Source organism: Serratia sp. Ag1, from assembly GCF_000743355.1.
In the GTDB taxonomy this organism is placed as follows: Bacteria; Pseudomonadota; Gammaproteobacteria; order Enterobacterales; family Enterobacteriaceae; genus Chania.
The window spans coordinates 1-56,402 of sequence record NZ_JQEI01000030.1 but is presented as its reverse complement, the minus strand read 5'-3'; the positions used below and the strand labels follow the sequence as shown (position 1 = coordinate 56,402).

57 protein-coding genes, 4 tRNA genes and 1 riboswitch (1 of these 62 running past the window's edge) are annotated in these 56,402 nt (G+C 54.4%); of the genes, 40 read left to right on the top strand and 21 right to left on the bottom strand.

The features are described 5' to 3' along the window. The 17 genes from cydB to aroG form a co-directional block, all read left to right on the top strand. Positions 1-406 carry the end of a cytochrome d ubiquinol oxidase subunit II gene (gene cydB / locus IV04_RS18210; RefSeq protein WP_037398225.1) on the top strand. It extends 734 nt beyond the left edge of the window, so the window shows 406 of its 1,140 coding nt (coding positions 735-1,140); its start codon lies off the left edge, out of view; it ends in the stop codon at positions 404-406. A gap of 17 nt (positions 407-423) precedes the next feature. After that, the gene (gene cydX / locus IV04_RS25395) at positions 424-537 is read left to right on the top strand and encodes a cytochrome bd-I oxidase subunit CydX (protein WP_072010923.1); all 114 of its coding nucleotides are present in this window, start codon (positions 424-426) and stop codon (positions 535-537) included. Then, positions 537-833, top strand: coding sequence for a cyd operon protein YbgE (gene ybgE, locus IV04_RS18205; protein ID WP_037398223.1), 297 nt, complete (start codon positions 537-539; stop codon positions 831-833). Before cydX ends, ybgE begins: the two co-directional genes overlap by 1 nt. A 120-nt stretch (positions 834-953) precedes the next feature. After that, a complete protein-coding gene (ybgC, locus tag IV04_RS18200) occupies positions 954-1,358 on the top strand; it encodes a tol-pal system-associated acyl-CoA thioesterase (protein WP_037398221.1) in 405 nt (134 codons plus the stop codon). After that, a complete protein-coding gene (gene tolQ, locus IV04_RS18195; protein ID WP_037398218.1) occupies positions 1,355-2,038 on the top strand; it encodes a Tol-Pal system protein TolQ in 684 nt (227 codons plus the stop codon). The genes ybgC and tolQ overlap by 4 nt, the downstream gene beginning before the upstream one ends. Before the next feature lie 12 nt (positions 2,039-2,050). Beyond that, the gene (gene tolR / locus IV04_RS18190) at positions 2,051-2,479 is read left to right on the top strand and encodes a colicin uptake protein TolR (protein WP_037398215.1); all 429 of its coding nucleotides are present in this window, start codon (positions 2,051-2,053) and stop codon (positions 2,477-2,479) included. Positions 2,480-2,554: 75 nt separating this feature from the next. Further along, positions 2,555-3,754, top strand: coding sequence for a cell envelope integrity protein TolA (gene tolA, locus IV04_RS18185; RefSeq protein ID WP_037398212.1), 1,200 nt, complete (start codon positions 2,555-2,557; stop codon positions 3,752-3,754). Positions 3,755-4,007: 253 nt separating this feature from the next. Continuing rightward, complete coding sequence (gene tolB / locus IV04_RS18180; protein ID WP_037398209.1) at positions 4,008-5,300, top strand: Tol-Pal system beta propeller repeat protein TolB; 1,293 nt, start codon at positions 4,008-4,010, stop codon at positions 5,298-5,300. 44 nt (positions 5,301-5,344) lie between these two features. Beyond that, positions 5,345-5,854, top strand: coding sequence for a peptidoglycan-associated lipoprotein Pal (pal, locus tag IV04_RS18175; RefSeq protein ID WP_037398206.1), 510 nt, complete (start codon positions 5,345-5,347; stop codon positions 5,852-5,854). Between the two features lie 9 nt (positions 5,855-5,863). Beyond that, positions 5,864-6,655 carry a cell division protein CpoB gene (gene cpoB / locus IV04_RS18170; protein WP_037398203.1) on the top strand — a complete coding sequence of 264 codons (792 nt, stop codon included), beginning with the start codon at positions 5,864-5,866 and terminating at the stop codon, positions 6,653-6,655. 174 nt (positions 6,656-6,829) lie between these two features. Further along, a tRNA-Lys gene (locus IV04_RS18165) sits at positions 6,830-6,905 on the top strand. 90 nt (positions 6,906-6,995) lie between these two features. Next, positions 6,996-7,071 (top strand) — tRNA-Lys (locus tag IV04_RS18160). 89 nt (positions 7,072-7,160) lie between these two features. Further along, positions 7,161-7,236, top strand: a tRNA-Val gene (locus tag IV04_RS18155). 6 nt (positions 7,237-7,242) lie between these two features. Beyond that, a tRNA-Lys gene (locus IV04_RS18150) sits at positions 7,243-7,318 on the top strand. Between the two features lie 353 nt (positions 7,319-7,671). Beyond that, on the top strand, positions 7,672-8,733 hold the full coding sequence (gene nadA / locus IV04_RS18145; protein WP_037398201.1) for a quinolinate synthase NadA: 1,062 nt from the start codon (positions 7,672-7,674) through the stop codon (positions 8,731-8,733). 35 nt (positions 8,734-8,768) lie between these two features. Then, entirely contained in the window at positions 8,769-9,494 is a 726-nt protein-coding gene (pnuC, locus tag IV04_RS18140; protein ID WP_037398199.1) for a nicotinamide riboside transporter PnuC, read from the top strand. A gap of 190 nt (positions 9,495-9,684) precedes the next feature. Beyond that, a complete protein-coding gene (aroG, locus tag IV04_RS18135; protein ID WP_037398196.1) occupies positions 9,685-10,737 on the top strand; it encodes a 3-deoxy-7-phosphoheptulonate synthase AroG in 1,053 nt (350 codons plus the stop codon). A 72-nt stretch (positions 10,738-10,809) separates the two neighbouring features. On the opposite strand, the gene gpmA is transcribed toward aroG, so the two are convergent. The 9 genes from gpmA to modE all read right to left on the bottom strand — a co-directional run bounded on the left by gpmA (position 10,810) and on the right by modE (position 20,482). Next, a complete protein-coding gene (gene gpmA, locus IV04_RS18130; protein ID WP_037398193.1) occupies positions 10,810-11,562 on the bottom strand; it encodes a 2,3-diphosphoglycerate-dependent phosphoglycerate mutase in 753 nt (250 codons plus the stop codon). Positions 11,563-11,794: 232 nt separating this feature from the next. Then, entirely contained in the window at positions 11,795-12,133 is a 339-nt protein-coding gene (locus IV04_RS18125) for a PsiF family protein (RefSeq protein ID WP_037398190.1), read from the bottom strand. A 197-nt stretch (positions 12,134-12,330) separates the two neighbouring features. Beyond that, positions 12,331-13,365 carry a galactose-1-epimerase gene (galM, locus tag IV04_RS18120; RefSeq protein WP_037398186.1) on the bottom strand — a complete coding sequence of 345 codons (1,035 nt, stop codon included), beginning with the start codon at positions 13,363-13,365 and terminating at the stop codon, positions 12,331-12,333. Then, on the bottom strand, positions 13,359-14,513 hold the full coding sequence (gene galK / locus IV04_RS18115) for a galactokinase (protein ID WP_197062169.1): 1,155 nt from the start codon (positions 14,511-14,513) through the stop codon (positions 13,359-13,361). The genes galM and galK overlap by 7 nt, the downstream gene beginning before the upstream one ends. Continuing rightward, the gene (galT, locus tag IV04_RS18110) at positions 14,510-15,559 is read right to left on the bottom strand and encodes a galactose-1-phosphate uridylyltransferase (protein WP_037398180.1); all 1,050 of its coding nucleotides are present in this window, start codon (positions 15,557-15,559) and stop codon (positions 14,510-14,512) included. The genes galK and galT overlap by 4 nt, the downstream gene beginning before the upstream one ends. A 268-nt stretch (positions 15,560-15,827) precedes the next feature. Continuing rightward, positions 15,828-16,649: a CPBP family intramembrane glutamic endopeptidase gene (locus tag IV04_RS18105; RefSeq protein WP_037398178.1), complete on the bottom strand. Its 822-nt coding sequence runs from the start codon at positions 16,647-16,649 to the stop codon at positions 15,828-15,830. A 189-nt stretch (positions 16,650-16,838) separates the two neighbouring features. Beyond that, complete coding sequence (locus IV04_RS18100) at positions 16,839-17,411, bottom strand: cysteine hydrolase family protein (RefSeq protein ID WP_037398176.1); 573 nt, start codon at positions 17,409-17,411, stop codon at positions 16,839-16,841. 591 nt (positions 17,412-18,002) lie between these two features. Beyond that, positions 18,003-19,475, bottom strand: a complete 1,473-nt coding sequence (gene modF / locus IV04_RS18095) for a molybdate ABC transporter ATP-binding protein ModF (RefSeq protein ID WP_037398174.1) — start codon at positions 19,473-19,475, stop codon at positions 18,003-18,005. Positions 19,476-19,690: 215 nt separating this feature from the next. Continuing rightward, the gene (gene modE / locus IV04_RS18090) at positions 19,691-20,482 is read right to left on the bottom strand and encodes a molybdenum-dependent transcriptional regulator (RefSeq protein WP_037398172.1); all 792 of its coding nucleotides are present in this window, start codon (positions 20,480-20,482) and stop codon (positions 19,691-19,693) included. A gap of 179 nt (positions 20,483-20,661) precedes the next feature. Between modE and IV04_RS25390 the strand changes: the two genes are divergently transcribed. The 4 genes from IV04_RS25390 to modC all read left to right on the top strand — a co-directional run bounded on the left by IV04_RS25390 (position 20,662) and on the right by modC (position 23,482). Next, positions 20,662-20,805: an AcrZ family multidrug efflux pump-associated protein gene (locus tag IV04_RS25390; RefSeq protein ID WP_037398170.1), complete on the top strand. Its 144-nt coding sequence runs from the start codon at positions 20,662-20,664 to the stop codon at positions 20,803-20,805. A gap of 149 nt (positions 20,806-20,954) precedes the next feature. After that, complete coding sequence (modA, locus tag IV04_RS18080) at positions 20,955-21,728, top strand: molybdate ABC transporter substrate-binding protein (RefSeq protein ID WP_037398166.1); 774 nt, start codon at positions 20,955-20,957, stop codon at positions 21,726-21,728. Then, positions 21,725-22,414, top strand: a complete 690-nt coding sequence (gene modB, locus IV04_RS18075; RefSeq protein ID WP_037398164.1) for a molybdate ABC transporter permease subunit — start codon at positions 21,725-21,727, stop codon at positions 22,412-22,414. The genes modA and modB overlap by 4 nt, the downstream gene beginning before the upstream one ends. After that, complete coding sequence (modC, locus tag IV04_RS18070) at positions 22,415-23,482, top strand: molybdenum ABC transporter ATP-binding protein ModC (protein WP_037398161.1); 1,068 nt, start codon at positions 22,415-22,417, stop codon at positions 23,480-23,482. 57 nt (positions 23,483-23,539) lie between these two features. Here the strand turns inward: modC and IV04_RS18065 are convergent, their stop codons facing one another. Then, positions 23,540-25,099 (bottom strand): BCCT family transporter, encoded by a 1,560-nt coding sequence (locus IV04_RS18065; protein WP_037398158.1) that lies wholly within the window; start codon positions 25,097-25,099, stop codon positions 23,540-23,542. A gap of 159 nt (positions 25,100-25,258) precedes the next feature. Here IV04_RS18065 and betI point away from each other — a divergent pair, with 159 nt between their 5' ends. The 3 genes from betI (at position 25,259) to betA (ending at position 29,124) form a co-directional block, all read left to right on the top strand. Next, the gene (gene betI / locus IV04_RS18060) at positions 25,259-25,864 is read left to right on the top strand and encodes a transcriptional regulator BetI (RefSeq protein ID WP_037398155.1); all 606 of its coding nucleotides are present in this window, start codon (positions 25,259-25,261) and stop codon (positions 25,862-25,864) included. Positions 25,865-25,950: 86 nt separating this feature from the next. After that, positions 25,951-27,423 carry a betaine-aldehyde dehydrogenase gene (gene betB, locus IV04_RS18055; RefSeq protein ID WP_037398152.1) on the top strand — a complete coding sequence of 491 codons (1,473 nt, stop codon included), beginning with the start codon at positions 25,951-25,953 and terminating at the stop codon, positions 27,421-27,423. A gap of 24 nt (positions 27,424-27,447) precedes the next feature. After that, entirely contained in the window at positions 27,448-29,124 is a 1,677-nt protein-coding gene (betA, locus tag IV04_RS18050; RefSeq protein WP_037398149.1) for a choline dehydrogenase, read from the top strand. Between the two features lie 67 nt (positions 29,125-29,191). Here betA and IV04_RS18045 read toward each other — a convergent pair whose 3' ends face one another. Continuing rightward, positions 29,192-30,013, bottom strand: coding sequence for a pyridoxal phosphatase (locus tag IV04_RS18045; protein ID WP_037398147.1), 822 nt, complete (start codon positions 30,011-30,013; stop codon positions 29,192-29,194). Positions 30,014-30,186: 173 nt separating this feature from the next. On the opposite strand from IV04_RS18045, the gene pgl reads away from it, so the two are divergent. Further along, positions 30,187-31,182 carry a 6-phosphogluconolactonase gene (gene pgl / locus IV04_RS18040; protein ID WP_037398144.1) on the top strand — a complete coding sequence of 332 codons (996 nt, stop codon included), beginning with the start codon at positions 30,187-30,189 and terminating at the stop codon, positions 31,180-31,182. Positions 31,183-31,364: 182 nt separating this feature from the next. Here pgl and bioA read toward each other — a convergent pair whose 3' ends face one another. Then, positions 31,365-32,639, bottom strand: coding sequence for an adenosylmethionine--8-amino-7-oxononanoate transaminase (gene bioA, locus IV04_RS18035; RefSeq protein WP_037398143.1), 1,275 nt, complete (start codon positions 32,637-32,639; stop codon positions 31,365-31,367). Positions 32,640-32,728: 89 nt separating this feature from the next. On the opposite strand from bioA, the gene bioB reads away from it, so the two are divergent. From bioB to bioD, 4 genes are read left to right on the top strand one after another with little or no spacing between them, the layout of a single operon-like run. Continuing rightward, on the top strand, positions 32,729-33,766 hold the full coding sequence (gene bioB, locus IV04_RS18030) for a biotin synthase BioB (RefSeq protein ID WP_037398140.1): 1,038 nt from the start codon (positions 32,729-32,731) through the stop codon (positions 33,764-33,766). Continuing rightward, positions 33,766-34,917, top strand: coding sequence for an 8-amino-7-oxononanoate synthase (gene bioF, locus IV04_RS18025; RefSeq protein WP_037398137.1), 1,152 nt, complete (start codon positions 33,766-33,768; stop codon positions 34,915-34,917). The genes bioB and bioF overlap by 1 nt, the downstream gene beginning before the upstream one ends. Then, positions 34,901-35,668, top strand: coding sequence for a malonyl-ACP O-methyltransferase BioC (gene bioC / locus IV04_RS18020; RefSeq protein ID WP_037398134.1), 768 nt, complete (start codon positions 34,901-34,903; stop codon positions 35,666-35,668). Before bioF ends, bioC begins: the two co-directional genes overlap by 17 nt. Then, positions 35,661-36,347 (top strand): dethiobiotin synthase, encoded by a 687-nt coding sequence (bioD, locus tag IV04_RS18015; protein WP_037398131.1) that lies wholly within the window; start codon positions 35,661-35,663, stop codon positions 36,345-36,347. Before bioC ends, bioD begins: the two co-directional genes overlap by 8 nt. A gap of 11 nt (positions 36,348-36,358) precedes the next feature. On the opposite strand, the gene IV04_RS18010 is transcribed toward bioD, so the two are convergent. Then, entirely contained in the window at positions 36,359-37,069 is a 711-nt protein-coding gene (locus IV04_RS18010; protein ID WP_037398128.1) for an ABC transporter ATP-binding protein, read from the bottom strand. 945 nt (positions 37,070-38,014) lie between these two features. Here IV04_RS18010 and uvrB point away from each other — a divergent pair. Both uvrB and IV04_RS18000 read left to right on the top strand, forming a co-directional pair. Then, a complete protein-coding gene (gene uvrB, locus IV04_RS18005; RefSeq protein ID WP_037398125.1) occupies positions 38,015-40,027 on the top strand; it encodes an excinuclease ABC subunit UvrB in 2,013 nt (670 codons plus the stop codon). A gap of 96 nt (positions 40,028-40,123) precedes the next feature. Beyond that, complete coding sequence (locus IV04_RS18000; RefSeq protein ID WP_037398123.1) at positions 40,124-40,369, top strand: VF530 family DNA-binding protein; 246 nt, start codon at positions 40,124-40,126, stop codon at positions 40,367-40,369. Positions 40,370-40,412: 43 nt separating this feature from the next. On the opposite strand, the gene yvcK is transcribed toward IV04_RS18000, so the two are convergent. Then, entirely contained in the window at positions 40,413-41,330 is a 918-nt protein-coding gene (gene yvcK, locus IV04_RS17995) for a uridine diphosphate-N-acetylglucosamine-binding protein YvcK (protein WP_037398120.1), read from the bottom strand. 261 nt (positions 41,331-41,591) lie between these two features. Next, a riboswitch (molybdenum cofactor riboswitch) is annotated at positions 41,592-41,733 on the top strand. On the opposite strand from yvcK, the gene moaA reads away from it, so the two are divergent. From moaA to IV04_RS17965, 6 genes are all read left to right on the top strand, one after another. Continuing rightward, on the top strand, positions 41,720-42,706 hold the full coding sequence (gene moaA, locus IV04_RS17990; RefSeq protein WP_037398117.1) for a GTP 3',8-cyclase MoaA: 987 nt from the start codon (positions 41,720-41,722) through the stop codon (positions 42,704-42,706). (Overlaps the previous riboswitch by 14 nt.) Positions 42,707-42,743: 37 nt before the next feature. After that, positions 42,744-43,256, top strand: coding sequence for a molybdenum cofactor biosynthesis protein B (gene moaB, locus IV04_RS17985; protein WP_037398116.1), 513 nt, complete (start codon positions 42,744-42,746; stop codon positions 43,254-43,256). A gap of 3 nt (positions 43,257-43,259) precedes the next feature. Then, entirely contained in the window at positions 43,260-43,739 is a 480-nt protein-coding gene (gene moaC, locus IV04_RS17980; protein ID WP_037398114.1) for a cyclic pyranopterin monophosphate synthase MoaC, read from the top strand. After that, complete coding sequence (gene moaD / locus IV04_RS17975) at positions 43,736-43,981, top strand: molybdopterin synthase sulfur carrier subunit (RefSeq protein ID WP_037398111.1); 246 nt, start codon at positions 43,736-43,738, stop codon at positions 43,979-43,981. Before moaC ends, moaD begins: the two co-directional genes overlap by 4 nt. Before the next feature lie 2 nt (positions 43,982-43,983). Further along, the gene (gene moaE / locus IV04_RS17970; RefSeq protein WP_037398109.1) at positions 43,984-44,436 is read left to right on the top strand and encodes a molybdopterin synthase catalytic subunit MoaE; all 453 of its coding nucleotides are present in this window, start codon (positions 43,984-43,986) and stop codon (positions 44,434-44,436) included. Between the two features lie 125 nt (positions 44,437-44,561). Then, positions 44,562-45,269 carry a Bax inhibitor-1/YccA family protein gene (locus tag IV04_RS17965; RefSeq protein ID WP_037398107.1) on the top strand — a complete coding sequence of 236 codons (708 nt, stop codon included), beginning with the start codon at positions 44,562-44,564 and terminating at the stop codon, positions 45,267-45,269. Positions 45,270-45,326: 57 nt separating this feature from the next. Here the strand turns inward: IV04_RS17965 and IV04_RS17960 are convergent, their stop codons facing one another. The 5 genes from IV04_RS17960 to cecR are packed head-to-tail and all read right to left on the bottom strand — an operon-like array spanning position 45,327 to position 51,042. Further along, positions 45,327-46,433 carry an ABC transporter permease gene (locus IV04_RS17960; RefSeq protein WP_037398105.1) on the bottom strand — a complete coding sequence of 369 codons (1,107 nt, stop codon included), beginning with the start codon at positions 46,431-46,433 and terminating at the stop codon, positions 45,327-45,329. Between the two features lie 9 nt (positions 46,434-46,442). Then, positions 46,443-47,579 (bottom strand): ABC transporter permease, encoded by a 1,137-nt coding sequence (locus tag IV04_RS17955; protein WP_037398102.1) that lies wholly within the window; start codon positions 47,577-47,579, stop codon positions 46,443-46,445. Further along, on the bottom strand, positions 47,576-49,312 hold the full coding sequence (locus IV04_RS17950; protein ID WP_037398099.1) for an ATP-binding cassette domain-containing protein: 1,737 nt from the start codon (positions 49,310-49,312) through the stop codon (positions 47,576-47,578). The genes IV04_RS17955 and IV04_RS17950 overlap by 4 nt, the downstream gene beginning before the upstream one ends. Before the next feature lie 9 nt (positions 49,313-49,321). Beyond that, positions 49,322-50,308, bottom strand: a complete 987-nt coding sequence (hlyD, locus tag IV04_RS17945) for a secretion protein HlyD (RefSeq protein WP_037398096.1) — start codon at positions 50,306-50,308, stop codon at positions 49,322-49,324. 35 nt (positions 50,309-50,343) lie between these two features. Further along, positions 50,344-51,042 (bottom strand): transcriptional regulator CecR, encoded by a 699-nt coding sequence (gene cecR, locus IV04_RS17940; protein WP_037398093.1) that lies wholly within the window; start codon positions 51,040-51,042, stop codon positions 50,344-50,346. A gap of 334 nt (positions 51,043-51,376) precedes the next feature. Between cecR and rhlE the strand changes: the two genes are divergently transcribed. The 3 genes from rhlE (at position 51,377) to dusC (ending at position 54,693) form a co-directional block, all read left to right on the top strand. Beyond that, on the top strand, positions 51,377-52,741 hold the full coding sequence (rhlE, locus tag IV04_RS17935) for an ATP-dependent RNA helicase RhlE (protein WP_037398091.1): 1,365 nt from the start codon (positions 51,377-51,379) through the stop codon (positions 52,739-52,741). Between the two features lie 127 nt (positions 52,742-52,868). Further along, positions 52,869-53,657 carry a CDP-diacylglycerol diphosphatase gene (locus IV04_RS17930; protein WP_037398089.1) on the top strand — a complete coding sequence of 263 codons (789 nt, stop codon included), beginning with the start codon at positions 52,869-52,871 and terminating at the stop codon, positions 53,655-53,657. 100 nt (positions 53,658-53,757) lie between these two features. Next, the gene (dusC, locus tag IV04_RS17925) at positions 53,758-54,693 is read left to right on the top strand and encodes a tRNA dihydrouridine(16) synthase DusC (protein ID WP_037398086.1); all 936 of its coding nucleotides are present in this window, start codon (positions 53,758-53,760) and stop codon (positions 54,691-54,693) included. Between the two features lie 4 nt (positions 54,694-54,697). Here dusC and IV04_RS17920 read toward each other — a convergent pair whose 3' ends face one another. Both IV04_RS17920 and IV04_RS17915 read right to left on the bottom strand, forming a co-directional pair. Continuing rightward, positions 54,698-55,762, bottom strand: coding sequence for an AraC family transcriptional regulator (locus IV04_RS17920; RefSeq protein ID WP_037398084.1), 1,065 nt, complete (start codon positions 55,760-55,762; stop codon positions 54,698-54,700). Positions 55,763-55,981: 219 nt separating this feature from the next. After that, positions 55,982-56,402: PP2C family protein-serine/threonine phosphatase (locus IV04_RS17915; RefSeq protein WP_037441116.1), on the bottom strand; the 421-nt coding region annotated here is incomplete at its 5' end.

The following is a 56,402-nucleotide window of genomic DNA, read 5'->3' as shown; positions in this document are numbered from 1 at the left end:
TAAAGAAGTGGCTCATCAAGCGGGTGCTTGGCTGATCAACTACAACAAATATCCAATTCTGTGGGCGCTACCGGCGCTGGGTGTGGTTCTGCCGTTGTTTACTGTCCTGTTCTCCCGCCTGGAGAAAGGGGCATGGGCATTCCTGACCTCATCGCTGACGATTGCCTGTGTGATCTTGACGGCCGGGGTCACTATGTTCCCGTTTGTGATGCCTTCAAGCACCGTGCCTAACGTTAGTTTGACCATGTGGGATGCGACTTCTAGCCTGCTGACGTTGAAAGTGATGACTATTGTGGCGATTATCTTCGTGCCAATCGTTCTGGCGTACACCTGCTGGTCGTACTACAAAATGTTTGGGCGCTTGGATAAGCAGTTCATCGAAAACAACAAGCATTCACTGTACTAAGCAAAAGGAGCTAAACCATGTGGTATTTTGCCTGGATCCTCGGAACGCTTCTTGCCTGCGCCTTCGGTATCATTACGGCTCTGGCACTTGAGCACAGTGAAGATTCAAAAGCACAGCAAGACAGTAAGTAATGAGTTCATCGCTTTCTGACAAGCTGAACGCTATCACTGACAAGGGCCCCATTCGGGCCCTTTCATTGATACTGGCGCTGATTTTAGCGGGTTGTATTTTCTGGGATCCCAGCCGTTTTGCGGCGCGTACCAGCTCACTGGAAATATGGCAGGGGATCCTGCTGATATGGGCGGTATGTGCGGGCATGGTTCACGGCGTCGGTTTTCGGCCCCAGAATGTGTTCTGGCGAGCATTTTTCGCGCCATTGCCTGCAATAGTAATTCTGGCCGCAGGATTACTTTACGTTTCTTTATAATCTGCAGCATATCCGCATGTTATGGGCCATTCAGGCCCATAATTATTCCTGTCACCCATTCCCAACCCGATCCGTCTTGCGTATAGTAGCAACGTTAAATTGCATTGGCTTGGAAGTATCGTGAGTAATACGTTGTTTCGATGGCCGGTTCGTGTCTATTACGAAGACACCGATGCCGGCGGTGTGGTTTACCACGCCCGCTACGTCGCCTTTTATGAAAGAGCGCGCACAGAGATGCTGCGTCAACATAACTTTCATCAACAGCAGCTTCTCAAGGAACATGTCGCTTTTGCCGTCCGGCGCATGACGGTCGATTATCTGTTGCCAGCGCGTCTTGATGACCTGCTGGAGGTGCAGAGTGAAATCACCTCAATGCGTGGGGCCTCTCTCACGTTTGCTCAACGCATTATCAATTCTGACGGTACTCTTTTGAGTCAGGCCGATGTGTTGATTGCATGCATTGATCCACACCAAATGAAGCCGATAGCGCTTCCTAAGTCTATTGTCGCGGAGTTTAAGCAGTGACTGACATGAACATCCTAGATTTATTCTTGAAGGCAAGCCTGCTGGTTAAACTTATCATGCTGATTCTGATAGGTTTCTCAGTGGCTTCATGGGCGATTATCATCCAGCGTACCCGCATATTGAATGCGGCTACGCGTGACGCCGAAGCCTTTGAAGACAAATTCTGGTCCGGTATTGAGCTTTCCCGTTTGTATCAGGAAAGCCAGGCGCGCCGCGATAGCCTGATGGGCTCTGAGCAAATCTTCTATTCTGGTTTCAAGGAGTTTGCCCGTTTGCACCGTGCCAATAACCATGCGCCAGAATCAGTGATCGAAGGGGCATCACGTGCAATGCGCATATCGATGAACCGCGAGCTCGAAACGCTGGAGACCCATATTCCTTTCCTCGGTACCGTAGGCTCTATCAGCCCATATATCGGTCTGTTTGGTACCGTATGGGGGATCATGCACGCCTTTATTGCGTTGGGCGCAGTCAAGCAAGCCACGCTGCAGATGGTGGCACCGGGTATCGCAGAAGCCTTGATCGCTACCGCGATCGGTCTGTTTGCCGCGATCCCTGCCGTGATGGCCTACAACCGCCTTAACCAGCGTGTTAACAAGCTTGAGCAGAATTACGACAACTTTATGGAAGAGTTTACCGCGATTCTGCACCGTCAGGCCTTCTCCAGCGACAGCAAATAAGTAGGAGGTAGCATGGCGAAAGTTCGTGGTCGTAGCCGTCGTGAGCTGAAGTCAGAAATCAACATCGTTCCGTTGCTGGATGTGCTGTTGGTGCTGTTACTGATTTTTATGGCAACGGCTCCAATTATCACTCAAAGCGTTGAAGTTGATTTGCCTGATGCGACAGATTCCAAAACGGTATCCAGCGATGATAATCCGCCAGTGATTCTGGAGGTTTCCGGTGTCGGCCAATATACCTTGGTGGCGGATCATAATCGTATGGAGCTGTTGCCGCCTGAGCAGGTTGCGGCTGAAGCCCGGTCGCGTTTGGCGGCTAACCCGAAGACGGTCTTTTTGATCGGTGGGGCAAAGGAAGTACCCTATGATGAGATTATCAAGGCATTGAATATTCTCCATCAGGCGGGCGTCGCTTCCGTGGGGCTGATGACCCAGCCAATCTAACCGCAAGGTGAGAGGCAACCCGGTTTCTGCAATCAGCAGAAACCCCGTTTAAGCACCAGTTTTTGGGACTCTATTTTGGTAAAGGCAACTGAGCAAAACGATAAGCTGAACCGCGCCGTTATTGTTTCGGTGGTTCTGCACATCATATTGATTGCCCTGTTGATTTGGGGATCGCTGCACGAAAACGCTGAAATGAGCGCTGGCGGTGGCGGCGACGGTTCCGTGGTCGGTGCCGTGATGGTCGATCCTGGGGCGGTGGTGGAGCAATATAATCGCCAACAACAGCAAAGCAATGATGCGCAGCGTGCCGAAAAGCAACGCCAGAAGAAGGCGGAGCAGCAGGCGGAAGAACTGCAGCAGAAACAGGCTGTGGAACAACAGCGTTTGAAAGAGCTTGAACAGGCACGCTTGGCTGCGCAGGAAAAAGCAGCACAGGATGCAAAAGCACAGGCTGAGCAGCAGAAAAAGGCTGCCGAACAGCAGCAACAGGCGGCTGAACAGCAGAAAGCAGCAGAACTTGCAGCGGCTAAGGCGAAAGAACAGCAGAAAGCCGCTGAGCAGGCTGCAGCAAAAGCCAAAGCCGAGGCAGATAAAATAGCCAAAGCCCAGGCAGAGGCGCAGAAGAAAGCCGAGGCAGAAGCCAAGAAAGAGGCCGCCGCTGCTGCCGCTGCCAAAAAGCAGGCAGAAGAGGCGAAGAAAGAGGCTGAGGCTGCTGCGGCACAGAAAGCCGCTGAGGCGGCGGAGAAAAAGGCCGCTGCTGAAGCCGAGAAGAAAGCGGCGGCGGAAGAAGCGAAAAAGGCTGCCGCTGCTGAGAAGGCTGCGGAAGCTAAAAAAGCGGCGGATGCCAAGAAGAAGGCGGCGGCTGAGGCAGCGAAGCAGTCTGCTGAAGTCGATGATCTGTTTGGTGGTTTGGCAGATGGCAAAAATGCGCCGAAAGCCGGTGCCAAGGCTAAAGGCGATGGTAAACCGGCAGGTCAAGGCAATGCCAAGACCGCAGGAGCTAGTGGTGCCGATTTGGATAGCTATGGTAGCCAGATACAGAATTCAATACAGAACAAATTTTATGACTGGACTTCATACAAGGGGCGCACTTGTAGATTGAGAATCAAACTTGCTCCGGATGGTCTCTTGATTGATGCGAAAGTTGAAGGTGGCGATCCTGCGCTTTGCCAGGCAGCTCTAGCAGCGGCTAGACAGGCGAAAATACCAAAACCGCCGAGTAAAGAAGTTTATGAGGCATTTAAAAATGCCCCCATTGACTTTAATCCTAAGTAGTTACAGGACTGGACGTGTATGGTGGAGAGAAATGGCTCCTCTCATATTCAAACCGCAGTACTGGTTGTTTTAACTGAGTAAAATGCAAGGACGTACTAAGGTAACCAACAGGGATCTTACCCATTATCTTGCAGTTTGCAGCGTTGTTCGCTGAAAATTCGAGATTTTCTGGGTAAACGTAGTTTTGTTTGCGTTGGTTTGTTAAAATTCTGCTAATTTATCGCGGGCATCCCGCCTGGATATGGGAGATGAGATGAAGCAGGCATTTCGAGTAATGTTAGGTTTGTTAGTCCTGTGGGCATCCGTGCTGCACGCGGAAGTTCGCATTGAAATCACCCAAGGGGTCGACTCCGCTCGCCCGATTGGCGTGGTGCCATTTAAGTGGGCGGGCCCAGGCACGCCACCGGAAGATATCGGTCAAATTGTCGGCGCAGATCTGCGCAACAGCGGCAAATTCAACCCGATTGATGCAGCACGTATGCCGCAGCAACCGGCCACGGCTTCTGAGGTAACACCGGCGGCTTGGACTGCATTGGGTATCGACGCCGTGGTTGTCGGCCAAGTGCAGCCCGGTGCTGATGGCAGCTATCTGGTTTCCTACCAGTTGGTGGATACTTCAGGGGCTCCAGGTACCATTTTGGCGCAGAATCAGTACAAGGTCACCAAACAGTGGTTGCGTTACTCTGCCCACACCGCCAGTGATGAAGTGTTTGAAAAGCTGACCGGTATCAAAGGGGCTTTCCGTACCCGTATCGCTTATGTGGTGCAGACCAACGGTGGGCAATTCCCGTATGAACTGCGCGTATCAGACTATGACGGCTATAACCAGTTTGTCGTACACCGTTCACCAGAGCCACTGATGTCACCAGCCTGGTCACCAGACGGCAGCAAGCTGGCTTACGTGACCTTTGAAAGCGGTAGTTCGGCACTGGTTATCCAGACGCTGTCCAATGGTTCTGTGCGTCAGGTGGCTTCCTTCCCGCGTCACAACGGGGCACCGGCATTCTCACCCGATGGCACTCGTTTAGCCTTTGCTTTATCGAAGAGTGGCAGCCTGCATCTGTATGTGATGAATCTGGCTTCTGGCCAGATCAGCCAGATTACCGATGGCCGCAGCAACAACACCGAACCGAGCTGGTTCCCGGATAGCCAGTCTCTGGCATATACCTCCGATCAGGGTGGCCGCCCGCAAATTTACAAAATCAATGCAAACGGTGGGGCACCACAGCGTCTGACCTGGGAAGGTTCTCAGAATCAGAACTCTGACGTGAGCCCGGACGGCAAGTTCCTGGTGATGGTGAGTTCTAACAGTGGTTCTCAGCATATTGCCAAACAAGATCTGACTTCTGGAGCTGTTCAGGTATTAACGAACACGCAACTGGACGAAACGCCGAGTATCGCACCAAACGGTACTATGGTGATCTATAGCTCCACGCAAGGTATGGGCTCAGTCCTGCAGTTGGTATCGACTGATGGACGTTTTAAAGCGCGTCTTCCGGCAACTGATGGACAGGTTAAATCACCTGCCTGGTCGCCGTATCTGTGATGCATGTGTAAATATGTATAGCAAACTATAAAAGGATCAAAGAAATGCAACTGAACAAAGTGCTGAAAGCTCTACTGCTGGCACTGCCAGTTCTGGCTGTGGCGGCCTGTAGTTCTAACAAAAGCGCGAATAATGACCAGTCTGGTATGGGTGCTGGTAACGGTATGGAGAATGGCAGCAGCAACCTGTCTTCTGAAGAGCAAGCACGTCTGCAGATGCAAGAACTGCAGAGAAACAACATTGTTTACTTCGGTTTTGACAAATATGACATCAGCTCTGAGTTCTCTCAGATGCTGGATGCGCACGCTGCATTCCTGCGCAACAACCCGTCTTACAAAGTGACCGTTGAAGGCCACGCGGATGAGCGCGGTACACCAGAGTACAACATTGCACTGGGCGAGCGTCGTGCTAACGCAGTGAAAATGTATCTGCAAGGTAAAGGCGTTTCTGCTGACCAGATCTCTATCGTTTCTTACGGTAAAGAGAAACCAGCGGTACTGGGCCACGACGAAGCGGCTTGGGCTAAAAACCGTCGTGCCGTTCTGGTTTACTAAGAGAATCACATGAACAGTAACTTCAGACGTCACCTGTTGGGTCTGTCGTTACTGGTTGGCGTAGCGGTCCCATGGGCCGCTACTGCCCAAGCGCCAATCAGTAATGTCGGCTCCGGCTCGGTCGAAGACCGTGTCACTTCGCTTGAGCGCATCAGTAATGCTCAGAGCCAGCTTTTAAACCAACTTCAGCAACAACTTTCTGATAATCAACGTGATATCGATACTCTCCGTGGGCAGATCCAGGAAAGTCAGTATCAGCTGAATCAGGTCGTTGAACGTCAGAAACAGATCTATCAGCAGATGGATAGTCTCAGCCAGGGCGGCACACAGGCTGCTGCAGCCGGTGGTGCAGCGGCGGCTACGGCGGCATCTGCGGGCGCTGACAGCAGTGCACCTGCTGCTGCGGCAGAGACTCCGGCGAGTACCGGCGATGAGAACAGCGACTACAACGCGGCTGTTTCATTGGCGCTGGAAAAAAAGCAGTATGATCAGGCTATCTCTGCTTTTCAATCCTTCACAAAGCAGTATCCGAAGTCCACTTACCTTCCTAATGCCAACTATTGGTTAGGTCAGTTGTTCTACAACAAAGGTAAAAAAGAGGATGCGGCTTACTATTATGCGGTGGTGGTGAAGAATTACCCAAAGTCACCCAAATCACCGGACGCTATGTTTAAAGTTGGGGTGATCATGCAGGAAAAAGGCCAGACGGATAAAGCCAAGGCCGTTTACCAGCAGGTGATCAAGCAGTACCCAACCAGCGATGCTGCCAAGCAGGCCAAGAAGCGTCAAGCCAGTTTGTAAGCTATAAACAAGCCCAGAAGTTAGTCATTTTGACCGGTTTCTGGGCTTGTTCGCGTGAAGAACAAGCAGTTAAACCGATTTAGCCAAAATTTAGGTTGCGCTGCCAAGAGAAATTAGTAATATATGCCGCCGTTGCCAAGACATCTTGCAAGACGTTAAAGCAACGAGGAAATTGGGTCGTTAGCTCAGTCGGTAGAGCAGTTGACTTTTAATCAATTGGTCGCAGGTTCGAATCCTGCACGACCCACCAAATTTCCTGGCGGATTAGCAAAATGCAAATCCGTAAACGATAAGAAGCTTAAAACTTCAAGTCGGGCAGCATAGCAGTAACCACAGCAGTGGGTCGTTAGCTCAGTCGGTAGAGCAGTTGACTTTTAATCAATTGGTCGCAGGTTCGAATCCTGCACGACCCACCAACTTCTTAGCGAATGAGCAAAATGCAAATTCGTAAACAATAAGAAGCTGAAGACGTCAAGTCGAGCAATATAGCAGTAACCACAGCAGTGGGTGATTAGCTCAGTTGGTAGAGCATCTCCTTTACACGGAGGGGGTCGGCGGTTCGAGCCCGTCATCACCCACCACTCTGCGGGTCGTTAGCTCAGTCGGTAGAGCAGTTGACTTTTAATCAATTGGTCGCAGGTTCGAATCCTGCACGACCCACCATCTCTAAGACATCGGCATAAAGTTAAATCGTGAAGGATGAGAATCGTCAAGATCTGGTCTCACGATGTAAACTCGAGCAATCCTGCACTGCCTCTGCTTCCCCAACCGACTTAATCTCAGTTTTCAAATTCAGCTATTCAGATCGCCCCCTTAAAACCCCGTGTTAACCATTCAATTATCTGGTTTAGGCTTAAATTTTCAATCTGCTAAACAATAGGCACGGTTAATCGAAAAATGTCAGCGACTTTTCGCTAGGTTTTAGGTATTTTGTTTAGTATATAAAACGAGGGCGTTTGTGAGGGCAAATGAGAGCCTGACAAGCAGACGGACAGCCTAGCACAGAGACGATAGCGATGAGTGAAATGTTTGATGTCAACGCGGCGGTGTACCCCTTCCCGCCGAAACCGGTGCCGCTAGATGCAGCCGAAAAGGCTTTTTATCGGCAGAAAATCAAAACCTTGCTCAAACAGCGTGATGCGGTGATGGTGGCTCACTACTATACCGATCCAGAGATCCAGGCATTGGCCGAAGAGACAGGCGGTTGCGTGGCGGATTCACTCGAGATGGCGCGTTTTGGCAGCAACCATCCAGCCTCAACCCTGTTGGTGGCCGGTGTGCGTTTTATGGGGGAAACGGCCAAGATCCTCAGCCCAGAGAAACGCGTGCTGATGCCGACGCTGCATGCCGAATGCTCGCTCGATCTCGGCTGCCCAGAGGAAGAATTTCAGGCATTTTGCGATCAGCATCCAGATCGCACGGTTGTGGTTTATGCCAATACCTCGGCAGCGGTGAAAGCACGCGCAGATTGGGTCGTCACGTCGAGTATTGCCGTTGAGCTGATAGAACATCTCGATAGCCTGGGTGAGAAAATTATCTGGGCACCCGATCGCCATCTTGGCCATTATGTACAGAAGCAGACTGGAGCCGATGTGTTGTGCTGGCAAGGCGCTTGTATCGTCCATGACGAGTTTAAAACCCAAGCGCTAATACGCATGAAAGCACTCTACCCAGAAGCGGCAATATTGGTGCATCCCGAGTCACCGCAAGCAGTCGTCGATTTGGCTGATGCGATAGGTTCAACCAGCCAACTGATTCAGGCGGCGAGAGCGTTGCCCAATCCGCAACTGATTGTCGCCACCGATCGCGGTATTTTCTACAAAATGCAGCAGGCTTGCCCAGATAAAGAGCTGTTTGAAGCTCCGACGGCTGGTGAGGGAGCAACCTGCCGCAGTTGTGCGCATTGCCCGTGGATGGCGATGAACGGCTTGCAAGCGATCGCTGAAGGGCTGGAACAGGGCGGTGCCCAGCATGAGGTTTTTGTTGATAGAGCCGTGCGTGAAAAAGCGTTGATCCCGCTTAACCGCATGCTGGCGTTTGCCGCCCAGTTGAAAATGCCGGTGAAAGGGAATGCCTGATTGCCGATTAACCGTTCGATGATAAGGATAGCGAGATGAGTTTTTTTAGTACCAGCAATATTTTGGTTCACATTCCGCTTGGTGCTGGGGGTTACGATCTGTCATGGATTGAGGCTATCGGTACGCTGTTTGGCTTGTTGTGCATCTGGTATGCCAGCAAAGAGAAAATCATCAACTATCTGTTTGGCTTGATTAACGTGACGCTGTTTGCGGTGATCTTTTTCCAGATCCAGCTTTACGCCAGCCTGCTGTTACAGCTGTTTTTCTTCGTGGCGAATATTTACGGCTGGTATGCTTGGAGCCGTCAGACGCAGGATCATCAGGCTGAACTGAAGATCCGCTGGCTGTCGCTGCCTAAAGCGCTGATGTGGGGGGCGATCTGTATTTTGGGCATTGCCTTGATGACCTTTAATATCGATCGCGTGTTTGCCTCCCTGACACAGATTTCGGTCACGGCGATGCAGGCACTTGGCCTGGGTGTGCAAATGCCTGAATTGCAGCCGGATGCTTTCCCGTTCTGGGATTCAACGATGATGGTGTTGTCGATTGCGGCGATGATTTTGATGACGCGCAAATACGTTGAAAACTGGTTACTGTGGGTGGTGATTGATGTCATCAGTGTCGCAATTTTTGCCTACCAGGGCGTATACGCAATGGCGCTGGAGTACGTTATTCTGACGTTGATCGCCCTCAACGGTTCCTGGTTGTGGATCCGCGCCGCCACCCGAAATCATTCCCGCCCACTGTCTTCTGTAGCATAATGCAGCAATCCAGAACTCAGGAGGCCGCTCCTGAGTTCACCGTCCTTGGCTAATCGTGCAAGCTGGAACGATATATTTAGGGCATATGCACGCCAAAGGTGATTTACAGCACCAGTCTCACAGGCTAGATTGTTGGGATCTCATGATAAACGCTGCGAAATACACCTTCCCGATACCGAATGGAAAAGCTATGAATTACCAAAACGACGATTTACGCATAAAAGAAATTAAGGAACTCCTGCCTCCGGTGGCTCTGCTGGAGAAGTTTCCGGCCACTGAACAGGCTGCGGAAACGGTGTCAAAAGCTCGCAATGCGATTCACAAAATCCTTCGTGGCAATGACGATCGCCTGCTGGTGGTGATTGGTCCTTGCTCGATTCACGATACCAAAGCGGCAAAAGAGTATGCCGCGCGCCTGCTGAAGCTGCGTCAAGAACTGAACGGCGAACTGGAAGTGGTAATGCGGGTTTATTTTGAAAAACCGCGTACTACCATTGGCTGGAAAGGGCTGATCAACGATCCGCATATGGACAACAGCTTCCAGATCAACGATGGCCTGCGTTTGGCGCGTAAACTGCTGCTGGATATCAATGACAGCGGCCTGCCTGCTGCGGGTGAGTTCCTTGACATGATCACCCCACAGTACCTGGGGGATCTGATGAGCTGGGGAGCCATCGGCGCTCGTACTACGGAATCTCAGGTGCACCGCGAACTGGCTTCTGGCCTGTCCTGCCCGGTAGGGTTCAAGAATGGCACTGACGGCACTATTAAGGTTGCGATTGACGCTATCAACGCTGCCGGTGCGCCACACTGCTTCCTGTCTGTTACTAAATGGGGGCATTCGGCGATTGTTAATACGGGCGGGAATGGCGATTGCCATATCATCCTGCGTGGTGGCAAAGAGCCCAACTACAGCGCTGCGCATGTAAAAGAAGTGAAGGAAGGCTTGGCGAAAGCAGGCTTGCCAGCACTGGTGATGATTGATTTCAGCCATGCTAACAGCAGTAAGCAGTTTAAGAAGCAGATGGATGTGAGCGCAGACGTCTGTAAGCAGCTTCGTGGCGGTGAGAAAGCTATTATCGGGGTCATGATCGAAAGCCATCTGGTGGAAGGGAATCAGAACCTGGAAAGCGGTGAGCCGCTGGTTTACGGCAAGAGCGTGACCGATGCCTGCATCGGTTGGGAAGATACCGAAAGCGTCTTGCGTGAGCTGGCTGCTGCGGTGAAAGCGCGCCGCAGTTAACTCCCGGCAGTCGCTAAAAAAGAAGCCCCCGGCGTTAAAAACCGGGGGCTTCTTGCATTTTACCGCGAAGGGTTATTTCGCTTTACCCTGGTTGGCGACCGCAGCCGCTTTGGCAGCGATCTCATCGGCATTACCCAGATAGTAATGTTTTACCGGTTTGAAATTTTCGTCGAATTCATACACCAACGGCACGCCGGTTGGGATGTTCAACTCGAGGATTTCATCCTCACTCAGGTTATCCAGATATTTCACCAGAGCACGCAGCGAGTTACCGTGTGCTGCCACGATCACGCGTTCACCGTTCTTGATGCGCGGCAGGATTTCTGCGTCCCAGTAAGGGATCACACGATCGATGGTCAGAGCCAGGCTTTCGGTGGTGGGTAGCTCTTTGTCGGTCAGCTTTGCATAGCGTGGATCGTGGCCTGGGTAACGCTCATCATCTTTGTTCAACTCCGGCGGCGTCACGGCAAAGCCACGTCGCCACTGTTTCACCTGCTCATCACCGTATTTTTCAGCGGTTTCAGATTTATTCAGGCCTTGCAAAGCACCGTAGTGGCGCTCGTTCAGCTTCCAGGATTTCTCAGTTGGCAGCCAGGCCTGATCGAGTTCATCCAGAATATTCCACAGCGTATGGATCGCGCGCTTTAGCACTGAGGTGTAAGCGAAGTCGAAAGCAAAGCCTTCATCTTTTAACAGCTTACCTGCTGCCTTTGCCTCGGTACGACCTTTGTCAGACAGATCAACATCATACCAACCGGTAAAGCGGTTTTCGTTGTTCCACTGGCTTTCGCCGTGACGCACTAAAACCAGTTTCGTTACAGCCATAGCTTAGCTCCTCACTATTTTTAATGATAACGATAATCATTATATTACTGCATCCGGTGGCTCGGCAATCAATATGCCCAGCATGTTTGGTAGCAGTTTACAAACAATCGACCATCGTTTAACCATAGTCAATTTCTGGCCACAAGGCATGCGGAATCGTGCAGTTTGGTCGGTGGGGAGCTAACAGCGGCGCGAGTGAGATCGATTCAAACACGCCGGAGAGTTAATGCGATCAGGCTGACTTTTTCAGGCAGTTGCTCATGAAGGTTTTACGCTCATCGCCTTTCAGGCTCTTTTGAGCAGCATCGGCGTTACAGTTTTTCATTTTCTGCTGTTGCGGTGTGAGGGCCTTTTCTGTTTGGTGCCCCTCGGATTTCAGGCAACTGCTCATGAAGGTTTTACGTTCATCGCCTTTCAGTGATTGACTGGAGGCCTGTTGATTACAATCGGTCATACGCTTCTGCTGGGCTGCCTGCGCCGGAGAAGGCGTTTTTGCTGCGGTGTCAGCAGCCATCAGATGGGTGCTCAACATGAGACCTGCGAGTAATGGAAGTGCAGTAATCAGACGCATAGGTGTTCCTTCAGCTATTGACCGGCCAGAATGGCCGAGAATTGTGATTAAGCACAACATGTTGCGCTTATCACCGCCGTTTGATTCTAGACCTGGGTTTGGAATAAGGAAAGTTCACCGCTGGCGGGATAGAAGGGTAAAAGGGTAAGTATTTATAACCATACCGCCCCTGGCCGCGTGGCGAGGGGCGTGGTGGGTCAGATAGGATTAAACTGATAATGCGTGGCGCTCTGATAAACTTGGCCGGGTTGCAGCCAACAATCCGGTTGCGGCCATTCGGGATGATTTGGGCTATCGGGCAAAAATTCCGTTTCCAAGGCCACACCGGCATAGTTGGCATAGGTGCCGCCTTCACGCGCGGGTGTGCCAGCCAGGTAATTACCGCTGTAGAGTTGCAAAGCCGGGGCACTGGTGAATACGGTTAATTTGACTTGGCCGTCAGCCGACCACAGATGTGCCGCCGGGGTTTCTAATCGGCTACTGGTGCGGTGCAGCAGGTAGGCATGGTCATAGCCCTTTACCAACTGTTGATCGTGGTCATGCAGGAAATCCTGCAACAGGGTTTTCGGCTGGCGGAAATCCATGCCGCTGCCTGCTACTTCGGTTAAGTCAGCACAGGGGATACCAGCACTGTCTACCGGCAGGTAGTGGTCAGCAAACAGTTGTAAACGCTGCTGGCGCGCATCGTGACCTGCTCCATCCAGGTTGAAATAGGCATGGTTGGTCAAATTGACCGGGCAGGCGCGGTCGACCAGGGCCTGATAGCCGATTTCCAGCCGGTTATCGTCGGTAAGCCGGTATTCCAGGGTAACGTCCAGATTACCGGGAAACCCTTGGTCACCGTCAGGCGAATGCAGTTGATAAACCACCCGTTGCTCGTTCTGGGCAACGATTTGCCAGCGGCGGTTGTGGAACCCTGCTGGCCCGCCGTGCAACTGGTGTTCTCCCTGATTGGCTACCAGCGGGTGCGGTTTGCCATCAAGCAACAGGCTGGCGTGTGCAATGCGGTTGGCATAGCGCCCAACGGTTGCCCCTAGATAGGCGCTTTGATGCAGATAATCTGCCGGTGTTTTGCAGCCCAGCAGCAGCTCACGTTTTTCTCCCGATTTCAGCGGCAACACGGCAGAAAGCCAGGTAGCCCCCCAGTCCATCAGCGTGACCGTCATCCCAGCGGCATTGCGCAGGGTGGTGAGAATAAACGGCTGGCCGTCAGGGGCTGTATCGGTCAGCATGGGCCTGCTCCTTGCGACGCTTTGCAGACATAGAAAGTTTCCTGTAACCCATTGGTCTGCAGAGGATATTCCCGTGCTACCGCCGCGCGTACCGGCTCCACCAAATCCAGCGGCATCAGCGCTACGATGCAACCACCGAAACCGCCGCCAGTCATGCGCACGCCACCGCGATCGCCAAGGGTGTTTTTAACAATCTCAACCAACGTATCGATGGCGGGAACGGTGATTTCGAAATCATCACGCATAGATGCATGTGATTCTGCCATCAGTTTACCCATCAGTTTGAGATTGCCCGCAGCCAGCGCATCGGCAGCGGCCAGCGTGCGCTGATTCTCGCTAATTACGTGGCGTGCCCGCTTGGCAACGAGAGGATCCAGCTCGTGCTGGATCGGGAAAAACAGTTCCGGGCTGACATCCCGTAGCGCCTTAACGCCAAAGAAGCGCGCGGCCTCTTCACACTGCTTGCGGCGGGTATTGTATTCGCTGTCAACCAAGCCTCGTTTTACATTGGAGTTGATGATCACCACCGCCACGTTTTTCGGCATCGGCACCGCACGCGTTTCCAGTGAGCGACAATCGATCAGCAGTGCATGATCCTGTTTACCCAGCGCCGATATCAGTTGGTCCATAATGCCGCAGTTACAGCCGACAAACTGGTTCTCGGCCTCCTGGCCGTTCAGCGCCAGCGCGACGCCATCGAGTGGTAATTGGTAAAGCGCTTGTATGGCCTGGCCGACGGCGACTTCTAGTGAGGCCGAAGAGCTGAGCCCAGCCCCTTGCGGCACATTACCGCTGATCGCCAGATCGGCACCGCCAAAATTCGCATTACGCAACTGCAGATGCTTGACCACACCGCGTATATAGTCGGCCCAGCGCAGGCTAGGGTGGTTGACGATCGGGGCATCCAGCGAGAACAGATCCTGCTGGTTATCATAGTCGGCAGCCAAAACCCGGATCTGGCGATCGTTGCGCGGGGCACAGCTAATCACCGTTTGGTAATCAATCGCACAAGGCAGGACAAAACCATCGTTATAATCGGTGTGTTCGCCAATCAGGTTGACCCGGCCCGGAGCCTGAATGGTGAGGGTAGGTGTATAGCCAAAGTGTTGGGCAAAAAGGGTTTGAGTATGATCTTTGAGGCTCATTATTTCACTCCGGCTTCACAATAATGGATATCACTGACTGCACGCAGGCGTTCTGCCGCCTGTTCTGCGGTGAGATCGCGCTGGGTTTCTGCCAGCATTTCATAGCCCACCATAAATTTGCGTACCGAGGCGGAACGCAGCAGTGGTGGATAGAAATGGGCATGCAGTTGCCAATGGCGATTGTCGGCGGCGTTGAACGGCGCGCCGTGCCAACCCATCGAGTAAGGGAAAGAGCACTGGAACAAATTGTCGTAACGGCTGGTGAGTTTTTTCAGGGCGAGCGCCAGATCGCTGCTCTGTGCGGCGGTGAGTTCAGTCAGGCGTTGCACCGGGGCTTTGGGTAACAGCAAGGTTTCGAACGGCCACGCAGCCCAATATGGCACCACCGCCAGCCAGTGCTCGGTTTCCACCACGGTTCGGCTGCCATCAGCCAGTTCACGCTGCGCATAATCCACCAGCAAAGGGGACTGATGCTGGTGGAAATAGTCCTGTTGCAACCGATCTTCACGTTCGGCTTCGTTGGGCAGGAAACTGTTAGCCCATATCTGGCCATGCGGATGAGGGTTTGAGCAACCCATCGCCGCCCCTTTGTTTTCAAATACCTGCACCCAAGGATAAGTGCGGCCAAGATCGGCGGTTTGTTCCTGCCAGGTGGCGATCACCTGTTCCAGCGCGGGTAGCGAGAGCTGTGGCAGCGTTTTACTGTGATCGGGTGAGAAACAGATTACCCGGCTGATACCGCGTGCGCTTTGGCAGCGCATCAGCGGATCGTGGGCTTCTGGTGCCAGGGGCGTATCGGGCATCAACGCGGCAAAGTCATTGGTAAAAACGTAGGTGCCGGGATAGACGGGGTTTTGATCGCCGGTAACGCGTTGATTGCCGGGGCACAGAAAGCAGTCGGGATCGTGCGCGGGCAGCGTTTCCTGCGCGGGTGATTCTTGCTGGCCCTGCCACGGACGTTTGGCCCGATGAGGAGACACCAGTACCCACTGGCCTGTGAGCGGATTGAAACGGCGATGTGGGTGATCGATGGGATTAAAATCGGACATAACGCTTCCTTCATCTACCTGTCGGTATTCTGTAATCGTTTTCACTACTGCATGATCGATTATGGATCAAGACGCAGCAGAAATAATGGGGGAAAGATAGCACGCTTGTGATGATAAAAAGGTGATCTATCACCAATAATGAAATCGTTTACATTGAGGGAATTGTCAAAAAGAAGAGGGTTAGCTATAGATTGAACCTAAGGAGAGGTGAATGAGTGGTAACGCTTCCACTGTATTGGCCAGCAGGGAAACCTGCCAGCCAGAAGGATTACGGATGCTGATACACGGGATAGGTGAAGAACAATAAATGGGTCAGATTAAGGCCAAAGTGGAAAACAACCGGCACCCACAGACGACGACTCCACATCCAGGCCAAGCCATAAATCACCCCGGCCAGCGTAGCAAATATCACCATCAGCATCCCACCGGCAAAATGCGCAGCGCCAAACAGCAATGCCGTGATGACTAACGCAGGGTAAGCACCTAACCACTGGCGGATGCGCTGTTGCAGATAACCACGGAACAGGGCTTCCTCAGCCAGAGAAACAAAGAACAGATTGGCCATCATAAACGCCAGGATCCACGTCGGCATATACAGTTCAATCTTCAGGCCACCAAGTGCTACGGCCAGCAACAGCAAGGCTGGAACGGCTAACACCAGCAGCACCCAAGCGCTAATGCCTACCTGCTGCTCGGTTTTGCCAGCGTTGAATAGCGTTGGCAGGCAGGCAAACAGCAGGAAGGGCACCAAGGCTTTGTCGAAGTTGTAATACAGGGAATAGGGGGAACTCAATGGCCCGGTTTTTTCTTGTACCACCATCAATGGGTTATTGAAGCCCGGAATCAGGTGACAAAACAGCGCCAGAGAGCTGGCAACCAGAAAGATTTCCAGAATGAGTGCGGCGGCTCGCTGCTGGCGGTATTGCTGGCGCAGCCAAATCGCCATGGCGATCGGTACCAAGTAAGCCAGGCCCAGTGGCGTCAGGATCTGATGGTAGACTCCCATTGCTGCCGCAGCGGCTAACAGGATCCCGGCAAACAGCCGATTAAAGGGTAAGAAAAACAATGAAGCCGAAAGTACGCCCCACATAATCGTGATTCCTGTATAGAGTAAACACGCTGTACCCGATACAAAAGGGTCAGCTTGTTAGTGACTTGTGAAATGAGTGCTGAATGGGATAGTAGCACAGGGAAATTAGCGCAATGGTCAAAGCAGTGATGAAAAATGTGGTAAATGCCCGCGTTAGCCCTACCGTGGCGGCAGGGCATCAACAGGTTGTTATCCCTGCATCCAGGCTTGTGAGCGTATGACGCGGCCAAGGTTTTGCAGCGTTTCCAGGCTTTGCTGGTGGATCTCTTCCGTTGGTGCGGTGCAGAGATCCTGTAAGACCGTGACTTGGAAACCGGCATCATGCGCCTGCCGTGCGGTGCTCTCGATCGCCAGCAACGTACTGATACCGCCGAGCAGCAAATGATGGCAGCGGTGCTGCTGTAACCAGGCTAACAAATTGTTACCGGCAAAGGCCGAAATTGCTTTTTTTTCGAACTGTAAATCCTCTGGTTTTACCTCCAGCCCTTTCAGCCAGTGGCAGCCCCCGTTACTTAAGCGCAATGCTCCGATGTGTTTAAGGTGGTTGAAGAGTGGGGAATGGGGGGGAATATCATGATAATCGTCGGCGAAGCCGACGCGCACCCAGATGACCGGAATTTTGCGTACCCGCGCGTAAGCGGCAGCCGCATTGGTGTGGGCGACGATATCTTGCGCCACCAACTGTTCATGGCAATGGTTAGCTCGCCCTTTCGGGCCTGCCAGGTCTTCAATCAGGTCAATAATAATCAGTGCGGCAGACATACCCTCTCCAGAAAATGGTTTTGCCTACCTCATATGATAAAAGGCTAAGTGTGATGTGTTGCGGGGAAGTGTTGCCGAATATGTCATTGGGTGAGGGCGCGCGCTCACAGGTGCTGCCTCTTATACACAACGTACTTGCCTATATCAGCCAGGTGTAATGGGAATTGCCGTAAACAGCATACAATCTCATGAACCTACACTGAACGACAATTGCTGGGCCCAAGGTGAGGTCCTGTCTGTACTCTGCCCACGCTTATTGTCGGTGAGATGAGCACGGGTGTTGAGGCCATTGAAGGCGCCGAACGGAGACACAGCGCATAGGCGAACGCGCCACGGACGGCGCGTTCAGGCGAGACAGGCAGGGACGCCTGTCGTAGCCGGCCTTAATGCGCGGTGGCGGAGTGAGGGAAGTGGGCGAAGCCCACCGCCTGATATGGCAAGGGCCGGGGTGTTGGGGGCTGGCTCTTGAGCCCCCAACTCGGTCGCGTTCACCACGTTAGTGAATAAACACAAAAAGTGTAGCGACCGAAATAAACACCCATCCCACAACAAACCTCAAAATGTGAACGAGAGACATCCCTCCCAGGGAATCTACGCTAAATTGTCGTACTGATAGCGATAACCGTCACCTTCTGGGACAAACGTCAGACGGTGAGTAATACACTGTGGGGCATCTTCCGCATGGTGTGAGACAAACAGCAGTTGGGTCGCGCCTTGCTCAATCAGCACATCGATAAAACGCCGCACCAGTTGGCGGTTCAGCGGATCCAGCCCCTGCAAAGGTTCATCAAGGATCAGCAACGCCGGGTGCTTGACCAGTGCGCGGGCGATCAGCGCCAGCCGCTGTTGGCCCCAAGAGAGACTGTGGAAAGGGGCATCACCTTGTTCCCCGCCAAGCCCAAGCAGAGCCAGCCATTGGGTGGTCAGTTTCTGCTGGCGATCGGAGACCGCCTGATAGATACCGATCGAATCGAAGAAACCGGACAGGATCACGTTACGCACGTTGGAACTGATGCGGTAATCCAGATGCAGGCTGCTGCTGACGTAACCGATATGGCGCTTGATGTCCCAGATGGTTTCACCGCTACCGCGTCGGCGGCCAAACAGCGTCAGATCGTTGCTGTAACCCTGCGGATGATCGCCAGTAATCAGGCTGAGCAGAGTGGATTTACCTGCACCGTTCGGGCCGACGATCTGCCAGTGCTCACCGGGGTTTACCTGCCAACTGAGTTGGTTAAGAATGGGGCGATCGTTATAGCTCACCACACCATTGCGCAACACGATTAACGGTTGATCGGTCGGTAGCGTGGTTTTATTCAGCGGATCTTCGGTTTCTGGCAGCGTCAGCCCGTTAAGATTCTCGCTATGTGCCAGTTGAGCGACCAACGCTTCGGCCATCACCTGTTCACGTCGCCCCTGGCTGGTGAGGGTACAATCTGCCAACACGCCCACCTGCTGAATAAAATCCGGGATCTCATCAAAACGATTCAACACCAGCACCAGCGTATAACCTTGTTGCGAAAGGGTTTCCAGCAACGCGGCGAGTTGAGCCCGTGAATTGACGTCCAAGCCATCAAACGGTTCATCAAGAATCAACAAATCCGGTTGCGGCATCAGGGCCTGACATAACAGAGCCTTACGCGTTTCGCCAGTAGACAGATACTTGAAGCGGCGAGAAAGCAGAGCAGTAATGCCAAATTGTGCGGCTAATTGTTGGCAACGGGCAGGATCCTGCACATCTTCCTGAATGATTTCGGCTGTCGTTCGGCCAGTATCATCTTCGTCGGGGCTGAGCAGGTCGGTATTGTTGCGTTGCCATTCATCGCTGACCAGCTTTTGCAATTGCTCAAACGAAATCCGTACCACGCGGTGAAAATCGCTGTGGCGCTCGCCTTTCAGTAGTATTAACTCCCCCGCCAATGCACGTGCCAGAGCTGATTTCCCACTGCCATTGGCACCGACAAACGCCCAACTGTCACCGGATTTAATCTCCAGTTGATCCAGTTGCAGGGTGCGGGTGTCGCTTAAACGAAATGAACCTTGCGAAATGTGCAACAACGACATCATTTATTCCTTGTTATGCAATCATACCCAAAATAATTCGAGTTGCTTGTAGGCGGCCAGCAACGGAGACCCCAGGAGCATAGCTGACTATGTGACTGGGGCGACGGTGAGCAGCCAACACCCAAGCAACTTGAAGTATGACGGGTATATTTGCTTTAGAAATAGGCGTATGGGGAAAAGATGTCAATCGACAATACTGCAACATCATGTTGCGTTTAACACAACGTAGCCACAATCACCCGGTCAGCATTGAACAGTGCATGCACCGCTGAGCCTGCGCTGAGCTTCAACTGCGCCAGTTCTTGATTAGGCAGAGTGGCGCACAGCGTTTCACCCCCTTTCAGCGTCACCAGTACTTCGCTGTGTTCACTGCCCGGTTGAATGCTGGCCACTCGCCCCTCCAGCACATTGTCGGCCAGCCCATTCAGTGCCGGATCGGTATTGAGTTTGACCCAAGGCGCTTTAATCAAGGCCAACACCTCTTTACCCGGGGCAAGCTGCAACCGCTCGGCACTTTGCTGAGTAACGGCGGCGATCAGCCGGGTTTGCCCATCGGCCAGCAACAGGCTGATGTGTTGCTGTACCTGTTGGCGATCGCGTTCAATCACGGTACCGAAAAACTGGTTACGGGCGCTGGTTTGCAAGGAGAAACGGGCGATCGCGGCTAACAGGCTATCGAGCGGTAGATTATCCTGTTGTAGCACATCGAAAGCTTTTTGCTGGATCTGGCCCAGCAGATCGTAAAGCTGGATCAGCCGCTGGCCATAGGGGGTCACCTGCGCTCCGCCGCCGCCTTTACCGCCGGTTGCGCGCTCGACTACCGTCTGTTCCGCTAACTGATTCATGTCATTGATGGCATCCCAGGCGCTTTTATAGCTGATGCCTGCCAGCTTGGCCCCTTGGCTGATCGAACCGGTATGCTCGATCTGCTTAAGCAGCGCAATGCGGCGCGGATCGGCGAAGAGTTTTTGCTGCAGTTTTAAGGTGAGGAGGATTTCTGCCTGCATGATAGCTTCCATCAACGGCTAAAAAGTCATTGTCGCTGATTTGGCCAGAAGCGCCAAATGCGCACGTTTCGCAGAGGCCAAATTCTCTGCATCCTTTAAAATAACGCGGCTTTTGTCTGCTTTTTGGTTTACAGTGAAACCTGCGCAGCCGTTTAAATAAGCAGTAAAGAGAGACTACTATGTTTGAATTATTGAAAAGTCTGGTGTTTGCCGTGGTCATGGTGCCCGTTGTGATGGCTATTATCCTTGGTCTGATTTATGCCTTGGCAGAAGTCTTTAACGTCTTCTCGAAAATCGGCCACACCAACGAAAAACGCAGTTAATCCCTATCCCAAACACCCGCTGGTGGCTATCAGCGGGTGTTTCTCAAGTTACCTCTCAGTTTGCCGATAAACCGCATGACAAGATTCCGTATTGCGTTATATCATTTTTTATATAGCGGAATCTCAATCGATCTTCCCCGGAGAAAATAATGAAACCACGATGGCCCACATGGATTGGCGGTATAGCATTGCTTTTCGGCTTAGCCGCACAGGCTTCGGCGGCAGAAAAAGTCACCGTTTTTGCTGCCGCTTCGTTGACTAACGCGCTTGAGGAGATCGCTACCCAATATCAGCATGGTAAAGACGTGCAGGTGGTGGCTTCTTTTGCTTCTTCATCAACCCTGGCGCGCCAGATTGAACAGGGGGCTCCGGCGGATCTGTTTATCTCTGCCGATCAGCAGTGGATGGACTACCTGATCGATAAGCAGCAGATGGTGCAAGACACCCGCTATACTCTGCTGGGTAATGAACTGGTGCTGATCGCCGCCAAAGCAACCAGGCAAGGTCACATCGACATCAGCAAAACCACCGATTGGGCCAGCTTACTCAATGGTGGCCGCTTGGCCGTGGGGGACCCGGATCATGTTCCGGCGGGGCTGTACGCCAAAGAAGCGTTGCAGAATCTGGGGGCTTGGGCGGTTTTAGAACCCAAGCTGGCGCGAGCCAACAACGTGCGCAGTGCAATGGCACTGGTGGAGCGTGAAGAAGCGCCATTGGGGATTGTTTACGCTTCGGATGCGGTAGCCAGTGAGAAGGTGAAAGTGGTCGGTACCTTTCCGGCAAGCAGCCATAAACCGGTTGAATACCCGATGGCGATAGTCAAGGATCGTCAAAACCCAAGCGTCAGCGCTTTCTACCGCTATCTGCAAGGCCCGGAAGCGGCTGCTATTTTCCAACGTTATGGATTCACCCCACGTAAATGATACTCAGCGAGTATGAATGGCAAGCCGTTGAGCTAAGCCTGAAAGTCTCCAGCCTGGCGGTGATCTGCAGTTTACCGCTGGGTATTCTGATGGCCTGGATCCTGGTGCGTTGCCATTTCCCCGGTAAATCTTTGCTGGACAGCATGATTCACCTGCCGCTGGTTTTGCCGCCAGTGGTGGTGGGTTATCTCTTGCTGATCGCCATGGGCCGACGCGGTTTTATCGGTGAACGGTTGTATGACTGGTTTGGTTTCAGTTTTAGCTTCAGTTGGCGTGGTGCGGCCTTGGCTTCGGCGGTGGTGGCTTTCCCGCTGATGGTGCGGGCCATCCGGCTGGCGCTAGAGGCGGTGGATACGCGTTTGGAACAGGCGGCCCGCACGTTGGGGGCTAATCCGTGGCGGGTGTTTTTCACCATCACTTTACCGCTTTCGTTACCCGGGATTATCGTGGGCGTGGTATTGGCGTTTGCCCGTTCTTTGGGCGAGTTTGGCGCAACGATCACTTTCGTTTCCAATATTCCCGGCGAAACCCGCACCATCCCGCTGGCAATGTATACCCTGATAGAAACCCCTGGAGCCGAGGCCGCCGCTGCGCGTTTGTGCGTGATTGCCATTGTGCTGGCGCTGGCGGCGTTGCTGGTTTCTGAATGGCTGGCCCGTTGGGGCCGCAGGCGCATGGGGTTATAGATGTTAGAACTGGATTTTTCCCAGCAGCTTGGCGATCTTAACCTCAATGTGCAGGCCAACCTGCCTGCGCAGGGGATTACCGCGATCTTCGGGCTTTCCGGCGCAGGTAAAACTTCTTTGATCAATGCCATTAGCGGCCTGACGCGTTTGCAACAGGGGCGCATTGCGCTCAATGGCCGCACGCTGGTGGATACCGCCAGCGGTATTTGCCTGCCGCCGGAAAAGCGCCGTGTGGGTTACGTTTTTCAGGATGCGCGCCTGTTCCCGCATTACCGCGTGCGCGGTAACTTGCAGTACGGCATGGCAGCCAGCATGCGTGATCAATTTGACAGTATTGTGGAGCTGCTGGGGATAGCGCCGTTGCTTAACCGCTTGCCGTTAACGCTTTCTGGCGGCGAAAAACAGCGCGTAGCCATTGGCCGCGCGTTGCTCACTGCGCCGGAACTGTTGCTGATGGATGAACCCTTGGCCTCGCTCGATCTGCCACGCAAGCGTGAACTGCTGCCTTACCTGGAGCGGTTGGCGCAGGACGTCAATATCCCAATCCTTTACGTCAGCCATAGCATGGAGGAGATCCTGCGGCTGGCGGAGCAAGTGCTGGTGCTGGATAACGGCCAGGTACGTGCATTGGGCGGGCTGGAAGAAGTTTGGGCCAGCAGCGCGCTGCGCCCTTGGCTACAGCGTGAAGATCAGAGCAGCGTATTGCGCGTCAGCGTGATTGAGCATCATCAGCAGTACGCCATGACAGCGCTGGCCCTGGGCGATCGACGTCTGTGGGTGGGCGCGATTGCTGCGCCTGTCGGCACCCAATTGCGCATCCGCATTAACGCCACCGATGTGTCGCTGGTACTACAGCCGCCGCTCAACAGCAGCATTCGTAATATTCTGCCAGCAAAGGTAGTGGAGTGTCTGGAGGTTGATGGGCAGGTGGAAGTGAAGTTAGCGGTGGGGGAAAACGTGCTGTGGGCTCGCATTACCCCTTGGGCACGTGATGAGTTGCTGATTAAAACGGGGCTGTGGCTGTATGCGCAAATCAAGAGCGTTTCGATCAGCCGCGAGGGGAACTGAATACAAGGGCGGAAGTGCTCCGCCCGTTATGGCTAACATCGGCAGCGTTGCCGATTGTTACAGATTGAGGTTTTCTGTTTTAACCGTATTGAGTTCCGTCAGGTGCAACGCCTTATATAAATTAATGATATACAGCACGATCACCACCGAAAACGGCAGCCCGCAGAGTACTACCGCAGTTTGCATGGCGCTGAAGCTGCCCGCATAAAGCAGGCCAGCACACACTAGCGTTGTCACTGCCGCCCAGAAGATCCTCAGCCAGGCTGGCGCGTCATCGTTGTTGGTTCCGCCTTTACTGGAAAGATTGGCGATCATCAGCGTGCCTGAATCCACCGGAGTCAGGAACAGCAGGAAACTGATGAGAATGGTGAAACCGGCGGTGATTGGCGGGTAAGGCAAATATTCAAGCAGCTTAAACACCGCCATCGGCGGATCGGCCAGCGCTACCGTGCCAAGCAGGCTATTGCTGAGTTCCAATACCAGATTGATCGCGGTATTACCGAAGATCGACAGCCACGCCAGGGTAAAACCCAACGGGATTAACATCACGCCGAAGATCAGTTCACGAATGGTGCGGCCTTTGGAGATGCGGGCGATAAACATCCCCACAAAAGGCGCCCAGGCAACCCACCAGGCCCAATAGAACAGCGTCCAACTGCCTTGCCATGCGCGTGCTTTGCCATAAAGGTAAACATCAAAACTTTTGCCGATAATCGAGGTCAGGTAATCCCCGGTATTTTGCAGCATCCCATTGAGCAGGTTGAGCGTCGGGCCGGTTAAAAACACAAACAGCAGCAGCAGGCAGAGAAAACCGACGTTGATATTCGACAGCATCGCAATACCTTTCTCAACGCCGGTCACGGCGGCAAGCGTAGCCACTATCATCATTACGACGATCAAGACGAGTAATACCGATGACGTCTGCGGAACGGCGAAAAGATAGTTCAGACCCGAGTTGACCAACAGGGCACCGATCCCCAGATTGGTCACCATCGAAATCACGGTGACCAGAATACCAAAGCTATCGACCAGGTGACCAATCCAGCCATGGATGCGTTCCCCAAACATTGGGTAGAGCGCGGAACGCAGCGCCAGCGGCAAGCCACGGCAATAGGCGAAATAGGCCAGTGCGGTGGCGATCAACGCATAGAGCGACCAACCGTGCAGCCCCCAATGCAAAAAGGTGATAGCCATCGCCTTACGCGCCGCTTCTGGTGTCCCGCCAATGCCTTCCGGTGGTTGCAGAAAGTGATCCAGCGGTTCATAAGCGCCGTAATAAACCAGCGCGATACCAATCCCAGCCGAAAACAGCATGGCGATCCAGGATGGATAGCTGAACAGCGGCGCTTCGTCCGCGCCCCCTAACTTGATGAACCCGAAGCGCGACAGCGCCAGCCAAAAGACAAACACCATGCAAACTATCATCAGCAGCATGTAATACCAGCCAAAGACATCGGATACCCATATTTGGGCATCGTGAAGCCATTTCTGGCTGCTGGAAGGGAACAGGGTGATTAACAGGCCCAGTAAAAGGATGACCAGACCTGAGGCGAAAAAAACGGGGGTATTGAGCCGGACCGGTTCTGCGCCGGTTGATTTTGGACCAATCACTGTCATTTGTAGATCCTATGTGCAGGTGTTAGTTATCCGTAACTTAATGAAAACAAATAATTAACTTTTGTTTCTATTTATTGACATTTTTGCAGCATATAGTATGTTGATTGAATGAGCAATCAATGAATTTTGCCTCATCATGAACTTATTCTTGGAGAAGATATGTACCGTAAAGACATACCCGAACGGCGAAGGGAACAACTGATAGACGCTGCTTTTGCGACTATTGGCAATGTCGGTTTAGCTGGCGTCACTATCTCTCAGGTTGCCAATCAGGCGGGCATGTCCACCGGGATAGTCAGCCACTATTTCGGCGATAAGGAAGGGTTGCTTAATGCGACCATGCGCAAGGTGCTGTGCGATCTGCGCGACGCCGTGGCCGAATATCGCAAGAAGGCGGGCGCGAGCGCGCAAGAGCAACTGTTTGCCATTATCGACGGCAACTTTCACCCCAGCCAGACCAGCGCGTTGTCCATGCGTACCTGGCTCGATTTTTGGGCGGCGAGCATGCATCAGCCTAAGCTGCGCCGTTTGCAGCGTGCTAACGACAGCCGGTTATTTTCAAATTGCTGCTTTCAATTTCAAAGGCATCTGCCAAAGGAGCAGGCGCGTAAAGCCGCGCGCGGCCTGGCGGCCATGATCGATGGTTTATGGCTGCGCGGTAGCCTGACCGGGCTGGATTTTGACGTGCATAAAGCCAGCGAAATCGCCTACGACTATGTCGAAAACATCCTCTCCCCCTACACCGGGCGTACCGCCAGCCGGTGAACCCGCTCTGCATATCCCCAATGCTTTCAGTGGCGGGCAAGTCTGCGACTGAAAGTATGACGGAGATAAACATAAGGAATATCCCGATGCCTAAATTTCCTCTGCAACAACTCTATATTGATGGTCGATTGACCAACGCCAGCGGCTCCGAAACGTTTTTCACCACCAACCCGGCCAATGGCGAAGTGCTGGCTGAAGTGCAGCGCGCCAATGAAGCGGACGTTGAGCGTGCGGTAGCCAGCGCAGAGCGCGGCCAAAAAATCTGGGCGGCGATGACGGGAACGGAACGTGCGCGGGTGTTACTGCGGGCGGTGGCGATCCTGCGTGAACGCAACGACGAGCTGGCGCAGCTTGAAACGCTGGATACCGGCAAACCCTATTCTGAAACCTCGGTGGTGGATATCGCCACCGGGGCTGATGTGCTGGAGTATTATGCGGGGCTGGCAAGCGCTATCGAGGGTGAACAGTACCCGCTGCGCGACACCAGCTTCTTTTACACACGCCGTGAACCGCTGGGCGTTACCGCCGGGATCGGCGCTTGGAACTACCCTATCCAGATAGCGCTCTGGAAATCGGCTCCGGCCTTGGCGGCAGGCAATGCCATGATCTTCAAACCCAGCGAAGTTACACCGTTGAGCGTATTGAAGCTGGCTGAGATCTACACTGAGGCTGGCCTGCCGGATGGCGTGTTTAACGTTCTGCAAGGCGCAGGCCGCCAGGTGGGGCAATGGTTGGCGGAGCATCCGCGTATTGAGAAGATCTCTTTCACTGGCGGTATCGAAACCGGCAAGAAAGTGATGGCCAGCGCCGCCGCCTCTTCTCTTAAAGAAGTCACCATGGAGCTGGGGGGCAAATCTCCGCTGCTGATCCTGCCTGATGCCGATATCGAACAGGCGGCGGATATCGCCATGATGGCTAACTTTTACAGCTCGGGCCAGGTCTGCACTAACGGTACAAGGGTGTTCGTGCACCGCTCGCAGCAGGCAGCGCTGGAACAGGCGTTAGTCACTCGCGTCAAGCGTATTCGCCTGGGTGAACCGATGGACCCGAACACCAACTTCGGGCCACTGACCAGCTTCGCGCATATGGAAAACGTGCTGAGCTATATCGAAAAGGGCAAAGCCGAAGGTGCTCGTCTGCTGTGCGGAGGCATGCGCGAAACCTCCGGCGTATTCGCATTGGGGGCCTATGTGCAGCCCACCATTTTTACCGACTGTGAAGACCACCATACCATCGTTCAGGAAGAAATCTTTGGCCCGGTGATGAGCATTCTGACCTATGACGACGAGCAAGAGGCCATTGCCCGCGCCAATAACACCCACTTTGGTCTGGCGGCCGGGGTGGTAACGCGCGATCTGGCAAAGGCGCATCACGTTATCCACCAGTTGCAGGCCGGGATCTGCTGGATCAACTCCTGGGGAGAATCACCAGCGCAAATGCCCGTGGGTGGCTATAAGCAATCTGGCGTAGGCCGGGAAAACGGCATCTGTTCTCTCTCCCATTACACGCGTATCAAATCCATTCAGGTGGAGCTGAACGCTTTTAGTTCGATCTTCTGATGACACAGGATGTTGGAGTGCTTTATGAGTAATATCAATGAGTATGACTACATTGTTATCGGCGCCGGATCGGCCGGAAACGTGTTGGCGACGCGCCTGACGGAAGATGCAGACGTGACGGTGCTGCTGCTGGAAGCCGGTGGCCCGGACTATCGTCAGGATTTCCGTACCCAGATGCCTGCGGCGTTGGCTTTCCCGCTGCAAGGCCGCCGTTACAACTGGGCCTACCTCACCGATCCTGAGCCCTTTATGAATAACCGCCGGATGGAGTGCGGGCGCGGCAAAGGCCTGGGCGGTTCATCGCTGATTAATGGGATGTGTTACATTCGTGGCAACGCGATGGATTATGACGGCTGGGCGCAGGAGAAAGGGCTGGAGAACTGGAGTTATCTGGACTGCCTGCCCTATTTTAAGGCGGCTGAACGCCGTGATATCGGCGGCAATGATTATCACGGTGACAATGGCCCGGTCAGCGTCACGACGCCAAAGCCTGATAACAATGTGCTGTTTCACGCCATGGTTGACGCCGCGGTTCAGGCCGGGTATCCCCGCACCGACGACCTGAATGGCTACCGCCAGGAAGGCTTTGGCCCGATGGACAGGACGGTTACGCCGCGTGGCCGCCGCTCCAGTACCGCTCGGGGCTATCTCGATCAGGCGCGGTCACGCCCGAATCTGACCATCGAAGTGCATGCGGTGACCGATCGTATTCTTTTTGATAACCAGCGAGCTACTGGCGTAGCCTGGTTACAGAAAGGGGAGCGGCGCACAGCCCGGGCGCGCCGTGAGGTTCTGCTCTGTGCAGGGGCGATTGCTTCACCGCAAATCCTGCAACGTTCCGGTGTTGGGCCAGGGGAACTGTTGAAGAGCCTAGATATCCCGATAGTTCTCGATCTGCCTGGCGTGGGTGCCAATCTTCAGGATCACCTGGAGATGTATCTTCAGTATGAATGTCAGCAACCCGTCTCCCTGTCGCCAGCGATGAAATTGCACCGTCGGCCAGCGATTGGAGCGGAGTGGCTAGCGATGGGCACCGGGATCGGTGCCAGCAACCACTTTGAAGCCGGTGGCTTTATTCGCACCCATGACGAGTTCGACTGGCCGAATATTCAGTACCATTTCCTGCCCGTCGCGGTTAACTACAATGGTTCCAACCCAATAAAAGTGCATAGCTTCCAAGCGCATGTGGGCTCGATGCGTTCCCCGAGTCGTGGGCGGATCCAGGTTCGCTCAAAAGATCCGCATGAGCACCCAAGCATTCTGTTCAATTATATGTCGCATGAGCAGGACTGGCGGGAATTCCGCGCAGCGATCCGCATTACGCGTGAAATCATGCAACAGCGGGCGTTGGCACCTTTCTGCGGCAAAGAGATTTCACCGGGCGCTGATATGCAAAGCGATGATGAGCTGGATAGCTTTGTGCGTAATCACGCGGAAACGGCTTACCACCCATCTTGTTCAAACGCGATGGGGTACCACAATATGGCGGTGGTCGGTAATGACGGTAAAGTGCACGGCATTGATGGGCTGCGGGTGGTTGATGCATCCATTATGCCGTTGATTACCACCGGTAACCTGAATGCGCCGACTATCATGATTGCCGAGAAGATAGCGGATGCTATTCGGGGCCGCCAAGCCTTGGCGCGTATTGAGGTGCCTTATTATGTCGCTGATGGTGCCCCGGTACGCAGGCGAGGGTAACTGAACGTTTTAGCGGCGGCTTTACGGGCGAGCATCACCGCCAATTAAAGGCCGCCAAAAAATAGCGTTAACTCAGAATGCGAGAGTGGATGACGTCAGCAATACCCGGCTGCAAGTTATCGGCGATCACCAGATCGGCGCGCTCTTTGATCGCGGCGTCAGCGTTCCCCATCGCAACACCCAACCCAGCCGCTTCCAGCATGCTCAGATCGTTGTAGTTATCGCCGAATGCTACCACCTGATCCATCGTCAAACCCTGAGATTCCACCCATTGCTGCAAGCGGTTGCCCTTGCTGTTGCCGTTTTTGGCGATATCCACCTGATCGTGCCATGACCATTCACAGGCCAAGCCCAGCTCTTGTTCCACGGTTTCAGCAAACTGGCGCAACGCCGGGATATCGCTGTGCGAAGTGGCAAACTTCCAGATCGCCTGCACCTCATCTGTAGCCTGAACCAGACTGTCGACCTGCAGCAATGTCGGGCGTTGCGCCTGCGGCAAAGTTGCTGCCCACGCCAGCGAACGCGTCACATGGCCGTTGGTTTCTTGATACAGCATGGCATCATCTACATACATCAGGCCGTGGATATTGCTCTGTTTCAGCATTTGTAACACCAGCTTGGCCTGATCTTTTGCCAGCGGATCGGCGGCCAACACCTGTTGCTGCTGGAAATCGTACAGGTAGGTGCCGTTGCAACAGATGGCAGGCGTATCGATTTGCAAAGCCTGATAGAAAGGATGAATAGCCACATGGTGGCGACCGGTAACGATCACCACCTTGATACCGGCGGCGCGGGCCTCTGCCAGGGCTGCCAGCGACTGTGGCAGGATGCGTTTCTGGTTGTCCAGCAAGGTGCCGTCCAAATCAAGGGCAATAACACGGTAGCTCATAGCGATCCTAGTTTGATTAGCAAGAAAATGACCTGATGGTACAACGGATAACCGTTCGATAAAACCGTTGGGGAGTGCGCTGCATGCTGGGGTTGTTATGTGACGGATGTCAGGTAAGCTAGAGAAAACCGTAAAAACTGAAACCGGTTACTCTTTCTCATTAAGGAGCGCAAATGAAGCAAATCGTTTATGTTGCCAGCCCGGAAAGCCAGCAGATCCACGTTTGGCAGTTGGACGAGCAGGGGGCACTGGCCCTGCTGCAAACGGTGGATGCACCAGGGCAGGTACAACCGATGGCGATCCACCCGGATAATACTCACCTTTACGTTGGTGTGCGCCCGGCGTTTGGTATTGTCAGCTACCGTATTGAGGCCGATGGCACATTGCAGGAAGCGGGTATGGCTCCGCTGCCGGGCAGCCCGACCCATATTTCAACCGATCTGCAGGGTCGCTACCTGTTTTCTGCCTCTTACAGCGGCAACTGTGCCAGTGTCAGCCCGATTGGCCGTGATGGCGTCGTCACTGCCCCGATCCAGCAGATTGACGGCCTGACTGCGCCGCATTCAGCGAATATCGATCCCACCAACCAGTTGCTGCTGGTGCCGTGCCTGAAAGAGGATCGCATCCGCCTGTTCAACCTGAGCCAGCAAGGCCAACTGACGCCACACGTTCAGGACGCGGTAACCGCTGCAGCGGGGGCAGGCCCACGCCATATGGCCTTCCATCCGAACCAGCGTTTTGCTTACTGCGTGAATGAGCTGGATGGCACGGTAGACGTGTTGGCGATTAGTGAAAACGGCGGTGAATACTCGCTGGTGCAAACGCTGGATATGATGCCCGCCGATTTTACCGGTACCCGCTGGGCGGCAGATATCCATATCACGCCGGATGGTCGCTTCCTGTACGCTAGCGATCGTACCGCCAGCATTCTGACTATTTTCAGCGTTGCCGCCGACGGTAGCCGTATTGAGGTAGTGGGGCATCATGCTACGGAAGAGCAGCCGCGCGGGTTTAATATCGATCACCGTGGCCGTTTTGTGATTTCTGCCGGGCAGAAATCCGGCCATATTGAAGTCTGTGCGATCGATCAGGCCAGTGGTGTGTTGACTACGCTGGCGCGCTATCCGGTGGGCAAAGGCCCAATGTGGGTAAGCGTGCTGGCTAAATAATACTGGCCGTGATGTTTTGAACTCTGAGGTTGATGACAAAGTTGTCTTCTAGCCCGAGATACCCGGGTCTAGCGCACCGAGGGGCACTCCGACGGCTTACGCCGTTACGACCCCTTCGGCACGCTCCCCCTAATAACCGGCTTTGTCAGTAGTCATAGGGTTCAGTGGGCTGAACCCTATGATTATTCAACCGCCGCAGCCACCGCAGCGGTCAGGCGGGCGAGCTGTTCCGGCGTAATAATGTAAGGCGGCATCAGGTAGATTAACTTGCCAAATGGCCGGATCCACACGCCGCGTGCAACAAAGCTGCGTTGCAACTCGGCGACATTCACCGCTTCCCGCATCTCCACCACGCCAATCGCCCCCAGCACGCGCACATCCGCCACCTTCGGCAAGGCTGACAGCGGCATTAACTGTTGCCGGAGTTGGGATTCGATAGCCGCGACCTGCTGCTGCCAGCGGTTTTCTTCCAGCAAGGTCAGGCTGGCACTGGCGACTGCACAAGCCAGTGGATTGCCCATAAACGTCGGCCCATGCATAAAGCAGCCTGCCGCACCATTGCTGATGGTTTCGGCGACCGAACGCGTGGTCAGGGTGGCAGAAAGCGTCATATAACCGCCGGTCAGCGCTTTGCCCAAGCAGAGAATATCCGGCACGATGCCCGCGTGTTCGCAGGCGAACAGTTTGCCGGTGCGGCCAAAACCGGTGGCGATCTCATCGGCGATCAACAGAATCTGGTGGCGATCGCACAGCTCGCGCACCCGTTGCAGATAGGTGGGGTGATAGATACGCATCCCACCGGCACCTTGTACGATGGGCTCCAGGATCACGGCCGCAATCTCGCCTCGGTGCTGATTCAGTAAGTCGGCGAAAGGCGCGATATCCCGCTCATCCCAAGGTTGGTCAAAACGACATTGGGGGGCAGTGGCAAACAGATGTGGTGCAAGATACCCCTGATACAGGCTGTGCATAGAATTATCGGGGTCGCATACTGACATTGCGCCAAAGGTATCCCCATGATAACCGTGGCGCAGGGTCAGCATCCGCTGCCGCCGTTCTCCGCGCGCCCGCCAGTATTGCAGCGCCATCTTCAGCGCCACTTCCACTGCCACGGAACCGGAATCCGCCAGAAATACGCATTGCAAAGCCTCTGGCGTCATGGCGATCAGCTTGCGGCAGAGCGCAATGGCTGCCGGATGAGTAATGCCGCCGAACATCACGTGCGACATTTTCTCCAACTGTTGCGTTGCTGCCTGATTCAGTTGCGGATGATTGTAGCCATGGATTGCGGCCCACCAGGACGACATTCCGTCTACCAGCAAGCGGCCATCCGCCAACTGCAATTCAGCCCCTTGGGCTGATTCGACCGGGTAGCAGGGCAGAGGGTGGCTCATCGACGTGTAAGGGTGCCAAATGTGGCGTTGATCGAAGGCGAGATCGTCAGCGGTCAGAGACATTGTTGTAAACCAAAAAAAAACAGAATGGTTGACAGTATATCCGCAATATTTACACTGACGACACTTTTCTCTCTTTGGATATGTCGTCAATGACCGATCGCATTCATTGGAGCCTAGAGCAAGCCAAGGCCCTGTTTGATAAACCCCTGCTTGAATTGTTGTTCGAAGCGCAAACCGTTCACCGCCAACATTTTGATCCGCAGCAAGTGCAGGTGAGTACGCTGCTTTCGATCAAAACTGGCGCTTGCCCAGAAGACTGCAAGTACTGTCCGCAGAGTTCACGTTATAAAACCGGGTTGGAATCTGAACGGCTGATGCAGGTGGAACAGGTGCTGGAATCCGCACGCCAAGCCAAAGCGGCTGGCTCCACCCGTTTTTGCATGGGTGCGGCCTGGAAAAACCCGCACGAACGCGATATGCCGTATCTGCAACAGATGGTGCAGGGCGTGAAAGCGCTGGGTATGGAAACCTGTATGACGCTGGGGACGCTGGACGGCAGCCAGGCCGAGCGCCTGGCCGAGGCGGGCCTGGACTATTACAACCACAATCTGGATACCTCGCCGGAGTTTTACGGCAACATCATCACCACTCGCACCTATCAGGAACGGTTGGACACGCTGGATAAAGTGCGTGAAGCGGGTATCAAAGTCTGTTCTGGCGGCATCGTCGGCCTGGGGGAAGCGGTGAGCGATCGCGCCGGGTTGCTGGTGCAACTGGCTAATTTGCCCAAGCCGCCGGAGAGTGTGCCGATCAACATGCTGGTGAAAGTCAAAGGGACGCCATTGGCCGATAACGCTGACGTTGATCCGTTCGATTTTATCCGCACCATCGCTATTGCCCGCATCATGATGCCATCGTCCTATGTGCGCCTTTCGGCTGGCCGTGAACAGATGAGCGAACAGACCCAAGCGATGTGCTTTATGGCCGGTGCCAACTCGATTTTCTACGGTTGCAAACTGCTGACCACGCCGAACCCGGACGAAGACAAAGATCTGCAACTGTTCCGCAAGCTGGGGTTGAACCCGCAACAAACGGCCACCGCTTATGGCGACAATCAGCAACAACAAGTGCTGGCAGAGCAGTTGTTGCAGGCCGACAGCGCTGAATTCTACAACGCGGCGCTGTAATGAGCTGGCAACAACGGATCGAACAGGCTCTGGGTGCACGGCAACGTGCCGCCGCTTACCGTCAGCGACAGGTCAATCAGGGCGGTAATGGCCGCTATCTGCAGCTTGGCAATCAACGCTACCTTAACTTTTCGGGCAATGACTATCTGGGCCTCAGCCAGCAGGCGGAAGTGATCGCCGCCTGGCAGCAAGGAGCGGCGCGCTACGGCGTTGGCAGCGGCGGTTCAGGCCACGTTACCGGCTTTTGCCAACCGCATGATGAGTTGGAGCAACAGTTGGCGGAATGGCTTGGTTACCCGCGTGCGCTGCTGTTTGTCTCTGGCTATGCCGCCAATCAGGCGCTCTTGGCTGCGTTGATGCAGGCCGACGATCGCATTCTGGCGGATAAACTCAGCCATGCGTCAATCTTGGAGGCCGCCGATCATTCACCCGCGCAGTTACGGCGTTTTCGCCACAATCAGCCGCAGGCATTAGCGGCGTTGCTAGCGAAACCTTGCGCAGGCCAGCAGTTGGCGATCACCGAAGGCGTATTCAGCATGGATGGCGACAGCGCGCCGTTGGCTGAACTGCATCGCCTGACGCAGCAGGCCGGAGCCTGGCTGATGGTGGACGATGCGCACGGCATCGGCGTGCGCGGTGAACAGGGGCGTGGTAGCTGCTGGCAGCAGGGGGTTCGTCCAGAAGTGCTGGTGGTGACCTTTGGTAAGGCGTTTGGCGTCAGTGGTGCCGCGATTTTGTGCGATGAACCGTTGGCGGAATACCTGCTGCAGTTTGCCCGCCATCTGATTTACAGCACCGCTATGCCACCTGCACAGGCCTGTGCCTTGCAGGCGGCGTTACGTTGTATCCAGCAAGGGGATGCGTTGCGTAGCCGGTTGCAACGCCATATTCAGCGGTTTCGTGCTGGGGTCGCCAGCTTGCCGTTGGCATTAACTGATTCAGATACCGCCATCCAACCGCTGCTGGTGGGGGATAACCAGCGAGCACTCGACTTGGCACAACGCCTGCGTGAGCACGGGCTGTGGGTAAGTGCCATTCGTCCACCGACGGTGCCGCCGGGCGGTGCGCGGTTGCGCATCACCCTGACGGCGGCGCATCAGCCGCAGGATATTGACCGTTTGCTGGAGGTGTTACATGACGTTAGCCGCTGATTCGGTGAACAAGCAGGCGGTGGCCTCGGCGTTCAGCCGCGCGGCGCAAAGTTACGATGCCGCAGCGTTGTTGCAGCGTGAAGTCGGTGAACGCTTACTGGGGATGGGGCTTAACCACCCGGGGCAACAATTGCTGGATGCCGGTTGCGGCACCGGTTATTTCAGCCGCCGCTGGCGTGAGCTGGGCAAGCAGGTAACAGCGCTCGATCTGGCGCCGGGCATGCTGGCGTTTGCCCGCCAACGGCAGGCGGCAGAGGCTTATCTGTTGGGCGATATTGAACAGATCCCGCTGCCCACGGCGGCGGTGGATATCAGTTTCAGCAGCCTGGTGGTGCAATGGTGCAGTTCGCTGCCGCGTGCGCTGGCGGAGCTGTACCGCATTACGCGGCCCGGTGGCGTGATCCTGTTTTCCACATTGGCTGCCGGTTCGTTACATGAACTGGGAGATGCCTGGCAGCAGGTCGATGGTGAACGCCATGTGAATGATTTTCTGCCGCTGGCGCAGATTGCCGCTGCCTGCGGTGACTATCGCCATCATCTGCAAAGCGTGTGGCAAACCCTCGAATACCCGGACGTGATGGCGCTGATGCGATCGCTGAAAGGCATTGGCGCCACGCATTTGCACCAGGGGCGTGAGGCTGGCCTGCTTTCCCGCCAGCGATTAGCCGCGCTGCAGGCCGCTTATCCACGCCAACGCGGCCAGTTTCCCCTCAGTTATCATCTGGTTTATGGAGTGATTTATCGTGATTGAGCGCTGGTTTGTGACTGGAACCGATACTGAAGTGGGCAAAACCGTGGCCAGCAGTGCGCTGTTGCAGGCCGCTTGTGCGGCTGGTTGGCGCTGTGCCGGTTATAAGCCGGTGGCATCCGGCAGTGAGATGACGCCGCAGGGTTTACGCAATACAGATGCGCTGGCGTTGCAGAAAAACAGCAGCGTGCCGCTGGCTTATGCCGAAGTAAACCCTTACACCTTTGCCGAGCCCACTTCACCGCATATTGTCAGCCAAGCCGAAGATCGTCCGATTTCATTGGTCCAGCTTTCTGCCGGTTTACGCCATCTTGAGCAGCGTGCTGACTGGCTGTTGGTGGAGGGGGCCGGGGGGTGGTTTACTCCGCTTTCAGAACAACACACTTTTGCCGATTGGGTGCAGCAGGAACAACTGCCGGTGATCCTGGTGGTGGGTATCAAGCTGGGTTGTATCAACCATGCTTTGCTCACCGCGCTGGCGGTTCAGCAAGCGGGGTTACGCCTGGCGGGCTGGATCGCTAACGATGTCACCCAACCCGGCAAACGCCACCAGGAATATCTGGCCACGCTGCGTCGTCTGTTGCCCGCGCCGCTGCTGGGGGAAATCCCGTATTTGCCGCAGATAGAGCAACAGGCGCTGGGCGGGTATCTCGATCTTGCCGTTTTGCAGTCCGCTGGCTGAGTGCTCAACGCTTAGCTCACCAGATAGGTACTGATTAATTCTGCATCCAACTGTTCCAAGGGGCCGTTAACCACGTTACGGCCTTGATCGATCAGGAAAAACCCATCCGCCACCTGACGCAGACAGGGCAACGTGTGCTCTACCAGCAAAATAGTCATACCGAATTCGTGGTTCAGCGTGCGGATGATCCTACTGATTTCGCTAGCCTGTGAGGGGGAGATACCGCTGGTCGGCTCATCAAGGATCAGTAACTCCGGTTCCAGCACCAGTGCGCGAGCAATAGCCAGTTGCTGTTGCTCATCGCCACACAAATCCCCGGCACGATACAGCCGTCGGGTGTGCAGATGCGGGAACAGGCTGTAAATCATTGGCGGAAGACGCCGGGTTTTATCCCCGCCAGCCAGCAGGGCAATCTGCAGGTTTTCCTCCACGCTCAGTTGCGAGAAGATTTGCCGCCCCTGCGGCACGTGGCTGATACCCAGGGCTGCGCGCTTTTCCATCGGCTGCTGCAAGAGGTTGTGTGGTGGTTGGTTAGCCAGTTGCCAGGTCATACTGCCGCTGACAATCGGCAAATAGCCCATAATGCAATTAACCAAGGTCGTTTTACCCACGCCGTTGCGGCCAAGCAACAGGGTGCATTGCCCACGAGGCAGTTCAAGGCTGATATCCCACAATATATGGTTATGCCCATAGTATTGATTCACGCCGCGTAAACTTAGCATTTGGCATCCTCCTGTTTACTCGTGGTCGGGATAGCTGAAAAGCGGGGTTACCAGCCGTTATCGCTTATTTTAGGTGTTAATGCTGATTCCTGTGTTTCGCGCAGTCGAACCCGGTGCTGTTGCAGGCTGTGAACAATCGAGCAATTCTTAGGCCAACCTTATTGATAGAGGATAAGAAAAATACTGTTACCGTTTGGTTAAGAACGGTACCTATGGCCGTGGCGTAGGGGCTGGGAGCGTAAAAAGCGATGCCATGGCGCAGGGCGGTTTGCACCCTGGTGGTGCGCGATGGGTAGGAAATGGTGCAAGCGCCAGCCGGTGGTCGCAGTCTGGATGGGAACAGAGATTGTGGGCACCAGGTAGCCATCCCTTTAGTATTTATTGTCATAACCAAAGCCACATTATTATGAAAAAATAACTAAAAAATCACCTTAGAGGACGTTTTGGCGAGAAAAGCGTTCTTTCTGTAACTCCCGGCCCCTGTGGGGCGGTGTGAGTTATCCACTATTCCTGTGGATAACCTTGTGTATTATCTTTAGAAAAGCGGCGTAAACAGAGAGCGGACGCGGGTTGTGTTCGCGTTGCCCGTATTCTCGTCTTTTTTATAAAACCAATAAATATCAATAGATTAATTAAAATCAAGCAAGTGAGTAACGGATTGATGTGTAAAACATCGCTTTAGCCTGAATGCTGTCAATATGTTAATTTTTCTTAAAGTCTGGGGATAAAATGAGGGTTGACAATAGCGATGTTGCAGTAGCGCCAGCTCTTAGGTGACTAACCCTTCGATTAACGGATACTAAGGCGACGAATTCACTTGAAGCTGGTTTTATATCCAGTATCATAAGCGATGGTTTAGGCTATCAGATTTTACATCTCTAAAGACCGTGGCCAGCAGATGCTGTCTTGGTCGCCCGGCGGCAACTTGAATCATTCAGGGTACATATGAGCAAAGTCTTCAAACTGCATTCAGAATTCGCCCCGGCTGGCGATCAACCAGAGGCCATTCGCAAACTGGAAATGGGGCTGGAAGATGGCCTGGCTCACCAGACCTTGCTCGGGGTGACCGGATCGGGCAAGACGTTTACTATCGCTAATGTGATCGCCGATCTCAATCGGCCAACCATGGTGCTGGCACCCAACAAAACCCTGGCGGCGCAACTCTACGGCGAGATGAAAGAGTTCTTTCCCGAGAATGCGGTGGAATACTTTGTCTCCTATTACGATTATTACCAACCTGAAGCCTACGTCCCGAGCTCCGATACCTTTATCGAGAAAGATGCCTCGGTGAACGAGCATATTGAACAGATGCGTCTTTCGGCCACCAAAGCGCTGCTTGAGCGGCGTGATGTGGTCGTGGTGGCTTCTGTTTCCGCCATCTATGGTTTGGGCGATCCCGATCTTTATCTGAAGATGATGCTGCACCTGACCAAAGGCATGATCATCGATCAGCGTTCGATCCTGCGCCGCTTGGCGGAACTGCAATATACCCGCAACGATCAGGCGTTCCAGCGCGCCACTTTCCGCGTGCGCGGTGAGGTGATCGACATCTTCCCGGCGGAATCGGACGAACTGGCGCTGCGCGTCGAACTGTTCGACGAAGAAGTGGAGCGTCTGTCGTTGTTCGATCCGCTGACCGGCCAGATTGCGCAGGTGGTGCAGCGTTTCACCATCTACCCTAAATCTCACTACGTCACGCCACGGGAGCGCATCCTGCAGGCAATGGAAGAGATCAAGGTTGAGCTGGAACAACGGCGCAAGGTGCTGCTGGCCAATAATAAACTGCTGGAAGAACAGCGGTTGACGCAGCGTACCCAGTTTGATCTGGAGATGATGAACGAACTGGGTTATTGCTCGGGCATTGAAAACTACTCGCGTTACCTTTCCGGGCGCGCCGAGGGCGAACCACCACCGACGCTGTTTGACTATCTGCCTGCCGATGGCCTGCTGGTCGTGGACGAATCGCACGTGACTATTCCGCAAATCGGCGGGATGTTCAAAGGTGACCGTTCACGTAAAGAAACGCTGGTGGAATACGGTTTCCGCCTGCCTTCGGCGTTGGATAACCGGCCAATGCGCTTTGAAGAGTTTGAAGCGCTGGCGCCGCAAACCATTTATGTTTCCGCTACGCCGGGCAAATATGAGCTGGAGAAGTCCGGTGGCGACATTATCGATCAGGTGGTGCGCCCAACTGGCCTGCTGGATCCGTTGGTAGAGGTCCGCCCGGTTACCACACAGGTTGACGATCTGCTTTCCGAGATCCGCAAGCGGGTGGCGATTAACGAACGCGTGTTGGTGACGACGCTGACCAAACGGATGGCGGAAGATTTGACCGAATACCTCGAGGAGCACGGCGAGCGGGTGCGTTATCTGCACTCGGATATCGACACCGTCGAACGTGTTGAAATCATCCGTGACCTGCGCCTTGGCGAGTTCGATGTGCTTGTGGGGATCAACCTGTTGCGCGAAGGGTTGGATATGCCGGAAGTGTCGCTGGTGGCTATTCTGGATGCCGACAAAGAGGGTTTCCTGCGTTCCGAGCGATCGCTGATCCAGACCATTGGCCGTGCGGCGCGTAACCTCAACGGCAAAGCGATTCTGTACGGTGATAAAATTACTGACTCCATGGCGAAAGCGATAGGCGAGACCGAACGCCGTCGCGCCAAACAGCAGGCGTATAATGAAGCCAACGGCATTGTTCCTCAGGGCCTGAACAAGAAAGTGGGCGATATTTTGCAACTGGGGCAACCGAGTTCACGTGGTAAACACAAAGGGAAGGGGAAAGCCGCTGAGAGTGCCGCAACGTATCAGCACCTCACGCCCAAAGCGTTGGAGCAGAAAATTCGCGAGCTGGAAAGCCAGATGTATTCCCATGCGCAAAACCTGGAGTTCGAGCAGGCTGCTGCCGTGCGTGACGAAATCCACCAGCTGCGTGAGCAGTTTATTGCGATTTCATAACCGATTTAGCGTGCAGAAGGCGAGGATAAACTCCTTGCCGCCTGCAAGTTTGCTGATTAAGGTATGCGCCCCGATTACTGATACGAGCTGCCGATCATGACTGCACATTCATCAAAAGATCCGCTACACGGCATTACGCTGGAACAATTACTGAACAAACTGGTGGAGCATTACGGCTGGAATGGGCTGGCTGAGCGCATCCGTATCAACTGCTTCAGCAGCGATCCGAGCATCAAGTCCAGCCTGAAGTTTTTGCGCCGCACGCCGTGGGCGCGCAAGCAGGTAGAAGATCTCTATATCGACACCGTCAGCGATAACCCCTGGCATCGCGGCAGAGATTGAGAGCTATCCCCTCACATGCCAGCTAACGGCGCTCGTCAATTGATCAAGTGCGAGCGGCCAATTGTGCCAGCGCCTGCTCCAGCGCCTGGCGCAGCAATTGGCGATCGTGGCGGTGCGGCATATCGCTGGCTTCCAGTTGTTGCTTGACCACAATACGGTCGTGCATTTGGTCGGTGTTGATATGTGGGCCGACCACTACCGCATCAATCATTTTCCGGCCTATTTTCTCTTCCATCAGCTCCAGTTTTTGTTTGAGTGTTAACGCTGCGGCAGCAACGCTTATCTCACGCCCCAGATTACCGATATAAATCATACTGGCACTGCTGCGGCGCAGGGCCTGAGTCATCTCGTCAAGCAGCAGCAGCGGCATCAGGCTGGTGAGAAAACTGCCTGGCCCAATCAGGATCAGCTCAGCCTGCGCAATCGCCTCCACGGCTTCACGCGTGGCGCGCACGTGGGGATACAGCATCAGTTCCTGTGGCATCGTCGCCAATTGATCGATATTCACTTCGCCATAAATCTGATTGCCTTCGTGATCGTGCGCCTCCAGATCAACCGGCTGCTCCGACATCGGGATCAGCGCCGCATCAACCTTCAACAGATTACGCACCAGATTGATCGCCTCCAACGGACGTACGCTGAGGTGATCGAGTGCTTTCAACATCAGATTGCCCAGATTATGCCCCGCCAGTTCGCCATTGCCGCTAAAGCGATATTCAAACATTGCGGAAGCCACGCTGGGTTCAGTAATCAGCTGATTAAGGCAATTACGCGTATCCCCCCAGGCAATCCCTCCCTCAGAGCGACGAATACGGCCAGTAGAACCGCCGTTATCGGTGGTGGTGATAATGCCGGTTAAGCGGGATCCTAAAAATGACAGAGACGACATCACACGGCCAAGGCCGTGACCGCCACCTAATGCCACCACCCGATCGAGATCGGCGAGGGTTCGATTGCGCATAAAATTCCTTAAGACTGGGTGTTGACTGCCCGCATAAAGTAGCTGATTTAGTAAGAAAATGCGAAGAAGAGTGTAGTTTGCGTGATTCTGGTCAATTCATCGGTGTGATGGCTGTTTATGATGGTTAACCAGATTCTCAGCCGCTAAAATCGTTGTATATATAATTATATAGCGAAATTGTGCAATGGCTATCGCCGTTGTTTCGCGTTAGAATTCTATTGAAAACCACGGTTTCACTCGGGTTAGCCTATCTAACCGGAATTGAAATCCAAACTCCTAGCCTTTGTGCCTACGTTGTTCCATGAACAATAGGGTGCCTGGGCCGTGGCGAAGTCAGCCACCAGGGTGCAGAGTGGAAACGCTCGCATCTCCCGTATTTGGAAGGTGTTATGGTACCGCAACTCATTGATGCTTTTGAGCGTAAGTTCTATTACTTGCGCCTGTCGATTACTGACGTGTGTAACTTTCGTTGCACCTATTGTCTGCCGGAGGGTTATAAACCGAGCGGCAGCCCCAATGCTTTTCTCTCGTTGAGTGAAATCCGCCGCGTTAGCCGCGCGTTTGCCGAACTGGGCACCGAAAAGGTGCGCCTGACCGGTGGCGAACCCTCGTTACGCCGCGATTTTACCGAGATTGTCGCCGCCGTGCGTGAAAACCCGGCGATCCGCACGCTGGCGGTGACCACCAACGGTTACCGCCTGGAGCGCGACGTAGCCCGCTGGCGTGAGGCTGGCCTGACGGCGATTAACGTCAGCGTCGACAGCCTCGATCCGCGTCAGTTCCATGCTATCACCGGGCAGGACAAATTTTATCAGGTGATGGCGGGCATTGACGCCGCTTTTGCCGCTGGCTATAGCAAGGTGAAAGTTAACGTGGTGCTGATGCGCGACGTCAACCACCAGCAACTGGCCAGCTTCCTCCGCTGGATCAAGGATCGCCCGATCCAACTACGCTTTATTGAACTGATGGAAACTGGCGAAGGCAGCGAACTGTTCTGCAAGCACCATGTTTCCGGCAACGTGATCCGCCAACAGTTGGAACAGCAGGGTTGGCAGCGTTTGACGCGGGGTTACAGTGACGGCCCGGCGCAGGTATTCAGTCACCCGGATTATCAGGGGGAGATTGGGCTGATCATGCCTTATGAGAAAGATTTCTGCGCCAGCTGCAACCGGCTGCGGGTGTCTGCCATTGGCAATCTGCATCTGTGCCTGTTCGGTGAGCAGGGGATTACCCTGCGCGATCTGTTGGCAGACGACGCCCAGCTCGAAGAGCTGAAGATGCGTATTCAAGGTGGCTTACGCACTAAAAAGCAGACGCATTTCTTGCACCAGGGGAACAGCGGCATCACGCAGAATTTATCGTTTATCGGCGGCTGATACCCGTAGATTTCATAATAGGGGAGCCTATTTAGCTATGAGCCAGACCAGCAGCGAATTTATTCCGGCCAAGATCGCCATTCTGACCGTTTCGGACCGCCGTGGCGAGGCGGAAGATACCTCTGGCCAATACCTGCAAGAAGCCGCGCAGGAGGCCGGGCATCAGGTGGTGGATCGCGCCATCGTTAAAGATAATATTTACCAGATCCGTGCGCAGGTTTCGGCGTGGATTGCCAGCGACAACGTGCAAGCCGTGCTGATCAACGGCGGCACCGGTTTTACTGCCGGTGACAACACGCCAGAAGCCCTGCTGCCGCTGTTTGATCGCGAAGTAGAAGGGTTTGGCGAGCTGTTCCGCATGGTTTCGTTTGAAGAGATCGGCACTGCCACCATTCAGTCGCGCGCTCTGGCCGGGATCGCCAACCGCACGGTGATTTTCGCCATGCCAGGGTCTACCCGCGCTTGCCGCACCGCGTGGGAACGCATTATTGAAGAGCAACTGGATGCGCGCCATCGCCCGTGTAACTTCCTGCCCCACGTGAAGAAATAGTTTATGACACAGTTAACCCATATCAATGCCGCAGGCGAAGCCCATATGGTGGATGTTTCCGCTAAAGCGGAGACGGTGCGTGAAGCGCGCGCCGAAGCCTTTGTCGAAATGCAGGCTGCGACGCTGGCAATGATTATTGATGGCAGCCATCACAAAGGGGATGTGTTCGCCACGGCGCGCATTGCTGGCATTCAGGCAGCGAAACGCACTTGGGAATTGATCCCGCTGTGTCATCCGCTGATGCTGAGCAAAGTGGAAGTGCAGCTTGAGGCACAGCCTGAACATAACCGCGTGCGGATCGAAACCTGTTGCCGCCTGACCGGTAAAACCGGGGTGGAAATGGAAGCACTGACCGCTGCGTCGGTAGCGGCGCTCACCATTTACGACATGTGTAAAGCGGTGCAGAAGGACATGATAATCGGTCCGGTGCGGCTGCTGGCGAAAAGCGGCGGCAAATCCGGGGATTTCAAGGTGGATCTATGATCAATATTCTTTTCTTTGCGCAGGTGCGTGAACTGGTGGGGACTGCCACTTTGGCCGTACCGGCACAATATCCAACCGTAGAAGCGCTGCGCAAGGCGCTGTGCGAACGTGGCGAACGTTGGGCGCTGGCGCTGGAGTCGGGCAAATTGCTGACGGCGGTCAACCAATCACTGGTGGCGAGCGAGCATCCGCTGCAGGCGGGTGATGAAGTCGCGTTTTTCCCGCCGGTAACCGGAGGTTAAGCGTGGAAAATACCCGTATCCGCGTCGGCGCAGCGCCATTCAGCGTCGGTGAAGAGTACCAATGGTTGGCGCAGTGTGACGACGACGGCGCGGTGGTGACCTTCACCGGTAAAGTGCGTAACCATAACCTGGGAGATGGCGTGAGCGCCTTGTCGCTGGAACATTATCCTGGCATGACCGAAAAAGCGCTGGCAGAGATTGTGGCCGAAGCGCGCGCCCGTTGGCCGTTACAGCGGGTCACGGTGATCCACCGCGTCGGCGATCTGTTCCCTGGCGATGAAATTGTGTTGGTTGGCGTCACCAGCGGGCATCGTAGCCAGGCGTTCGACGCTGCGCAGTTTATTATGGATTACCTGAAAACCCGTGCACCATTCTGGAAGCGTGAAGCCACCGAACAAGGGGAGCGCTGGGTTGAAGCCCGCGATACCGATCGGCAGGCGGCCAAGCGCTGGTAAATCCCGCATCAACAGCAGAAATAAATCAATATCTTTGCCGGTTCCGCATCACGTTTTCTGTGATACGCTTATTACTGGCAGGGGTGTTTCCCCAAAACTCAGTTCACATGTAAAAGGTAACCGTCATGGACCGATATCCACGTAATGGTTCGATCGTCGAGCGTGCCAACAGCGGCATTCAGGCTTATATGGCGCAGGTTTATGGCTGGATGACCTGTGGTTTGCTGTTGACCGCGTTTGTCTCCTGGTATGCAGCTAATACACCTGCAATCCTCAACTTTATCTTCTCCAGCCAGATCACTTTCTTTGGGTTGATCATCGCCCAACTGGGGTTGGTGTTTGTGATCTCCGGCATGGTGAACCGCCTGAGCGGCACTGTCGCCACCGGGCTGTTTATGCTCTATTCGGCGCTGACCGGGCTGACGTTATCCAGCATTTTCATTGCTTATACCTATAGCTCGATCGCCAGCACTTTTGTGGTGACCGCCGGGATGTTCGGTGCCATGAGCCTGTACGGTTACACCACCAAGCGCGATCTGAGCGGCCTTGGCAGCATGCTGTTTATGGGGTTGATCGGCATTGTCTTGGCGTCGCTGGTGAATATCTGGCTGAAAAGCCCGGCGCTGACCTGGGCGATTACCTATATCGGCGTGGTGGTGTTTGTCGGCCTGACGGCGTATGACACGCAAAAACTGAAAGCCCTGGGCGAACAGTTGAATGCCGATGACCGAGATGGTTTCCGCAAATACGCCATCGTTGGTGCGCTGACGCTGTATCTTGATTTCATCAACCTGTTCCTGATGCTGTTGCGTATTCTGGGCAACCGCCGCTAAATACCCGTCGTCTTTCAAGCCGCAGCGTTGTTGGCTGCGGCTTATCTTTTCCTTCTGTTAAGCAATCTTCCTTCTAAACATCGCATAAGCGGCGCTGCCGGTAGTGGCGGTGATCGCCAGCAATGGCCACAGGCTGTGCCAGATAATGCTGAAACTGGCATCTTTCAGATAGATTTGTTTGGTGATATCGGTGAAGTGGCGGATAGGGTTAGCCCAGGTGAGATGTTGCAACCACACGGGCATATTCTCTACTGGCGACACATAACCGGAAAGCAGGATCGCTGGCATCATAAACACGAAAACCCCAATAAACGCCTGTTGCTGCGTGTTGCATAATGAGGAAATCAGCAGCCCGAATCCGACCAGCGAAAGCCCGTAAATCAGCATGGTGGCGTAGAACAGCAGCAGCGAACCGGCAAACGGGATCTGATAAGCAAAGATACCGATAAACAGCACGATCGAAGCCTGAAAGGTTGCCACGATCAGTGCAGGCACCGCTTTGCCAATAAAGATCTGCCAGGTGGTCAGCGGCGACACCAGTAACTGCTCCAGCGTGCCCTGTTCCCGTTCCCGTGCGACCGAAAGCGATGTCACAATCATCACGCCGATGGTGGTGATCATCGCTATCAATGAAGGTACCACGAACCATTTGTAATCCAGATTCGGGTTATACCAGTTGCGTACCACCAGTTCGCTGTTGTTGGGTTTGGCGCGCCCGCCGATCAGTTCGTTCTGATAATCCTGTACGATGCGCTGCACATAGTTGGCGGCGATCTGCGCGCTGTTGGAGTTACGGCCATCAAGGATTAGCTGCAAGGCTGCCGTATTGCCGCTGGCGATATCGCGTGAGAAGTTGGCCGGGAAGCGGATCAGCAGCAGTGCTTTCTGGTTATCGATAGTGGGTTTGATCTCCTGTGGGCTGCGCAGTAACAACACCTGTGAAAATGCCTTGGCCTTGGCAAAACGTTGTGTCAGCTCGATCGAGGCTTGGCCGCTGTCCTCGCTGTATACCGCGATGGTGGCATTGGTCACCTCCAGCGTAGCGGCAAACGGGAACAGCAGCACCTGCAGGATCACCGGCATCACCAGAATGGCGCGGGTTTGCGGATCGCGCAGCAGCGACTGCATTTCTTTGACGATCAGAGTCCACAGGCGGTGAAACATATTCTCTCCTCAATCCAGTCGGCGTGGGGTTTTCCAGGCCGTCAGGCCGATAAATACCACTGCAGAAGCGATCAGAAACAGCAGGTTAACCAACAGGACGCTACCGATATTGCCCGCCAGAAACAGCGTCTGGAGGGTGCTGACAAAATAACGCGCTGGAATGATATAGGTCACCGCGCGCACCACGGCGGGCATGCTGTCGATCTGGAAAATAAAGCCGGAAAGCATAATCGAAGGCAGAAAAGCGGCGTTCAGCGCCACCATCGCCGCGTTGAACTGGTTGCGGGTAATGGTGGAAATCAGCAGCCCCATACCGAGCGTGCTGGCCAGGAACAGGCTGCTGATCACCAGCAGGATGATTAATGACCCTCTATAGGGCACGCCGAGCACAAACACTGAAACCACCATGCACAGCACCATGGCAATCATGCCGAGAAAGTAATAAGGCACCAGTTTGGAGAGCAATAGCTCGCTGCGCGTCACTTGAGTAGAAAGCAGTGCTTCCATGGTGCCGCGTTCCCATTCACGGGCGATCACCAGCGAAGTCAGAATCGCGCCGATCACCGTCATAATGATGGTAATTGCCCCAGGGATAATAAAATGCTGGCTGATTGCCGCCGGGTTAAACCAGTAACGCATCTGGATCTCGATCAGCGGTTTATCTTCCTGCCCGCGATCGGTGGCGCGCTGTTGTTGCCAAATCTGCCAGACACCTTGGGTATAACCTTGCACAAAGTTGGCGGTATTGGGTTCGCTGCCGTCGGTAATCACCTGCAACGGTGCACGATCGGTGGGCCGTGCCAGATGTTCGGCGAAGTCGTTGGGGATCACCACCAGCCCACGGATGCTGCCGGCCTGCATCATGGCAATCAATTGCTGGCGATTATCGCTGATGGTCGGTTGAATATAGGGCGAACCGGCAAAAGCGTTGGCCAGATCGCGGGCTTCTTCACTGTGCTGTTCCATCAGGATCCCCAGGCGCAGCTTGCTGGAATCCAGATTGATGCCGTAACCGAAGATAAACAGCAGCATCAGTGGGATGACAAAGGCGATCAGGCCACTGCTTGGGTCGCGCAGGATTTGCCGGGTTTCTTTCAGGCACAGCGCGCGCAAGCGCCGCCAGGAAAAGCCGCTGTGATCGCTCATAAGGTTGCCTCCCGATCGTAACCCTGCACCAGTTCGATAAACGCCTGTTCCATTGAGGGATTAGGATTGTCAGCATTGGCGACCTGCTGTTTGAGGGAGTCCGGCGTACCGGCGGCGATAATCTTGCCGCGATACACCAACCCAATGCGATCGCAGTATTCCGCTTCGTCCATAAAGTGGGTGGTGACCATCACCGTGACACCTTTATCCACCATACCGTTGATATGTAACCAAAACTCGCGCCGGGTAAGGGGATCAACCCCCGAGGTAGGCTCATCAAGAAACAGAATATCCGGCTCATGCATTAGCGCGCAGGCCAGTGCCAGCCGCTGTTTGAAACCGAGTGGCAAAGAGTCCGGCGTTTGGTTGAGGATCGGGCCAAAGTTGAAGGCGGTAGACATTTCGTGGATTTTGTTGCGCTGCGCTTTGCCGCTCAAACCATACACGCCAGAGAAAAACTTCAGGTTTTGTGCCACTGTCAGGTTGCCATACAGCGAGAACTTTTGCGCCATATAGCCCAGGTGCTGGCGTGCTTTGCCGGAACTGGTTTTCAGATCCATGCCCAGCACCAGCGCCTTGCCGTCGCTTGGCACCAGGAGGCCGCACATCATTTTGAAGGTGGTGGATTTACCGGCTCCATTGGGCCCGAGCAGGCCAAAGATTTCCCCGCGCTGCACTTTGAAATCCACATGATCGGTGGCGGCAAAATGACCGAACCTCTTGGTTAATCCCTGCGCTTCGATCACCGTTTCCGCGCTGTTGCCCGCCACGTTAGGCATGATTTCTGCCAGCGCCGACTTGCTGTTTGGCCCACCGCCGAGCAGATCGATAAACGCATCTTCAAAACGCGGGTCCGCTTCGGTCAACTCCGCCGCAGGCAGCGCCAGATCGCGTAATACCTGCTGATGATCTTCTCCCGCTTTCAGGATTAAGCGCAGATATTTGCCCTGAATAACGCCATCGCTCACGGTGGGCAGGCAGATCGCCCGCTGCAACAGCGCCCGGTGGCTACCCGCCGGGGCATCAATTAGTACCGTACGCCCGGCCATACGTTGGGTGAGCTCTTGTGGCGCACCGCTGAACAGCAATTCGCCCTCGTTCATCAGCAACACTTCGCGGCACTGTTCGGCTTCATCCAGATACGAAGTGCTCCACAGGATCAGCATGCCGTCATTGGCCAGTTCATGCACCATGCGCCACAGTTCGCGGCGTGAGATAGGATCGACGCCGACGCCGGGTTCGTCCAGCAACAACACCTGCGGTTGGCCGAGCAGCGTGCAGGCCAGCCCGAGTTTCTGCTTCATGCCGCCAGAAAGCTTGCCCGCCAGGCGCTCGGTGAAACGCGTCAGATCGGTAAAAGTCAGCAGCCGTTCGAAGGTTTGCTTGCGCAGATCGCCAGTGACACCGCGCAGATCGGCGTACAGCGTCAGGTTTTCCATCACCGTCAGGTCTTCATACAGCCCGAACTTTTGTGGCATATAGCCGAGAATGGCATGCAGTTGGCGGTCTTGAGCGATCGGATCCAGCCCGGCGACGCGCAGTTGGCCGCAGCTGGGTTTCAACAACCCGGCCAGCATGCGTAACAGGGTGGTTTTACCTGCGCCATCGGGGCCGACCAGCCCGGTAACTGCGCCGCTGCGCAATGTGGTTGTCAGGCTGGCAACCGCCGGTTTGGCGAGTGACGGGAAGCGCTTTTCCAATGCCACCAGCTCAATGGTATGTGCCTGTTCCATCACCCTTCCTTACGGCTGTGTGAAACGGATAGTGACCGGCATACCCTGGCGTAGCGCCTCGTCGGCATCGGTGACAATGACCCGCAGGCGATAAACCAGATCGGTACGCAAATCCGGTGTTTCGACGCTTTTTGGCGTGAATTCGGCGGTGGGTGACACAAAACCAATCTTGCCGTGGTAGGGCTTACCGGGGCGGCTGTCGGTATAAATGCGCAGTTCTGCTCCTTGCACCGCTTTGCCCAGGTGGGTTTCATTGATATAGGCGCGTACCCAGACCGGTTCGGTCAGTGACAGAGTCAATACCGTGCTGCCTGCACCGAGCATGGTGCCGGGTTCAACCGCCCGCGTCAGCACAGTACCGGCAGAAGGGGAAGTCAGGGTGGTGTCTTGCAGGTTTAGCTGTGTCTGTGCCAGCACTGCTGCGGTTTGAGCCAGATTGGCTTTGGCGGCAGCGATTTCCTGCGGGCGATTACCGCTCAAATATTGGGCCAGTTTATCTTTCGCCGCCTGCAGGTTGGCTTGCGCCTGATTGCGTAGGGTGCGGGCGTCTTCCAAGGCGTCGGCGGAGGTGGCTTTTTTGGCCCATAATCCTTGCTGCCGCTGCAGGAAGCTGTCGGCGTAGTTGAAGGCCGAAAGGCGCTGCGCCACTTCCGAACGCACTTGGGCGATCTCTTCATCACGATAACCCGCCTGCAACAGCGCCAGTTTGGCGGTGGCGCTGGCGACATTGGCCTGTGCCTGCAGCAGCGCATTAAGGTATGGGCCATCATCCAGTTTGCCGAGCAATTGCCCCGGCTGCACGCTGTCACCTTCGTCGACCATCAGCGTGGCGAGACGGCCATCAACGCGGAAACCCAGATTCACCGTGCGGATATCTACGTTACCGTACAGCGTCAGCGGTTTTTCCTGTTGTTGCTGGTAATGCCAGAAGCCGTAGGCGGCAGCGGCAATTATCACGATAACTCCGCTGATAATGGCAATGCTTTTCTTGTTCATCATGCTTCCTGCCAGTTGCAGTGTGAAAAAAGGGGCTATGCGCCGTAACGTTGGCGCAACCCGTTAACCAGAATATCGATATGCTCAGCCAGCACGGCGCTGATTTGTGCTGCCTCATCGCTGCCAATCTGCTGCCAGCCTGCCTGACGGCGCACGGTTTCACGCGCGACGCGGAATGACAACACCTCGCCTATCAGCGCATGGGTGTGCAACACAATCTTGGTGGATTGCGCATCCAGACCGGTATAGCCCGCCAGCAAGCGGCATAGCATCTGGTGTAATGGTGCAATCACCTGTTGGTGGATCAGCGGATAAGCGTCGGTGGGTGAAAGCTGTTCGCGCGACATGATTTTGCTCAGATTGAGCGTCTGCGGCTGGGTCATTAATTCACTGAAGTCCAACAAACCGCGTTTGAGGTGGTACAGATGTTGTTCCGGCGTGCGCTGTGCGGCGGGCAGCAGCCAGAAATTTTCGACCTCCTGGCTCTGTGCATGGAACGATTGTTGAATAAAGTCGGCGATCCATTGAGCTACTGCCAGATACAACCCTTCTTTCGAGTTGAAATAATAGGTAATCGCGGCGATGTTCTGCCCGGCACGCTGGGCGATTTCTCGGGTAGTCGCTCCCTGGATCCCATACTCGCCAAACACTTCAATCGCTGCGGCGAGCAGCTGCTGACGCGCTTGTTCACCGCGTGCCCGGCTGGGGGTGTACTGATTTTCGACGGATGCCATGACTACTCGCTAAAGTTAATCATATGATTGATTAACTTTAGGCCCGAAGTTACGGAATGTAAATAAAAGCCTGCATTTAGTCTGGGATTACCCGCGTATCCTCCTTTTTCAGCCGTTAATTGGCACCGGCTTATGCAAAATCGCTTTTTTTTATTCGACTTCTGTTACAATCAAACTCTTGGTGCACTGCAGTTTGTGCCAATTCCTCGTGGTATGCCAAAGTGGTGCCGTTAATAAAAATGCGAGCACCGCCCTATGCCCCGTCTGATCATCCTCCCAGGAAACTGCACCGAACATTGTTTAGGTTAGGGGGGATCTGGAGTTTTTCTCTACTATGTCATTTGAAAACCTCGGCTTAGGTGCCGAAATTCTGCGCGCTGTTGAAGAACAGGGCTATCGCGAACCTACGCCAATTCAACGTCAGGCAATCCCTGTGGTTTTGGAAGGTCGTGACCTGATGGCCAGTGCACAGACCGGTACGGGTAAAACCGCTGGTTTTACTCTGCCGTTGTTGCAATTGCTGAGCAAGCACGATCATCCGAATAAAGGCCGCCGTCCGGTGCGGGCGCTGATTCTGACGCCAACCCGCGAACTGGCCGCTCAGATCGGTGAAAACGTCGAATCCTACAGCAAATACCTGCGTTTGCGTTCGCTGGTGGTGTTTGGCGGCGTGAGCATTAACCCGCAGATGATGAAGCTGCGCGGTGGCGTGGATATTCTGGTGGCAACACCGGGCCGCCTGCTGGATCTGGAGCATCAGAACGCGGTTGATCTGTCCAAAATTGAAATTCTGGTGCTGGATGAAGCAGACCGCATGTTGGATATGGGCTTTATCCATGATATCCGTCGCGTGCTGGCTAAATTGCCACCGAAGCGCCAGAACCTGCTGTTCTCTGCCACGTTCTCTGACGAGATTAAAGCGCTGGCCAACAAACTGCTGCACAACCCGGCGTCGGTGGAAGTGGCTCGCCGTAACACCGCTTCTGAGCAGATCGAGCAGAGCGTTCACTTTGTGGATAAAAAGCGCAAGCGTGAACTGCTTTCCCAGATGATTGGCGAAGGTGACTGGAAGCAGGTGCTGGTATTTAACCGTACCAAGCATGGCGCTAACCATCTGGCTGAACAGCTGAATAAAGATGGCATCACGGCGGCGGCGATCCACGGTAACAAAAGCCAGGGTGCGCGTACTCGTGCGCTGGCCGATTTTAAAGACGGTAAAATCCGCGTGCTGGTGGCGACCGATATTGCCGCTCGTGGCCTGGATATCGATCAGTTGCCGCATGTGGTGAACTACGAACTGCCAAACGTACCAGAAGATTATGTGCACCGTATTGGCCGTACTGGCCGTGCAGAACGTACTGGTGAAGCGATTTCACTGGTGTGCGTGGATGAACACAAACTGCTGCGCGACATTGAACGCCTGCTGAAGCGTGAGATCCCACGCATTGCCCTGCCGGGTTATGAGCCGGATCCGTCGATTAAGGCGGAACCGATCATCAACGGGCGTCAGGGCGGTGGCCGTGGTGCGCCACGGAATAACGGCGGTGGTCAGCGTGCGGGGCACGGTGGGCAACGTAGCGGCAACGGTGGTGGTCAGCACGAAAATCGCTCTGGCGGCGGCGCTCGCCCACAGGGTGATGGCAAACCGCGTTCCGGGGCACCTGCGCGCCGTCCACGCAACCGCAAGCCGGGCGAGTAAGCGACAAAGCCACTCTCTTGGTGGTAAATAAGAGAGTACCTACCCCCTGTGAGCGCTAGGCTGACGGGGGGTTTTTGTTTTTGGAGAAAATTTCTGGTGGTTCTCACGTTATAAAACCGAGAAACAGATGATAAAATTTACTCGTTTGTGCAGCCGGCAGGGGCTCGTGTTGTTGGGGGTATTGTTGCTGGCAGGATGTGCGCGTTCAGATGCTTTGTGGGGCGTGGTGGATAAGCTCTGCATGGTCAATTATCAGCACCAGCAGGATCCGGCCCCTTGCCAGCAGGTTTATATGCCACCAGGTCAAGGGAAAGAGCAGGGGTTCAGCGTTATTCAGAATCCGCGTTACCCTTATCATTTTATTCTGGTTCCCACTACGCCGTTATCGGGTATTGAAAGCCCTCAGCTTTTGCTGGATGGGCGCACGGATTACTTTGGCTATGCCTGGTTGATGCGTCACCGGTTAACGTCCGAATATGGCCAGCCAGTGCCTGACGAGAGGTTGGGAATGGCAATCAATTCGGCTTATGGCCGCAGTCAGAATCAGTTGCATATTCACCTGACCTGCCTGCGTGAGGACGTGTACCGTCAACTGCAGGCAGAACGTCCTTATATACAGGAGACGTGGTCGGCATTGCCCGATAAGTTATTGCGTCATACCTATTATGCCCGCCGGGTGGTGCAACCGACTGCGATGGGGATTTACCCGATCCGCTCGGTTGCTGAGCATTTTCATTTATCGCCATCGCAGCTAGCAGAGTACGGTGTAGCGTTGGTGCCAACCGAGTTTTCAGGGCAAACAGGTTTTATCCTGCTGACCACCAAACGCGGTTGGGATAGCGGTAACCGTGCATCGGTCGAATCATTACTGGATAAGACGTGCGCGATTTTGGCACTTAATCACCCGGCAGAATAAATTTCTGATGCTTTGGTTATATCCCCAAAATAATTCGAGTTGCTTGTCTGCTGAGGCCTTTCGCCCGTATTATTGCGCGTCTTTTTTAGCAGGAGTTAGCATGCGCGTACTTTTAGCTCCGATGGAGGGCGTTCTCGACTCGTTGGTGCGGGAATTGCTCACCGAGGTGAACGATTACGATCTCTGCATCACCGAGTTCTTACGCGTGGTCGATCAACTGCTGCCCGCCAAATCCTTTTATCGTCTATGCCCCGAACTGGAACAGGCTAGCCGCACGCCTGCAGGGACGTTGGTGCGTGTGCAACTGCTTGGTCAGTATCCGCAATGGCTGGCGGAAAATGCTGCTCGTGCCGTGGAACTAGGCTCTTACGGGGTCGATCTCAACTGTGGCTGCCCTTCAAAGCATGTTAACGGCAGCGGTGGTGGTGCCACTTTGCTAAAAGATCCTGAGCTGATTTACCAAGGTGCCAAAGCGATGCGCGCGGCGGTGCCCGCCCATTTGCCGGTGTCAGTGAAAGTGCGTTTGGGATGGGATTCGAGCCAGCACAGCGTTGAGATCGCCGACGCGGTGCAGCAGGCCGGGGCCACAGAACTAACGGTACATGGCCGCACCAAAGTGGATGGTTATCAGGCCGATCGCATCAACTGGCCTGCTATCGGCGAGATCCGCCAGCGGTTGTCTATTCCGGTGATCGCCAACGGTGAAATCTGGGATTACCAGAGTGCGCAAGACTGTATGCAGGCGACCGGTTGCGATGCGGTGATGCTAGGGCGCGGTGCGTTGAATTTGCCTAACCTGAGCCGGATGGTGAAGTACAACGAGCCGCGCATGCCGTGGCCGCAGGTAGTGCAGTTGCTGCAAAAATATGTGCACTTGGAAAAGCAGGGTGATACCGGCATGTACCACGTGGCACGTATCAAACAGTGGCTGAGCTATTTGCGTAAAGAATATCAGGAAGCCAGTGAGTTGTTCACCGAGATCCGCGTGCTGAAAACCTCAAGTGATATCGCACGGGTGATTAATCAGGCGAACTGAGGCGTTAGGCTTTATCGTAGGTGGCGAGCCCATTGCGGTAGCGCAGTGGGGAGGTGTTCATCTTGTTGCGAAAGAAACGGCTGAACGCGGCCTGAGATGAAAAGCCGAGCCGTTCACTGATAGCGCTGAGGGTCAGGTTGCGCTGTTGCAGCAAGCGGCAAGCTTCTTCCATTTTGGTCTGCTGTGCCAACTCAGTAAAATTCTGGCCTTCGTGCAGCAATTTACGCTGCAGCGTCCAGCGTGGTATCGACATCTTTTGGCAAATCAGCGTGATTTCATTAGCCGGATTGGGCTGATGCACTGTTGGGTTCTGGTAATGTGCCCTGAGGCAGTTTTTCACCTCTTGGGTGAGCGGGGTTGCGTTGCTGATAATGGTGTTGATCTCGCTATCGGCGGCTTTCTGGATCGTCTCAAACAGCTTGTGGTTATAAAAATCATAAGGCTGATCAATATGTTGCTTGCTAAAGGTAAGCGTATTGCGTGCAGCACCCATCTGGCAACTGAAACCCAATAGCGATGACAGTTGTTGGGATTGCCGTGCATTGGCACTGATCCCTTTCAGCGTGACCTGAATAGAAGCATAGGTTTGGCGATCGTAGTGGCCGATGAGTTCCGCCAGAATAGTGAAATTACCCAATGGTGATGCCAGCGAGGCGCTCAGTATTTCGGGGCCGCTGTTGAGGTATTCCAGCATCAGTTGTTCATCGTTTTCATAGACCTGAATATGGTCGGTCTGCCCAATGATAGGGCGGTATTTCAGGTAATTCTCCACCCCTTGACGCAGACTGCTGCTGTTGGTCAAGAGTGAAGAGAGGGTACCCCAGCAGCGGAAAATATCCGCTAAGGCGAGATCTGGCTGATAGTCGCTAAACAGAAATTCGCGCTTTTCTTCGACCAGAATCATCAGGCGATAGTGTTGTGCTGCTGAAATTCGCGTATCTGACTGGGTTAGTTCATAGGGGGTGATGCCAGTACGGCGATGGATCAAGGCGGCGGGGACGTCATGCTGTTGCAGAAAAGAAAACATAGAGCGGGAAACAATATTAGAAACCGTTTTGCTGTCATTCATGCTGTTATACCGCGATCCGTGGCAAGGGAGAGTGAAGTACCCGAAGGTATTTCACTGAGCTTAATGACAAAGTGGTCTTTTAACCCGAGATACCCGGGCCTAGCGCACCGAGGGGCACTCCGGCGGCTTACGCCGCTACGACCCCATCGGCACGCTCTCCCTAATATCTAACTTTGTCAGCAGCCTGAAGAACATTCAGCTCCCCGCCACTCAAACTCTTCAGGTTATGCGTTCAATAGCCATCAGCGAGATATCGTCGGCAAAAGGCCGAGACGGCTTTTTATCCTGCTCTTGCAAGGCATCGGTTTCGCCGCTGTGCCAGGCGCTTAATGCCTTCTCTACCCGTTGAAACAGCTGGTTTTTCGGTAACTTTCGGTATTCACACAAGAGCTGTTGCAGGCGCTCCTCCCCATAAAGTTCCTGTTGGTGGTTTTCGCACTCGGTAATCCCATCGCTATACAGATACAGGCGATCGCCAACGCCGAGAGTAAAGTGACTATCCTGATACTCGGCGTCAGGAAACAACCCCACAGGCATGCCACCCTGCCCCACAGCCTGTAACTCACCGCCGCTACCAATAACAAAAGGCGTTGGATGCCCGGCCTGGCACAGCGTGCCCTGCCCATTGGTGGTATCTATC

What these genes read in the sequence shown, in the direction of transcription:
- cydX (WP_072010923.1), top strand. Translation starts at nt 424, where the DNA reads ATGTGGTATTTTGCCTGGATCCTCGGAACGCTTCTTGCCTGCGCCTTC.
- ybgE (WP_037398223.1), top strand. Translation starts at nt 537, where the DNA reads ATGAGTTCATCGCTTTCTGACAAGCTGAACGCTATCACTGACAAGGGC.
- tolR (WP_037398215.1), top strand. Translation starts at nt 2,051, where the DNA reads ATGGCGAAAGTTCGTGGTCGTAGCCGTCGTGAGCTGAAGTCAGAAATC.
- tolB (WP_037398209.1), top strand. Translation starts at nt 4,008, where the DNA reads ATGAAGCAGGCATTTCGAGTAATGTTAGGTTTGTTAGTCCTGTGGGCA.
- pal (WP_037398206.1), top strand. Translation starts at nt 5,345, where the DNA reads ATGCAACTGAACAAAGTGCTGAAAGCTCTACTGCTGGCACTGCCAGTT.
- cpoB (WP_037398203.1), top strand. Translation starts at nt 5,864, where the DNA reads ATGAACAGTAACTTCAGACGTCACCTGTTGGGTCTGTCGTTACTGGTT.
- nadA (WP_037398201.1), top strand. Translation starts at nt 7,672, where the DNA reads ATGAGTGAAATGTTTGATGTCAACGCGGCGGTGTACCCCTTCCCGCCG.
- pnuC (WP_037398199.1), top strand. Translation starts at nt 8,769, where the DNA reads ATGAGTTTTTTTAGTACCAGCAATATTTTGGTTCACATTCCGCTTGGT.
- aroG (WP_037398196.1), top strand. Translation starts at nt 9,685, where the DNA reads ATGAATTACCAAAACGACGATTTACGCATAAAAGAAATTAAGGAACTC.
- gpmA (WP_037398193.1), bottom strand. Translation starts at nt 11,562, where the DNA reads ATGGCTGTAACGAAACTGGTTTTAGTGCGTCACGGCGAAAGCCAGTGG.
- IV04_RS18125 (WP_037398190.1), bottom strand. Translation starts at nt 12,133, where the DNA reads ATGCGTCTGATTACTGCACTTCCATTACTCGCAGGTCTCATGTTGAGC.
- galM (WP_037398186.1), bottom strand. Translation starts at nt 13,365, where the DNA reads ATGCTGACCGATACAGCCCCTGACGGCCAGCCGTTTATTCTCACCACC.
- galT (WP_037398180.1), bottom strand. Translation starts at nt 15,559, where the DNA reads ATGTCCGATTTTAATCCCATCGATCACCCACATCGCCGTTTCAATCCG.
- IV04_RS18105 (WP_037398178.1), bottom strand. Translation starts at nt 16,649, where the DNA reads ATGTGGGGCGTACTTTCGGCTTCATTGTTTTTCTTACCCTTTAATCGG.
- IV04_RS18100 (WP_037398176.1), bottom strand. Translation starts at nt 17,411, where the DNA reads ATGTCTGCCGCACTGATTATTATTGACCTGATTGAAGACCTGGCAGGC.
- modF (WP_037398174.1), bottom strand. Translation starts at nt 19,475, where the DNA reads ATGTCGTTGTTGCACATTTCGCAAGGTTCATTTCGTTTAAGCGACACC.
- modE (WP_037398172.1), bottom strand. Translation starts at nt 20,482, where the DNA reads ATGCAGGCAGAAATCCTCCTCACCTTAAAACTGCAGCAAAAACTCTTC.
- IV04_RS25390 (WP_037398170.1), top strand. Translation starts at nt 20,662, where the DNA reads ATGTTTGAATTATTGAAAAGTCTGGTGTTTGCCGTGGTCATGGTGCCC.
- modA (WP_037398166.1), top strand. Translation starts at nt 20,955, where the DNA reads ATGAAACCACGATGGCCCACATGGATTGGCGGTATAGCATTGCTTTTC.
- modB (WP_037398164.1), top strand. Translation starts at nt 21,725, where the DNA reads ATGATACTCAGCGAGTATGAATGGCAAGCCGTTGAGCTAAGCCTGAAA.
- modC (WP_037398161.1), top strand. Translation starts at nt 22,415, where the DNA reads ATGTTAGAACTGGATTTTTCCCAGCAGCTTGGCGATCTTAACCTCAAT.
- IV04_RS18065 (WP_037398158.1), bottom strand. Translation starts at nt 25,099, where the DNA reads ATGACAGTGATTGGTCCAAAATCAACCGGCGCAGAACCGGTCCGGCTC.
- betI (WP_037398155.1), top strand. Translation starts at nt 25,259, where the DNA reads ATGTACCGTAAAGACATACCCGAACGGCGAAGGGAACAACTGATAGAC.
- betB (WP_037398152.1), top strand. Translation starts at nt 25,951, where the DNA reads ATGCCTAAATTTCCTCTGCAACAACTCTATATTGATGGTCGATTGACC.
- betA (WP_037398149.1), top strand. Translation starts at nt 27,448, where the DNA reads ATGAGTAATATCAATGAGTATGACTACATTGTTATCGGCGCCGGATCG.
- IV04_RS18045 (WP_037398147.1), bottom strand. Translation starts at nt 30,013, where the DNA reads ATGAGCTACCGTGTTATTGCCCTTGATTTGGACGGCACCTTGCTGGAC.
- pgl (WP_037398144.1), top strand. Translation starts at nt 30,187, where the DNA reads ATGAAGCAAATCGTTTATGTTGCCAGCCCGGAAAGCCAGCAGATCCAC.
- bioA (WP_037398143.1), bottom strand. Translation starts at nt 32,639, where the DNA reads ATGTCTCTGACCGCTGACGATCTCGCCTTCGATCAACGCCACATTTGG.
- bioB (WP_037398140.1), top strand. Translation starts at nt 32,729, where the DNA reads ATGACCGATCGCATTCATTGGAGCCTAGAGCAAGCCAAGGCCCTGTTT.
- bioF (WP_037398137.1), top strand. Translation starts at nt 33,766, where the DNA reads ATGAGCTGGCAACAACGGATCGAACAGGCTCTGGGTGCACGGCAACGT.
- bioC (WP_037398134.1), top strand. Translation starts at nt 34,901, where the DNA reads ATGACGTTAGCCGCTGATTCGGTGAACAAGCAGGCGGTGGCCTCGGCG.
- IV04_RS18010 (WP_037398128.1), bottom strand. Translation starts at nt 37,069, where the DNA reads ATGCTAAGTTTACGCGGCGTGAATCAATACTATGGGCATAACCATATA.
- uvrB (WP_037398125.1), top strand. Translation starts at nt 38,015, where the DNA reads ATGAGCAAAGTCTTCAAACTGCATTCAGAATTCGCCCCGGCTGGCGAT.
- IV04_RS18000 (WP_037398123.1), top strand. Translation starts at nt 40,124, where the DNA reads ATGACTGCACATTCATCAAAAGATCCGCTACACGGCATTACGCTGGAA.
- yvcK (WP_037398120.1), bottom strand. Translation starts at nt 41,330, where the DNA reads ATGCGCAATCGAACCCTCGCCGATCTCGATCGGGTGGTGGCATTAGGT.
- moaA (WP_037398117.1), top strand. Translation starts at nt 41,720, where the DNA reads ATGGTACCGCAACTCATTGATGCTTTTGAGCGTAAGTTCTATTACTTG.
- moaB (WP_037398116.1), top strand. Translation starts at nt 42,744, where the DNA reads ATGAGCCAGACCAGCAGCGAATTTATTCCGGCCAAGATCGCCATTCTG.
- moaC (WP_037398114.1), top strand. Translation starts at nt 43,260, where the DNA reads ATGACACAGTTAACCCATATCAATGCCGCAGGCGAAGCCCATATGGTG.
- moaD (WP_037398111.1), top strand. Translation starts at nt 43,736, where the DNA reads ATGATCAATATTCTTTTCTTTGCGCAGGTGCGTGAACTGGTGGGGACT.
- IV04_RS17965 (WP_037398107.1), top strand. Translation starts at nt 44,562, where the DNA reads ATGGACCGATATCCACGTAATGGTTCGATCGTCGAGCGTGCCAACAGC.
- IV04_RS17960 (WP_037398105.1), bottom strand. Translation starts at nt 46,433, where the DNA reads ATGTTTCACCGCCTGTGGACTCTGATCGTCAAAGAAATGCAGTCGCTG.
- IV04_RS17955 (WP_037398102.1), bottom strand. Translation starts at nt 47,579, where the DNA reads ATGAGCGATCACAGCGGCTTTTCCTGGCGGCGCTTGCGCGCGCTGTGC.
- IV04_RS17950 (WP_037398099.1), bottom strand. Translation starts at nt 49,312, where the DNA reads ATGGAACAGGCACATACCATTGAGCTGGTGGCATTGGAAAAGCGCTTC.
- hlyD (WP_037398096.1), bottom strand. Translation starts at nt 50,308, where the DNA reads ATGAACAAGAAAAGCATTGCCATTATCAGCGGAGTTATCGTGATAATT.
- cecR (WP_037398093.1), bottom strand. Translation starts at nt 51,042, where the DNA reads ATGGCATCCGTCGAAAATCAGTACACCCCCAGCCGGGCACGCGGTGAA.
- rhlE (WP_037398091.1), top strand. Translation starts at nt 51,377, where the DNA reads ATGTCATTTGAAAACCTCGGCTTAGGTGCCGAAATTCTGCGCGCTGTT.
- IV04_RS17930 (WP_037398089.1), top strand. Translation starts at nt 52,869, where the DNA reads ATGATAAAATTTACTCGTTTGTGCAGCCGGCAGGGGCTCGTGTTGTTG.
- dusC (WP_037398086.1), top strand. Translation starts at nt 53,758, where the DNA reads ATGCGCGTACTTTTAGCTCCGATGGAGGGCGTTCTCGACTCGTTGGTG.
- IV04_RS17920 (WP_037398084.1), bottom strand. Translation starts at nt 55,762, where the DNA reads ATGAATGACAGCAAAACGGTTTCTAATATTGTTTCCCGCTCTATGTTT.